Genomic DNA, 55,348 nt, shown 5'->3' with positions numbered 1-55,348 from the left:
AAGTTCACCACGCGGTTGTTCTCGGTGCGACCAGAGAGCTGGCCCGGGTCTTTCGGCGAGAAGCCGGTGACCAGAATGCGCTGGGTCGAGCCCACCATGCGCCGGCTGATCTGCCCGGCCTGCTGCAGAATGCGGTCCTGCAAAATCTTCAGGCGCTGCTTCTTGACGCTTTCCGGCGTGTCATCCTCGAGGCCCGACGCCGGGGTGCCCGGGCGCGCCGAGTAGACGAAGCTGAAGGAGTGGTCGAAGCCGATACGGTGGATCAAATCCATCGTGTCCTCGAAATCCTGCTCGGTTTCGCCGGGAAAACCGATGATGAAGTCCGACGAGAAACTGATGTCCGGACGGTTGGCGCGGATACGCTCCATCTTGGCGATGTACTCTTCGCGGGTGTGGCCGCGCTTCATCGCCGAGAGGATCGCGTCGGAGCCAGACTGTACCGGCAGGTGCAGGTGGCTCACGAGCTCCGGAATCTCGGCGTAGGCCTCGACCAGGCTCTCGGTGAACTCCACCGGGTGCGAGGTGGTAAAGCGCACGCGATCGATCCCTTCCACCGCCGCCACGCAGGCGATCAGCTCGGCCAAGTCGATCTCCTCGCCGAGCTGGTTGTCGCCGCGGTAGGCGTTGACGTTTTGGCCCAGCAGATTGATCTCGCGCACGCCCTGGTCGGCCAAGTGGATGACCTCGTCCATCACCGCTTCAAACGGGCGCGAAACCTCTTCACCACGGGTGTAGGGCACCACGCAGAAGGTGCAGTACTTCGAGCAGCCTTCCATGATCGAAACAAACGCCGTGGCGCCGTCGGATGTGGGCTTGGGCAGGTGGTCGAACTTCTCGATCTCCGGGAAGGTAACGTCCACTGCGGCGATCATGTTGGCGCCAGAGGCCGCCGCGCTGTTGCGCGCGTCCATCATCGCCGGAATGCGGTGCAGCGTTTGCGGGCCGAACACCATATCCACGTGGGGCGCGCGCTTTCTCAGCGCCTCGCCTTCCTGGCTTGCCACGCAGCCGCCGACCCCGATCACCAGATCCGGGTTGGCGTCCTTGAGCTTTTTCCAACGCCCCAGCTGATGAAACACCTTCTCCTGGGCCTTCTCGCGAATGGAGCAGGTGTTGAGCAGGATTACGTCGGCTTCTTTCTCGTTGTCGGTGAGTTCCATTTGATGGGACTCGCCGAGTAGGTCCGCCATACGAGAGGAGTCGTATTCGTTCATCTGGCAGCCGTGCGTTTTGATGAAGAGCTTCTTCGCCATCGGTACCTGTCGTCTATGAATCGTCTGGGACGAAAATGAATGAAATATCGGTCGGGCACAGGCGCGTGCCGGTGCGTTCAGAGTGGCGGTCATTATACGGATACAACAAACCAGCGGCTAGCGCTGTACAATCGATACTTGACCCAAGCGATTCCATGAGTATACTACGCACCGTGTTTGAGCAGTTCCTCGATAGCTCAGTTGGTAGAGCAAATGACTGTTAATCATTGGGTCACAGGTTCGAGTCCTGTTCGAGGAGCCAACATCTGGCTCGCCTCAAACGCCTTAGCAAAAGCGGTAGCATAGACAGTTCCTCGATAGCTCAGTTGGTAGAGCAAATGACTGTTAATCATTGGGTCACAGGTTCGAGTCCTGTTCGAGGAGCCAACCGCCGCTAAGCACCGATTTAAAGATGTTCCCCGATAGCTCAGTTGGTAGAGCAAATGACTGTTAATCATTGGGTCACAGGTTCGAGTCCTGTTCGGGGAGCCAATCTCGTTGTTTTTAACCGCACGTCGGTTCTGCAGTTCATTTCCACTCGATTCAGCTAACTCTTTTCCCTTTTTTGACCGTCATAACAGGCCTTCTTTGCGCCTGATATTTGTGTGCGCTCCAAACGCCATACTCTCTTTCACACTTCACACTTCACACTTCACACTTCACACTTCACACTTCACACTTCACACTTCACACTTCACACTTCACACTTCACACTTCACACTTCACACTTCACACTTCACACTTCACACTTCACGCTTTCGTGCGCGTATAAAAAAGCCGCGCCTCGAAAGGGCGCGGCTGGCTCGAATAGTCCCAGCGCTTAGCGCTGGGCCATGCGCTGGGCGTTTTTCATGTGGGTGTAGTCGAGCATGATCTCGGCGGCTTCGAGCACGTGGGCGCGGTCCACCGGCATCTCTTCATCCTCTTCCTCGGATTCGTCGATTGGCTCACCGCTGACGTTGTCCATGCGGGCGTCGAGCCACTCGTCGAGCTCCGGCATGCCCAGCGCCCGACGGCGCTGGTTCTCGAGCGAGAGCTGCTCGGCTTCCTGGGCTTCCAGCTCGCGCTGGCGCTGCTCGCGGTTCAGGCTCACGGTGGTGTGCTGTTCGCGCAGTTGGCGGGCCAGCGTCGATTGGCGCTCCAGGTAGCGGAAGTTCGGATTCTCGGCAGCACGCTGCTGATGGCGCGTGGTCAGCGCGGGAATGAAGTCTTCCGGGTTGCCGTAGCGGCGGTACTGCACGTTTTGCACCGTGTCCCAGGCCAGGGCGTTATCGAGACTGCTTTCGCCGATGCGCTCCGGGTCGATCAGGCTGGGGAAGGTGATGTCCGGCTCGACGCCGCGATTTTGCGTGCTCTCGCCGGAAATGCGGTAGAACTTGGCGCGGGTGAGCTTGATCTGGCCGTGGCTCAGCTCGTTGAGCGTCTGCACGGTGCCCTTGCCGAAGGTATCGGCACCGACCACCAGGCCGCGGCCGTAGTCCTGGATCGCGCCGGCGAAGATTTCCGAGGCGGAGGCCGAGAGGCGGTTGGTCAGCACGGTGAGCGGGCCGTCATAGAGCGTGCCGGCGTCAGTGTCGCCGTAGAGCTGAATGCGCCCCTGAGCGTCGCGCACCTGCACGGTCGGGCCGCGGTCGATGAAGAGCCCGATCAGCGAGTTGGCTTCCTGCAGCGCGCCGCCGCCGTTGTTGCGCAGATCCAGCACGATTCCTTCGACGTTTTCCGCTTTCAGCGCTTCTATTTCACTGGCGACGTCGCGCGTGGTGCTGCGATACTCCTCCTCGCCGGCCTGCCAGGCGTCGAAGTCGACGTAGAAGGTGGGCACGTCGATCACGCCGATCTTGTGCGGCTCGCCGTCGCGCTCGACCTCGATCACTTCGCTTTGCGCCGCCTGATCTTCAAGGCTGACCGTGTCGCGGGTGATTTCGACGATGTGCGAGCGGGTCATGTCGACCGCCTGGGCCGGCACTACGTCCAGGCGCACCGTTGAGCCTTTCGGCCCGCGGATCAGATCGACCACGTTGTCCAGGCGCATGCCGACCACATTGACCATTTCACCTTCGTCCTGACCCACGGCGACGATACGGTCGGCGGGCTCCAGCACGCCGGCGCGCTCGGCGGGGCCGCCGGGCACCAGGCTTGCGACCTTGACGTACTCGCCGTCGGCCTGCAGCAGCGCGCCGATGCCTTCGAGCGAGAGGCTCATCTGAATGTCGAAGGATTCGCTCTGACGCGGCGAGAGATAGCCGGTGTGCGGGTCGATGGTGCTGGAAATCGCCGCCATCAGGATGCCGAACACATCCTCGGATTCGGTCTGCTCGAGGCGAGTGAGTTGGCCTTCATAGCGCTGGCGCAGAGTCTCTTCGATCTGTTCCTCGTCCTGGTCGGCCAGTGATAGAGTCAGCGCGTCGTTTTCCAGGCGCTTACGCCAAAGCTCGTCGAGCTCGCTTTCCCGGCTCACCCAGGGCGCTTCCTCACGGTCGACTTCCAGGCGCTCATCACTTTGAAACTCGAATGAGAGGCCTTCGTCGAGACGCGAGATAAGCCATTCGAGGCGGTCGGTGTGGCGCTCGTTGAGGCGATTATAAAGCTCGAAGGCCTCGTCGAGATCGCCTTCGAACAGCACCTGATCCATGTCCTCTTCCAAGTGGCGGTAGGGCTCGATATCGCGTCTGAGAAGGTAGCTTCGCTGGTTGTCCAGAATATCCAGATAGCGCTGGAAGGCCTCCTGAGACCACTGCGCGTCGAAGTCGATATTGGCGTAGTGGCCGTAGCGCAGCGCGTCCCCAATCTCCACTGCCGCTTGGCGCTGCTCGTCGGTCGGCGCGAGTTGCGCAAGCGCCGGGCTGGCCGCGGCCAGCATCACGGCAACGGCGGCCGAGCGCGTAAGCGTTACAAACAAGCTCATCAGTCAGGCTCTCCCGGAATTTATAGTCACTCGTGTCCTCTGGACATTCAGCAAGCCCATGAGTTGCGCAGGCCAAGAGCATTGTAGCAGGTCATTTACTCTGTGATACTCACTGATTTTCTGATAGAGGGCATTGATTTGACCGCGCTCGACACTTCTTTTGACTCGCCGCGTTTGGCGCGGCTGTGCGATTTTCTGGCGGGCTCGCCCACGCCCTGGCACGCGACCCGCTCGATGGCTCGCCGGCTGGAGGAAAACGGCTTCATCCGCCTGGACGAGCGAGCCGACTGGGCGCTCGAGGCAGGCAAGCGTTACGTCGTGACCCGTAACGACTCCTCGATCATCGCCTTTACGCTTCCCCCCGGCGATAAAGTCGGCCTCGAGAACCTTCGCATGATCGGCGCGCACACCGACAGTCCCGGGCTGAGGTTGAAGCCAGAGGCGACCCAGCGCTCGGCGGGCTGGCTACAGCTTGGCGTGCAGGTCTACGGCGGCGTGCTGCTCGCGCCCTGGTTCGACCGTGACCTTGGCCTGGCCGGGCGGGTGCATCTTCGCCACGCCGATGGCCGGCTCGAAAGCGTGCTGCTCAACGTGGCGGACCCGGTGGCCATGATCCCGAGCCTGGCGATCCACTTGGATCGTGACGTCAACGCCGGCCGGGCGATCAACCCGCAGACCCAGATGGCGCCCATCCTGATGCAAAGCGGCGACGCCACGCTCGACTCGCTATTGGAGGGCTGGCTTGCCAAGGAGCACGGCCTGGAAGAGGTCGAGATCGTCGATTTCGAGCTCGGCTTTTACGATCTGCAGCCGCCGTCGCTGGTCGGGGTAGGGCGCGAGCTCGTGGCAAGCGCCCGGCTCGATAACCTGCTCTCCTGCTTCATCGGGCTGGAGGCGCTTTTGGAATGCGACGGTGAGCAGGGCGCGCTGCTGGTTGCCAACGACCACGAGGAAGTGGGCAGTGCCAGCGCCTGTGGCGCTCAGGGGCCGTTTTTGGGCGACGTACTCAAACGCATCAACGCCCAGGTCGGGAAGGGCGGAGAGGAAGCGCTGATTCAGCTGATTCAGTCCTCCGTGATGATCTCCTGCGACAACGCCCACGCGCTGCACCCCAATTTTCGCGACAAACACGACGAGCGCCATGGCCCGGCCATCAACGGCGGCCCGGTGATCAAGGTCAACGCCAGCCAGCGCTACGCGACCAACAGCGTGACCGGGGCGCTGTTTCGCGACGTGTGCCGCGAGGCGGACGTGCCGGTGCAGTCTTTTGTCACCCGCGCCGATATGGGCTGCGGCAGCACCATCGGCCCGATCACGGCCACTGAAATCGGCGTGCCGACCATCGACGTGGGCGTGCCGCAGTGGGCGATGCACTCGATTCGCGAAACCGCCGGCACCCGTGATGTCGAGCACCTGACCCGGGCGCTGGTGGCGTTTCTGAACCGTCCGACGCTTTATTGAGGCCCGCACGTTTCACAGGCGCACAAAAAACCCGCTAACCGAAGTTAGCGGGTTTTTTTGAAGCTGGTGGCTACACCCTGATTTGAACAGGGGACCCCATCATTATGAGTGATGTGCTCTAACCAGCTGAGCTATGTAGCCGTTCAACGGGGGCGAATATTACAAAGCCCGCCGCCGCCCGTCAAGTATTTCCTTGTCCGCCGCCGAGTACGCCGGGCGTTAAACGTTGAAACGGAAGTGGATCACGTCGCCATCCTTGACGATGTACTCCTTGCCTTCCAGACGCCACTTGCCCGCATCCTTCGCGCCCTGTTCGCCGCCAAGCGACACGAAGTCGTCATAGGCGATGACTTCGGCGCGGATGAAGCCTTTTTGGAAATCGGTGTGGATGACGCCGGCGCCCTCCGGGGCGGTAGCGCCCTGCTTGACGGTCCAGGCGCGCACTTCCTTCACCCCGGCGGTGAAGTAGGTCTGCAGGCCCAAAAGGGCGTAGCCCGCGCGAATCACGCGATCGAGGCCCGGCTCTTCCATGCCCATCTCTTCGAGAAAGACGCTGCGCTCTTCGTCGTCGAGCTCGGCGATTTCGGCTTCGAGCTGGTTGCACACAGGCACCACCACCGCGCCTTCCTCTTCGGCAATTTGACGGACGATATCGAGATACGGGTTGTTCTCGAAGCCATCCTCGTTGACGTTGGCGATGTACATCGTCGGCTTCAGGGTCAAAAAGCCGAAGCTTTTCACCTGATGCTTTTCGTCATCGCTTAGCCCGAAGCTTCGAAGCGGCATGCCCTCGGCCAGGTGCGGCTGGATCCTGTCCAGAATCGCCTTGGTGGCCGTGGCATCCTTGTCGCCACCCTTGATCGAGCGTACCAGCCGCTGGCTCGCTTTCTCGACGGTGTCGAGATCGGCGAGCGCCAGTTCCAGGTTGATGGTTTCGATATCCGCGCGCGGGTCGACCTGGTTGGCCACGTGGATCACGTTGTCGTTATCGAAGCAGCGCACCACGTGGGCAATCGCTTGGGTTTCGCGAATGTTGGCCAAAAACTTGTTGCCCAGGCCCTCGCCCTTGGAGGCGCCGGCCACCAGGCCCGCGATGTCCACGAACTCCATGGTTGTGGGTAGCACCTTTTGGGGCTTGACGATCTCGGCGAGCTTGTCGAGGCGCGGGTCCGGCATTGGCACGATGCCGACGTTGGGCTCGATGGTACAAAACGGAAAGTTCTCCGCGTCGATGCCGGATTTGGTGAGCGCGTTGAAGAGCGTGGATTTGCCTACGTTGGGTAGGCCAACGATACCGCAGTTAAAACCCATGGGAATGTCCTGACCGGGGCGCGCTTTACAAAGCCGCCTTGAAATGGAAACGTCTGGCTATTTTACGCTATGGAGCTGGTTCATGGCTTTCGCCCAGTCGCCGTTGAGCGCCAAAGGGAGCGTCGTCTCGCACGCCTCGATGGCGTGGTCGATCGCTTCCTGCTCGCTTTTGCCCGGGCGGTTCAACACGTAGTGAACCACCTGGCGCGCCTCGCCTGGGTGGCCGATACCGATGCGCAGTCGGTGAAAGGCGTTTTGGTTGCCGAGGGCGCTGATGATGTCGCGAAGGCCGTTGTGGCCGCCGTGGCCACCGCCGGTCTTGAAGCGCGCCTGGCCCGGGGGCAGGTCGAGCTCGTCGTGCACTACCAGCAGGTTGTCCGGGGCGAGCTTGAAAAACTGGCAAAGCGCGGCGACGGCGCCACCGCTTCGGTTCATGAAGGTGGTGGGGTTCAAAAGGTGCAACTCATGGCCATCGATATGCGCCTTGGCGTAGCGCCCGAGGAACTTCTTTTCCGGGCGAAGCTCGGTATGGGCGCGTCGCGCCAGCGCGTCCACCAGCCAGAACCCGGCGTTGTGGCGCGTCGCGTCGTACTCGGGGCCGGGATTACCAAGCCCAATGATCGCCGTTACCTGGCTCATGTTCCCACCTCCAACGTTCAAAAATATCTCGGCCGCTGGCCCGACAAAAAAAATCAAGCGCCGAAGCGCTTGATTTTAGCATTCATGGGCCATGCGGGCATGGCCCAATCTGCAAGGGGGTAAAGAGGGCTGCGCTTACTCGGCGCTGCCTTCTTCGCCTTCACCCGCTTCGCCTTCGTCCTCTTCAACACGATCCTTGATCGCGGTGATGTTGAGGATGGCGTTGTCGTGCTCTTCGCCGTGGGCGAGATCCACGGAAGAAACGCCGGCCGGCAGTTTCAGGTCGGACAGGTGCAGGGTCGTACCCAGCTCGACGCTTGAGATGTCGACTTCCAGGTAGTCCGGCAGGTCTTTCGGCAAGCAGCTGATCGCTACTTCGTTGTTCAGCACGTGCAGCTCGCCGCCCTGGTCCTTGATGCCAACACACTTCTCTTCGCCCACGACGTGCAGCGGCACGTTCATGGTGATTTCGTGGGTGGCGTCAACGCGCATGAAGTCGGCGTGCGTCAGCAGCGGCTTGTAGGGGTGACGCTGCAGATCACGAACGACGACCTGCTCCTGCTTGCCTTCGACGTCCAGCGTGATGACCGAGGAGAAGAAGGACTCGTCTTCGATCGCCTTGTAGAAGGCGGTCTTTTCGACGGCGATGGAGACGGGCGCTGTTTCACCACCGTAAATCACGGCAGGAACCTGCTGGTTCGCACGACGCAGGCGGCGGCTCGCACCTTTCCCCAGGTCGTTACGAACGTCGGCTTTCAAAGTAAAATCGGACATGTTGGTGCCTCTTGGTTTAAGTAAGAAAACCCCGCCGACCGCGACCAGTCGACGACGCTTTCAGGGCCCCGAGGGGGCTATAACGTCAGGCGGTGTCCACGCTCGCGTGAGCGGCTAGTGGAACATTGCGCTGACGGATTCTTCGTTGCTGACCCGGCGGATCGCTTCCGCAATCAGGCCGGCAACGCTCAACTGGCGAATTTTACCGCTGCGACGCGCATGGTCGGCCAGCGGAATAGTGTCGGCCACGACCACTTCATCCAGTACGGAGCTTGTGATGTTGTCGATGGCGGGGCCAGACAAGATCGGGTGTGTTGCGTAGGCCACCACGCGCGCGGCGCCGTGGTCCTTGAGCGCTTCGCCGGCCTTGCACAGCGTACCGGCGGTATCGATCATATCGTCGACCACCACGCACGTGCGGCCTTCGATCTCGCCGATGATGTGCATCACCTGGGCCTGGTTGGCCTGGGGGCGACGCTTGTCGATAATGGCGAGATCGGCGTTGAGCTGTTTGGCGATGGCGCGCGCGCGCACCACGCCGCCGACGTCCGGCGAGACCACGACCAGATCGTCGTAGTTCTGGCGCTCGATGTCGTCGAGCAGAATCGGCGAGCCGTAGACGTTGTCCACCGGCACGTCGAAAAAGCCCTGAATCTGATCGGCGTGCAAATCCATGGTCATCACGCGGTCGACGCCGGCCTTGACCATCATGTCGGCCACGACCTTGGCCGAGATGGGTACGCGGGCGGAGCGCACGCGACGATCCTGACGCGCGTAGCCAAAGTAGGGCAGCACCGCAGTGATGCGGGTGGCCGAGGCGCGACGCAGGGCGTCAACCATCAGGATCAGCTCCATCAGGTTGTCATTGGTCGGGGCACAGGTGGACTGAAGAATGAAGACATCCTTGCCACGCACGTTCTCATTGATCTCGACTGCGATCTCGCCGTCGCTGAACTGGCCCACCGTTGCATTGCCCATCCGGCTGTCCAGGCTCTCAGCCACTTTACGAGCGAGTTCGGGATTGGCGTTCCCGGTGAAAACCATCAATTTTGACACGTGCAGCCACCTTTGCAGCGTTGGGGATCAGGGGAGAAAACGTTGGATCATGGGCAGGTTGGCTGGGGTACCAGGATTCGAACCTGGGAATGCCGATACCAAAAACCGGTGCCTTACCACTTGGCGATACCCCAGCAATAACCCAATGTGATGACCGGGCGCTTTCAGCGTCCCAGCGCATCGTGTAGAGGAGAGGTGTTGAGCCCGCGCGCCACCCAGGCCTGATAGCGTTGGCCCGCTTGGCTGGCGACGGCGTTTGCAGCGCGTTGGGTTTCAAACGCAGCAAACAGACACGCGCCGGTGCCGGTTACGCGGCCAGGTGCGAACTGCTCGAGCCACTCGAGCGCACAAGCGATCGGCGGATAGCGTTTTTTGACCGTTGCTTCACAGTCGTTACGCCACGTGGCCGCTCCCCCCTGCAGTGCGCGCGCCATAGTAATGGGGCGGCTTGCGCGTGTCAATTCCGGGTCCTGGAAGATGGCCGGGGTCGACACGCTCACACCCGGGTGGATCACCACGAACCAGGGCGTATCGAGGGTGACCGGGGTGAGTACCTCGCCCACGCCCTCGGCCCAGGCGCTATGACCATGAACGAACACCGGTACATCGGCGCCCAGCGAAAGCCCGAGGTCCGCCAGTGCTTCAAGCGAAAGCCCGAGCTCCCACAGCCGGTTGAGCCCGACCAGTACCGTGGCGGCGTTGGAGCTGCCGCCGCCCAGGCCCCCGCCCATGGGTAGGCGCTTGTCGATGGCCAGGCTTACGCCCTGGTTCGCGTCACGGCGGTAGGGCAGCAGGGTGCGCGCGGCGCGCACCATCAGGTTGTCGTCAAAGCTCACGCCGTCGACATCGTTTTCGAGCGCGATCTCGCCGTCGGCTCGTGACGAGAGCGTGAGCGTGTCCTGCAGATCGATGAACTGAAAAAGCGTCTGCAGCGTGTGATAGCCGTCTTCACGACGGCCAGTAATGTGCAGCATGCGGTTGAGCTTCGCCGGTGCCGGAAGCTTCATGGCAGAAGTCGTGCCTGTCACCGCTTACTCCTGATCGTCGCGCGGGCGCCACTGGTTCACCACCAGGGTGATGCGCACGTCGTCATAGTTCATGACCAAACGCCGCGGCAGCCACATCTCTTCGACCTCTTCCCAGTCGCGGTAGTCGATCTCCCAGCCGTCCTGCTCCAGATGGCGCGGAAAGCCGAGCTCGTCGGTTTCGAGCTGGTAGTCGGAGTCATCGCCCGGAAGGCCTCGTACCCAGTCGGGCATGGCGCGCACCGGCAGCGACCAGCCAAGCTGCTCCTGCATCAGCGCTTCCGGCGTTTCGGCCTCGAAACGGCCTTCGCCGGTGGTCAGCGAGAATCGGCCCTCGCGGCCTTCCAGCACGCTGCGCCCGCCGCCAAAGGGGCCACTGATCAGCATGCGAAAGTAAAACGGCGTCTGGTTCCAGTCCAGGTTAGCGCTGGTGTTCTCGTCCGGGGTTTTGAGCCCGGCTTTACCGATCAATGTCCAGCTATCGAACGCTTCTACCTCGGCCTGCTGGCGCTCCCACTGGCCCTCTTGCCGGCCGCTTTCGTCCATCGGCGCCTGGGTGGCGCACCCGGCCAGCGCCAACAGCGCCGCGCCGGTAAGAAAGGCTTTTGCCGGGCGGGCCCAGGCGCTGAAAGACGGGGCGTTCGAGTAAGCGGTCAGCATGGTGAAACTCCGTGTCGGTGATGCATTCTGATTCATTCAGAATAAAAGGGGTTTAAAGAGCGTGTTTCAAGGCGTGCTCAGGGCCGGGCGCCGGCGCAGCAGCTCGTCGAGCGCCGGGGTGTCGCCGAGGCCGGTTTGAAAGCGGCGAACGATGGCGCGCGCCTCGTCGCTTCGGCCAAGTGCGTCGAGTACCTCGGCAAGATGCGCGGCGACCTCCTGATCCGGCAGTTGGGCAAACGCGGTTTCAAGCCAGGAGAGCGCCTCTTCGGCCTCGCCCTGTTTGAACAGCACCCAGCCCATGCTGTCCAGCACTGCCGGGTTGTCCGGCTCGAGTTCATAGGCGCGCTCGATGAGCGTTCGCGCCTCGTCAAGCCGCTCGTCGGAGTAGGTGTCGGCCAGCGTGTAACCCAGCGCGTTGAGCGCGTTGGCGTTGTCCGGCTCGCTTCGTATGATCTGACGCAGATCGCGCTCCATGGCCGCAAGATCACCGCGCTCGAAGGCGCGCATGGCGCGCAGGTAGCGAAGGCCGGTGTCGGCGGGGGTGCGGGCGAGCTCGCGGTCGAGCAGGGCGTCGGCTTCGCCGGCGAGATTTTCGCCGTCGAGCAGCTGCACTTCTAGCAGTACCAGATCGCTGAAGTAGGCGTCATAGCGCATCCGCTCGATGCGTAAAAAGGCGCGCGCATCCAACAGCCGATCCTCTTCGATCAACATCTGCGCGGCGGCGGCCCGGGCGGGCAGGAATTCGTTGCCCTCGCGCACCTGACGGTAGTAGATCAAGGCGTTATCGATATCGCCTTCGGACTGGGCGATGGCGCCCAAAAGAAAGTAGGCCAGATCCGGAACGTTATCTTCACCGATTATCGGCTGCAGCAGGCGGTAGGCGGGGTCCGGGTGGCCCTCTTCCAGATAGAGCTGGGCCAGCGCCACGCGCAGATCCGGCCCGCCGCCGTGGCGCTCGAGCAGCGCGTCGGTCTGCTGCTGGGCCTGGGTGAGGTTGTTGAGACGAATATTGGCCTGGGCGAGCATGAGCACGAAACGCACATCGTCCGGCGCCAGTTCGAGGCCGCGGCGCGCGGCGCGGCGCGCGCCCTGATGATCGCCGGTTTCCAGCGCCAGCCGGGCGCGGGCGAGCCATAACGCTTCAATATCCGGGGCCTGGCTTGCGACCTCGTCGAGGCGCGCCTGGGCCTGGGCGGTGTTGCCGAGTGCGGCTTCGATCAGTGCAGTGCCCAGCAGCACGTCAATTTGGCTCTCCTGCTCGTCACCCAGCGGCGCGATTCTGGCGCTTTCGTCGAGAAAGTCGCGCAGCGGACGGATCAACAGGCCGAGCGGGGCGTTTTCCGCCACCGCCAGCTCGGCGAAGGCGGCGATTTCGCCGTTGCCGCCGGCGGCGACGATCGCCAGGCGCTGCTCGAGGCTATCGAGCCAGTCGCCGCGCGAGAGTGACAGCGTGGCCAAAAACTGGTTGGGCCCCTGGGCGGTAGGCGCAAGCTCGCGCCAGCGCAGCGCCGAGGTTTCCATGAGCGCGGTGTCGTTGCCAAAACGGGCGGCGAAGGTGGCGCGCTCGGCAAGCGCTGCCACCGGGTAGCGGCGTGACGCGGCCAGGTACCCTTGGCTTGCGCGGCTGAAATCGCCGCGCTGGCCGGCCATCTCCGCGGTCAAAAGCGTGCGCAGCCCCTCGGCGTCGAGCCCGCGCGTGATCGGCGGCGCCGAGGCCATGGGATCATCGATGAAAGCGGGCAGCCCATTCATTGAGCTCGAAGGCGTCGCCTGACAGCCGCTTAACAGCAGCGTGAGCGCCAGAGGCCAGCGGGGTAACCCCGTTAATGTCGCGCGAAAGTGCATGCGTATCTCAATCAGGTGGCCGAATTGTCAGCATAGCGGCTTGCGCGGCTGCGGCAAAGTGGTGGCGCCAGAACCGGGTGGTTTGTGGTAGAATGCTACACCTTGAAAACGATTCGTGTCAGCGCAATTTCGACCACCGCGGCCAGGTTTTGTTGGTTCTGCCGCCGTCGAGCGTTCGACGCTCCAAGGACTCGCCCGCTCAAGAGTCGAGCCGCCGTTTATCCACGACCGATCCACTAGCGAAGACGCATAACGCATGACGCTTCTTGCCCTGGGAATCAATCACCGCACCGCAAGCGTTGCCGTGCGTGAGCAGGTAGCCTTTACCCCCGCGCAGCTCGAAAGCGCGTTGGGCGAGCTTCGCTGTCTGCCGCAAATTCACGAGGCGGCGGTGCTCTCGACCTGCAATCGCACCGAGCTCTACTGCGTCACCGACGCTGCCGGCGAGCGCGCGGTGCTCGACTGGCTGGGCCGCTTCCACGGCCTGAAAGTCGAAGATCTCACTCGCTGTGCCTACCACTATCTCGACGCCGCCGCCGCCCGCCATCTGATGCGCGTGGCCGTAGGGCTCGATTCGATGGTGCTTGGCGAACCCCAGATTCTCGGCCAGCTAAAGGATGCGTATCAGCAGGCGCGCCAGGCCCAGGGCCTTGGCGGCGAGCTCGAGCGCCTTTTTCAGCACACCTTCGCCGTGGCCAAGCAGGTGCGCACCGAAACCGGCATCGGCAAGAACCCGGTGTCGGTCGCCTACGCCGCCGTCAGCATGGCGAGCCGCATTTTCGACGACTTCGGCCGGGCCAGCGCGCTATTGATTGGCGCCGGCGAAACCATCGAGCTCGTGGCGCGCCATCTGAGCGAGGCCGGCGTGCGCAAGCTCACCGTGGCCAACCGCACCCGCGAGCGCGCCATGAACGTGGCCTCCAGCCTGGGCGGCGAGGCGATCACACTGCCGGAGATTCCAGCGGCGCTCGAACATGCCGACATCGTCATCTCCTCGACCGCCTCGCCGCTGCCGATTCTGGGCAAGGGAATGGTCGAACGTGCGCTGAAAAAGCGTCGCCACCGGCCGGTGTTCATGGTCGATATCGCCGTGCCCCGGGATATCGAGCCGGAGGTGGGCGAGCTTGCCGACGTCTTTTTGTATACCGTCGATGACCTCGAAGAGGTGATCGAAGAGAACCGCCGCCACCGCCAAGTGGCCGCCGACCAGGCCGAATCGCTGATCGAACACGGCGTGGGCAGTTGGGAGCAGGAGCGCCGGGTGCGCGGCGGCGGCGAGCTGATCCGCGACTACCGCCGCCACGGCGAAGCGCTTCGCGACGAAAGCCGCGACCAGGCGCTTGAACGCCTGGCCCGCGGCGAAGACCCGGCGAAAGTGGTCGAGCGCCTCGCCCATCAGCTCGCCAACCGCTTCATGCACCAGCCGACGTTGGCCCTTCGCAAAGCGGCCTCCGAAGAAGATCACGCAGTGCTGAGCGCGGCGCCGCGCGTTTTACTCTCCCCGAAACCCGCGTTTGAGAAGCCCGCGCCCTCGGCTAAACGCCAGAAGGATGATACGCCCGCATGAAAGAGACGTTGCGCCAACGTTTGGACAGTTTTGCCGACCGCTTCGAAGAGCTTGCGATGCTGCTCTCCGAGCCCGAAGTCATCAGCGACCAGCAGCGCTTTCGCGACTACTCTCGCGAGTACGCAGAGCTTGAAGAGCTGGTCGCGGCCTGGCAGCGCTATCGCGAGGTCGAAGAGAACATCGCCACCGCCGAGGCCCTGAGCGGCGACAGCGACCCGGAGATGCGCGAGCTGGCGGAGATGGAAATGTTGGATGGCCGCGAGCAGCGCGATGCGCTCGAGGTCGAACTCAAGCGCCTGCTGGTGCCCAAGGACCCGGACGATAACCGTGGCGTGTATCTGGAAGTGCGCGCCGGCACCGGCGGCGACGAGGCGGCGATTTTTGCCGGTGACCTGTTTCGCATGTATTCACGCTACGCCGAAAAACGCGGCTGGCGAGTGGAAATCGTCAGCGCCAGCCACGGCGAGCAGGGCGGCTATAAAGAGGTGATCTCCCGAGTGAAGGGCGATGGCGTCTATGCGCGGCTCAAGTTCGAGTCCGGAGCGCACCGCGTGCAGCGCGTGCCCGCCACTGAATCCCAAGGGCGCATCCATACCTCCGCCTGCACGGTGGCGGTGATGCCCGAGGTCGACGACGTCGGCGATATCGACATCAATCCCTCTGACTTGCGCGTGGATACCTACCGCTCCAGCGGTGCTGGCGGCCAGCACGTCAACACCACCGACTCCGCCATTCGCATCACCCACCTGCCCACCGGCGTCGTGGTGGAGTGCCAGGAGGAGCGCAGCCAGCACAAGAACCGCGCCAAGGCGATGTCGCTGCTCGCCGCCAAACTCAAGCGCAACGCCGTGGACTCCCAGCGCCAGGAGCAGGCCGACGCGCGCCGCTCGCTGGTCGGCTCAGGGGATCGCAGCGAGCGTATCCGCACCTACAACTTCCCTCAAGGGCGCATCACCGATCACCGCATCAACCTGACGCTTTATAAACTGCTGGACGTGGTGAGCGGCGAACAGCTCGACGACGTGGTCGAGCCGTTGATTCACGAGTATCAGGCCGAGCAGCTTTCCGCCCTTCAGGACGCCTGATGACTTTCGATGCGCTGTTGAGTGCGGCGGCCAAACGCCTTGCGGACGCAGGATCACCCTCGCCCCGGCGCGACGCCGAGCTTTTGATGATGCACGCCGCCGACTGTGAGCTGACCTGGCTTTACACCTGGAGCGATCGACACTGCGAGCCTTGGCCGCGGGCGCGCTTCGAGGCGCTCGTCGCTGCCCGCGCTCAAGGCGAGCCGGTGGCGTACCTGACCGGCGAGCGCGAGTTCTGGGGGCTGCCCCTTTTGACCTCGCGCCACACGCTGATCCCGCGGGCGGACACCGAAACCCTGGTCGAGGCGGCGCTTGCGCGCGCCGGCGCCCTTGACGGCCGGTTTCTGGATCTGGGCACGGGGACCGGCGCCATTGCGCTCGCTTTTGCCAGCGAGCGCCCGGGCTGGCAGGTGAGCGGGCTCGATCTGCGCATTGAGGCCGTGGCCCTTGCCAAGCAAAATGCCGCGCGGCTGGCGCTCGAAAACGCCACCTTCGTCCAGAGTGACTGGTTCGATGCTCTGGCGCGGCAAGACGCCGCGCCGCGCTTTGATATCATCGCCAGCAACCCGCCCTATATCGCTGAGGCCGACCCGCACCTGGCCCTGGGCGACGTGCGCTTCGAGCCGCGTTCAGCGCTAGTGGCGGCGGGCGAAGGCCTTGCCGATCTGCTTCATTTGGTGCGCAGCGCCCGTGACTATCTCAAGCAGGGAGGGTGGCTGCTGCTGGAGCACGGCTACCGCCAAGCCGACGCGGTACGCCAGGCGCTCTCAAAAGCGGGCTACCTGGAGGTGGAGAGCCTGGTCGATCTGGGCGGGAACGCGCGGGTCACGCTTGGGCGTATGCCGCGGGCGCTCGATGATGCGAGTAACTGATGAAAACGAACCGCTCATGAAGACGAAACGCCCATGAAAACAAAAAACAAGGCGCTGGATCGCATCGATCTGCGTATTCTGCGCGTGCTGCAGGACAACGCGCGTATCTCCTACGTGGATCTCGCCGCCGAGGTCGGGCTTTCGACCACGCCGTGCCTCGAGCGCGTCAAGCGCCTGGAGCGCGCCGGCGTCATTCGCGGCTACAAGGCGATGCTCGACCCCCAGGCGCTCAAGGCGAATCTTTTGGTGTTCGTCGAGATCAGCCTGGAAACCCAGTCGCCGGCGGTGTTCGACGAGTTTCGTCGCGCGGTGGAAACGCTGCCCCAGATCCAAGAGTGCCACCTGGTATCCGGCCAGTTCGACTACATTCTGAAGTGCCGGATTCCGGAAATGTCGGCTTACCGGCAGCTTTTGGGCGATGTCGTACTGACGCTGCCAGGCGTCAAGGAGTCCAAAAGCTACGTGGTGATGGAGGAGGTGAAAGAGAGCTTCAGCCTGCACGTGCCGGAGGTCAGCGAGTTCGAGGATAAGAGCCCATGATGGATGACCAAGCGCTTTTGCGCTACAGCCGCCAGATCATGCTCGACGAGGTCGATATCGGAGGCCAGCAGCGCCTGCTCGACGCCCGCGCGCTGATCGTCGGCACCGGCGGGCTCGGCTCACCGGTCGCGCTCTACCTGGCCGCCGCCGGCGTTGGTCGAATCACGGTCGCCGATGCCGATACCGTCGAGCTTTCCAACCTGCAGCGCCAGATCGCTCACCAGAACGCCGACATCGGCCGCAACAAGGCGGCCTCGGCCAGCGATAGCATGGCCGCGCTCAATCCGGAGTGCGAGATCACCGCGATCGAGCGCCATCTGAACGACGCCGAGCTTGCCACACACGCCGCCTCGCACGATGTCGTGCTCGACTGCACCGACCGCTTTTCCAGCCGCTACGCGATCAATGCCGCCTGCATGAGCGCCGGCGTGCCGCTGGTGTCGGGCGCGGCGATCCGCTTCTCCGGCCAGCTCGCCGTATTCGACCCGCGTGATGCCCAAAGCCCCTGCTACGCCTGCCTCTACCCGCCGGATGAAGCCGGTGACGAAGCGCTGAGCTGCGCCGAAAGCGGCGTGATCGCGCCGTTGGTCGGCGTGATCGGCGCGTTCCAGGCGCTGGAGGCGGTCAAGCTTTTAAGCGGCGCCGGCCAATTACATCGCGGGCTCTCCACCTTCGACGGGCTGCGCGGCGGCTGGCGCCACTTTCAGGTCCCCCGCGACCCGGCCTGCCCGGTGTGCGGGCCGCGGTAGTTCGGCAACGCAGCGTACACAACGATAAAAGGGTGAATCATGGCGAAATCGACCGGCTCGAAAAGCCTCGGTCAGGCCAGGCGCGCTCAGCGCGCCAGGAAAAAAAAGCAGGTGGCGCCGGCGTTTAAGGTGCCGGTGTTGAAAAAGACCTCAGGCCATAGCGACGCCGCGACAGTACCGCTAAGCGAAGCTCTTGAGCGCGCGCGCTTGGCGCTTGACGAGGCGTTGGAAGGCCCACTGGAGGCGCCGCTTCATCTGTTCGTCTGCGCCACCGATGCCACCCACCGTGCCGTCGTGGTCAATGCATACGGCGTGGCGGATAGCGAACATTGGCAAGCGTTGAGTGAGGCGCTCGCAACAAAATTGAGCGGGCAGGCGCCGGTACGATGGCTGCGCATTGATTGGACTCGCGAGCTTGCCGAGTACACCTGGGAGGGCCTAACCGCTGAGCTCAAAAAGCACAAGCGTAACTACTTTCGCCGCGGCATCGCGCTGGATGCCGGGTGCGAGCGCGCGTTTCTCGAGCAGGAACTTAACGCCAACGCCATGCTTTATCAGGGCGTCAAGGTGCCCCACGCCGAGCTCAATCAGAAAAACTTCCTGCGCTACGCCCGCGAGCGTTTTGGAACTCAAACGGCGATCAATTTCGACCCCCACCAGCGCGTATTCACCTTTACCACCGATGCGGTTCTCGTCACCGCCGACCAAGTAACGCAGCGTTTGCACGGCTACTCCGGAGGCAAGGAAGGGCGTAACACCGGGCGGCGCATCATCGAAACACTCACGCCCGAGATCACACGCACGCTGATCGAGCGCGCCAGCGGGTTTCTCGCCGATCAGGTCGAGCCGAACGGGCGCTTTATCTATGGCCTGCACCCGTGTTTTGACCGGCAGGTGAACGGCTACAACACCCTGCGCCACGCCAGCAGTATCTACAGCATGCTCGAAGCCTGGGAGGTGACCCAAAGCGCGTCGCTCAAGCGCGCGATCGACGCCGCGCTTTCGCACCTCACCACGCGGCTTTTGAAGCGCTTTACGAACCGCGGCGAGCAGGTGGCGTACCTTTTGGAGGATAACGGCGAGATCAAGCTCGGCGGCAGCGGCGTCACTCTTTTGGCGCTGTCGAAATACACCGAGCTCACCGGCGATGAGCAATACCTGCCTCTCATGGAGGCGGTGGCGCTCGGCATCCGTCAGTGCCAGCTCGAAAATGGCGGTTTCAACCATGTGCTGAACGCGTCTGATCTAAGCGTCAAGGAGGCGTTTCGCATCATCTACTACGACGGCGAAGCGGCGTTTGGGCTGATGCGCCTGTACGGCTTGACCCAGGATGCCCGCTGGCTCGAGGTGGTCGAGCGCGCTTTTGAGTACTTCACCATTCAGGAGCACTGGAAAGCGCACGATCACTGGCTGAGCTACTGCGTCAACGAACTAACGCTTTACCGGCCCGAGGAGCGCTACTACCGCTTCGGGCTTCAAAACGTGGCGGGGTATCTAGGGTTCGTGGAGGGTCGGATCACCACCTTCCCCACGCTTTTGGAGCTGATGATGGCAGCGCACAAGATGATCGCACGCCTGCAGGCCACGCCCGAACATCGCCACCTTTTAGAGCTCATCGACGTCGAGCGCTTCTATCGAGCGCTTGAGACGCGCGCCCACTACCTGCTCAACGGCCATTTCTGGCCCGAATTCGCGATGTTCTTCCAGCGCCCGGAACGCATCGAAGGCAGCTTTTTCATCCGCCACCACAGCTTTCGCGTACGCATTGACGACGTCGAGCACTACCTCTCCGGATTCGTGGCGTATTTGCTGCATTATTTGAAGCAGGGTGCCCTCGAAAACCAGCGTCGGATTTAAGCAAGCCTTACGATCAGCAAAATGATCGGCCTTGAGATTGAAACGCAAAAAAGCCCACCCAAGGCGGGCGTGATGATACGGTTTTTACATCGAACACGAGAAGGGGCGCCATGCCCCTTCGCGCTTCGCGATCCTGAATCGATCAGTTACGAATCAGATAGTCAAAGGCGCCTAGTGAAGCCTTCGCGCCTTCGCCCATGGCGATGACGATCTGCTTGTAAGGCACGGTGGTGGCATCACCCGCGGCGAACACGCCGGGTACGGAGGTCATGCCGTGGGCGTCGACGATGATCTCGCCGTGGGGCGACATTTCGATCGGTGAGCCCTTGAGCCACTCGGTGTTCGGCACCAGACCGATCTGCACGAAGATGCCTTCGAGCTCGACGTGTTTGGTTTCGTCGGTGTTGCGATCCTTGTAGGTCAGGCCGTTAACGCGGCTGCCGTCGCCGGTCACCTCGGTGGACTGGGCATTCAGGATGATGTCGACGTTGGGCAGGCTCTTGAGCTTTTTCTGCAGCACCGCGTCGGCGCGCATTTCGCCCATGAACTCGACCAGCGTGACGTGGCCAACGATACCGGCAAGATCGATTGCTGCCTCGACACCGGAGTTGCCGCCGCCGATGACCGCCACGTGCTTACCCTTGAACAGCGGACCGTCGCAGTGGGGGCAGTAGGCCACGCCCTTGTTACGGTACTCGCGTTCGCCGGGTACGTTCATTTCGCGCCAGCGCGCACCGGTGGCCAGCACCAGCGTCTTGCTCTTGAGCGTGGCACCGGACTCGAACGTTACTTCGTGAAGCCCGCCCTCGACCTCGGCGGCCTTGAAGGCGCTTGCACGCTGCAGGTTCATCACGTCGACTTCATAGTCGTTGACGTGCTGCTCGAGTGCCGCGACCAGCTTCGGCCCTTCGGTGTAGGAGACCGAAATGAAATTCTCGATGCCGAGGGTGTCGACGACCTGACCGCCGAAGCGCTCGGCGGCGATGCCGGTGTTGATACCCTTGCGCGCCGAGTAGATCGCCGCCGAGGCACCGGCCGGGCCGCCGCCGATGACCAGCGAGTCGAAAGCGGCTTTTTCGCTAAGCTTTTTGGCGTCGCGCTCGGCTGCACCCGTATCTACTTTGGCAAGAATCTGCTCGATGGTCATGCGACCCTGATCGAAAGGCTTGCCGTTGAGGTAGACGCTCGGCACCGACATGATCTCGCGCGCTTCGACCTCGTCCTGAAACAGCGCACCGTCGATGGCCACGTGGTGGACATTCGGATTGAAGATCGCCATCAGGTTCAGCGCCTGAACCACGTCCGGGCAGTTCTGGCATGAAAGCGAGTAGTAGGTCTCAAAGCGCATCTCGCCGTCGAGCGCCTTGATCTGATCCAGCGTTTCCTGAGCGGTCTTGGGCGGGTGGCCGCCAACCTGCAGCAGTGCCAGCACCAGCGAGGTGAACTCGTGGCCCATGGGAATGCCGGCGAATACCACACCGGTCTCTTCACCGGGGCGGTTGATGGCAAACGACGGCGTGCGTGCGTCCTGACCGTCGGTATGCAGAGTAATCTTGTCGGTCAGACTCTTGATGTCTTCCAACAGGCCGAGCAGCTCTTTTGACTTGTCACCGTCATCGAGGGACGCAACGATCTCGAACGGTTGAGTCACCTTTTCCAGATAAGCTTTCAACTGACTTTTTAAATTGGCGTCCAACATGACAGCGGGGTCCTCGCAATCGGCTTTGATTGAGCTCGACCGATGACAGGCCCAAAACGGCCTTCACGGGAGCAACACAAGCGGTTAAAAAAGATCGAACGATGTTTCGAATACAAGGAGCGTTTTAAGCCATCGAAGCGCTGTGTTCGAAGGCTTAAAACGATGCACCCGGGCAGGGCCCGGGTGCAGGGCCGATTCAACACGAAGCGGTAAAAGCGTTGAGGTGAATCGGCGGGTTGGCGTTAGATTTTGCCAACGAGATCCAGCGACGGCGCCAGCGTCTCTTCGCCTTCTTTCCACTTGGCCGGGCATACTTCGTTCGGGTTTTCGCGAACGTACTGAGCGGCCTTCACTTTACGCAGCAGCTCTTCGGCGTTACGGCCGATGTTGCCGGCGTTGATCTCGACGATCTGTACCTTGCCGTCCGGATCGACCACAAAAGTGCCGCGCTCGGCCAAGCCGTCTTCTTCGATCAGCACTTCGAAGTTGCGCGAAATTTTCAGCGTCGGATCGGCAATCATCGGGTACTGAAGCTTGCCGATGGTCTCGGAGCTGTCGTGCCACGCTTTGTGGGTGAAGTGGGTATCGGTGGATACGCTATAGATTTCAACGCCCAGCTTTTTGAACTCTTCGTAGTGGTCGGCCAGATCGCCAAGCTCGGTCGGGCAGACGAAGGTGAAGTCGGCCGGGTAGAAGAAGAAAATGGACCACTGACCTTTCAGGTCGGCCTCTGTAACGTCGATGAACTCACCATTGAGGTAAGCAGTCGCTTTAAACGGTTTGACTTCGGTGTTGATCAAGGACATTAAGATCGTCTCCAAGTGATTGGGTAGTGGCTTGTAAATACGGGTATCATACTAACGGCGAATGGATGATAGCTAAAATTGAGAATGAACATGTGATCCATAGCTTAATGCTATCAAAAGCGTCTTTATCGATAGTGTGCTCGTCGAATGTGCTTCGAGCGCCTCTTAAAGCCGCCCAACTACGCCGTTAACAGATGTAGGTTGGGTCGAGACGGCGGTAATGCAACAATTTTTTGGCCAGCCCTTGCGGTGGGAAGGCCAGCCGCGCAGAATTCGCGGCGCAAAAATTGCCAGGCGGCGAGCAGGTGCTAATTTGAGTGTTGGCACATCCATCGGCCATCAGGCGATACCCCGCCGCCGGCTCAGGGCGGGTCAGCCGCCCTGGTCTTTCATTATTTTTACAAGGAGCCACCTGATGGGGAACATCCACAAACTTTCCGCGGCCGTTGCGGCCCTTTCCTGCGTCGCCGCGGCGAGCGCTCATGCTGACGAAGTGCGCGTCTACAACTGGTCCGACTACATTGCGCCGGAAACCCTGGAGAAGTTCACCGAGCGCACCGGCATCGACGTCACCTACGACGTTTACGACAGCAATGAAACCCTTGACGCTGCGCTGCTGGCGGGCCGCTCCGGTTATGATGTGGTCGTTCCTTCTTCCCACTTCTTCTCGCGCCAGCGTCAGGCCGGCGTGTATCAGCCGCTGGATAAGAGCGCGCTGCCGAATCTGGAGAACCTCAACCCGGAGCTGATGGAGAACCTGGAAGCCATCGACTCGCAAAGCGAGTACATGGTCCCCTACATGTGGGGCACCAACGGCATCGGCTATAACGTCGAGCGCGTCACCGAGATTCTTGGCGACGATGCGCCGGTCGATAGCTGGGCGCTGCTGTTCGACCCGGAAGTCACCGGCGCGCTCAGCGAAGCCGGCTGCGGCATTTCCATGCTCGATACCGGTGAGGAAATGCTGCCCGCGGCGATGGCCTATCTCGGTCTCGACCCGGTCGGCGACAGCACCGATAATCTCGAAGCCGCCGGCGAGCTGATCGAAAGCGTTCGCGACGACATCACCTATTTCCACTCCTCGCGCTATATTTCCGATCTCGCCAACGGCGATATTTGTGTGGCGGCCGGCTACTCCGGCGACGTTTTCCAGGCCGCCGAGCGTGCCGAGGAAGCCGGACGTGATTTCGAGATCGGCTACACCATTCCCAAAGAGGGCGCCGCGCTCTGGTTCGACGTCATGGCCGTGCCGGCCGACGCGCCGAATCCGGAAAACGCCCACGCCTTCATCAACTTCATTCTCGACCCGGAAATCGCCGCCGAGATCACCGACTACGTAAGCTACGCCAACCCCAACGCCGCCGCCGATGCCTACGTCGACGAGGAGATCCTGAACGACCCGGCGATCTACCCGGAAACCGAGGTGATGCAGAACCTGTATGTCGCGCGCGACATGCCGCAAAATTTCCAGCGTCAGCGCACGCGTATCTGGAATCGCGTTAAATCCGGCCGTTAAGGCGCTGGTCAAACGGCGGGCAGGCAAGCTGCCCGCGCTTTATCATAGGGCCTGCTATCAGGCCCTTTTTTAGGAGTGGGCATGGACACGACGACCTCGTCGAAGGACACCACACCGGACCCAGGCGCTATGCGTACCGTCGGCAAGCCCCCGCGCTTTGCCGAGGACGTCGTGCTGCAGGTCAAACGTCTAAGTAAGCGCTTTGATGACGCGCTGGCGGTGGATACCGTCAATCTCGAGGTCAAGCGCGGCGAGATTTTTGCGCTGTTGGGCGGTTCCGGCTCCGGCAAGTCGACGCTTTTACGCATGCTGGCGGGGTTCGAGACGCCGTCGGAGGGCCGCATCCTGCTCGGCGGCGAGGACATTACGCAAACGCCGCCGCACAAGCGCTCGATCAACATGATGTTTCAATCCTACGCGCTTTTTCCCCACATGAACGTGGCGCAGAACATCGCTTTCGGCCTTAAGCAGGACAAGCTCTCGAAGGCGGATATCGACGAGCGGGTCACGCAAATGCTCAAGCTCGTGCACATGGAGCGCTTTGCCAAGCGCAAACCGCACCAGCTTTCCGGCGGCCAGCGTCAGCGGGTGGCGCTGGCGCGCTCGCTGGCCAAGCGGCCAAGGCTTCTGCTGCTCGATGAACCCATGGGAGCGTTGGACAAGAAGCTTCGCACCGAGATGCAGCTCGAGGTGGTCGAGATCATCGAGCAGGTCGGCGTGACCTGCATCATGGTCACCCACGACCAGGAGGAGGCGATGACCATGGCGGATCGCGTGGCGATCATGGCCGACGGCTGGATCGAGCAGGTGGGCTCGCCGGTAGATATCTACGAAAGCCCGGCCAGCCGCATGGTGGCGGAGTTCGTAGGCACGGTGAATCTGTTCGAAGGCGAGATCGTGGCGGACGCCGCCGATCACTGCACCATCGAAACACCGGCGCTGTCGCGGCCGATCTACATCGATCACGGTATTACCACCCAGGCCGTCGACCGACGCGTATGGGCGGCGCTGCGTCCGGAAAAAATCTGGCTGTCGCGTGAAAAGCCAGAGGGGGCGTACAACTGGGAGGCGGGCAAGGTCGATGATATCGCTTATCTTGGCGGCTACTCGCTCTATTACGTGCGCACTGCATCTGGCCAGATCATCAAGGCGAGCATGGCCAACGTCGAGCGTCGCGGTGATCGGCCTACTTGGGAAGACAGCGTGTACGTCTACTGGGAAGATCACAGCGCCATCGTGCTCAACCGCTAATGCGTGGCTTTAGGAGCGCCCTTGATGAAGTCGTTTGAGTTCGCGGCGCGTTTGAAGCGCCTGAAGCTTGGCCGCCGCGCGGTCATCGCGCTGCCGCTTTTATGGCTGACGCTGTTCTTTTTATTGCCCTTTGCACTGGTGCTGAAAATCAGCCTGGCGGAGTCGGTGGTGGCGATTCCGCCGTTTGGCCCGCTGATCGAGTACAGCGATCAGGTTCTGCACGTGTTTCTCAACCTGGGCAACTACCTGTTTTTGATGTCCGATTCGCTCTACGCCGCGGCGTACTGGGGGTCGATCAAGACGGCGTTCATTTCGACCGTTGCGTGCCTTTTGCTAGGCTACCCGATGGCCTACGCCATGGCGCGGGCGCCGCTTCGCTGGCAGCTGGTGCTGGTGCTATTGGTGATGCTGCCCTCCTGGACATCGTTTCTCATCCGCGTTTACGCCTGGATGGGCATTTTGAGCAACAGCGGGCTGATCAATAACCTGCTGCTCGGGCTTGGCGTGATCGAGTCGCCGCTTCGAATGATGAACACCCGCTTTGCCGTGGTGTTGGGTATCGTCTACGCCTACCTGCCCTTTATGGTGTTGCCGCTTTACGCCCATCTCACGCGTCTCGATAACGCGCTGCTGGAAGCGGCGGCGGATCTGGGCTCGCGCAGGTTCAATACCTTCATCAAGGTGACGCTGCCGCTCTCCATGGGCGGAATCATCGCCGGGTCGATGCTGGTGTTCATCCCGGCCGTGGGGGAGTTCGTGATCCCCGAGCTTCTCGGCGGACCGGATACGCTGATGATCGGCAAGGTGTTGTGGGAGGAGTTCTTCCTTAACCGCGACTGGCCGATCGCCTCGGCGCTGGCGATGGTGATGCTGCTACTGCTGCTCGTGCCCATCGTCTGGTTTCATCGCTATCAGTCCCGGGAGCTCGAAAAATGAGGTTCAAGCCGCGCGTTCCTTCGTTTACGACGCTCATGTTGATCGTCGGGCTATTGTTTCTCTATTTGCCGATGGCCGTGCTGGTGGTCTATTCGTTCAACTCCTCCCGGCTGGTCACGGTGTGGGCCGGGTTCTCCACCCAGTGGTACGGTGCGCTGTTCGAGGATCGCCAGATTCTCGAAGCGGTATGGACGAGCCTTAAAATCGCCTTTTTCGCCGCTAGCATGGCGGTGTGTCTGGGTACCGTCGCGGCCTTCGTGATGACCCGGTTTGGGCGTTTTCGCGGCAAGACCGCGCTTTCGAGCATGGTGACCGCGCCGCTGGTCATGCCGGAGGTGATCACCGGGCTTTCGCTTTTACTGCTGTTTGTGCAGATGGCCCAGCTCACCGGCTGGCCGGCGGATCGCGGCATGGCGACGATCTGGATCGCCCACACCACGTTTTGTAGCGCCTACGTCGCGGTAGTGGTGGCCGCGCGCCTTCGCGAAATGGACCGCTCGATCGAGGAGGCGGCGATGGATTTGGGCTCACCGCCGCTGAAGACCTTTTTTAGTATCACGCTGCCGGTCATCTCGCCGGCGCTGGTCGCCGGGTGGCTTCTGGCCTTTACGCTGTCGCTGGATGACCTGGTGATCGCAAGCTTCGTTTCCGGGCCAGGGGCGAATACGCTGCCGATGGTGGTGTTTTCATCGGTGCGCCTTGGCGTGTCGCCGAAGATCAACGCGCTGGCCACGCTGATCATTTTGATCGTGGCGATCGCTACGCTGCTGGCCTGGTTCATCATGCGCCGAAGCGAAAAGCGCCGCCTAATGCTGAATCGCCAGACCCTGGGCGGCGAGTAGGGGGGCGATCAGAGCACGTCGTCGTCGCGCCCGGTGGTGATCGCCTCGATCTCGCCGGTCATCGGTGACATGACGACCTGCACCTGGATCGGTGCGCAGCAGCGGTGGCAATCCTCCCAAGTGGTGTGGCTACCCTGAGACGTGTCGATGATGAAGGTCAGCGCCGTGGCGCAGTAGGGGCAGTCGAAATCGTGTTCGATGAGCGCTTCGTCGTCCATGAGGGTCTCTCCCAAAAGGTGAGGCGTGCAAAACAAGGGTGGATTCAGTGTAGCAGAGCCCGGGTGGGCGTCGGTGTCCAGAATCAGGTAGGATAGGCCGGCGGTTTTTCGATCAACAGGTGAGACAACGATGATGAAACGTTACATGGCAGTGGCGGCCGCGCTGGCCCTCCCGATGACGGCTCTGGCAGAGGCGCCGAACGTAACGCCGGGCGAGTGGGAGTTCGTGAGCGTGACGAGCGTTAGCGGCGATATGGATATTCCGGATCAAACCGAAACCGAGCGTCAGTGCATTACCCAGGAAGAGCTCGACAGCGCCGAATTCGGTCTGATCGAAGAAGAGCAGGGTTGCGAGCTTTTAAGCCAGGAGATGAACGCCGACGGCCTCTCCTACAGCATGGCCTGCAGCGCCGACGGCGGCCAGGCGACCATCGATGGTGAAATGAGCTTCATGGGCGAGCAGATCGACGGCACCGTCACGATTCTGACTGAATCCCCGATGGGCGCACTCACCATGGACACCACCATCGAAGGCGAGCGCGTCGGTGACTGTGGCTAAGCGTTGAAGCGTGATCGAAAAAAGGCGCCGCTTGGCGCCTTTTTTGTGGCCGCTATCTGGTAGGCCACTACCCGTGAGCCACTAGCTGGTAAGGACTAGTTTCGCCGATCGGCGGCGGCGATTTCCGCCTCCAGTCGGCGCTTGACCGCATTGGGCGAGCCGGTGTGGCGGGCGAGCAGATCATAAGCGACCGGCACGACCAGCAGCGTAAACAGCGTGGCCGCCCCGACGCCGGCCATAATCACCGTGCCGATGACCAGACGCGACTCCGCCCCCGGCCCCGTCGAGAGAATTAGCGGCACCGCGCCGGCCATGGTGGTGATCGCAGTCATCAGAATGGGGCGAAGGCGGGTGACCGAGGCCTCCACGAGCGCCTCGCGAAACGCGGCGCCTTCGTCGCGCAGCTGGTTGGCAAATTCGACGATCAGAATACCGTTTTTCGCCGCCAGCCCGATCAAAAGCACAAGCCCCACTTGGCTGTAGATGTTCAGCGACTGCCCCGTGAGCAGCAGGGCGAGCAGCGCGCCGCTCATGGCCAGCGGTACGGTTAGCATGATCACCAGCGGATGAATCAGGCTCTCGAACTGCGCCGCCAGCACCAGAAACACCACCACCGCGCCGAGCACCAGTAGAAAGGTCGTGGCGCCGCTGGCCGCCTGGTAGTCTCGCGAGGGCCCGGCCAGGTCGGTTTGGGCCGCCTCGGGCAGCAGCTCATCGGCGGCCTGTTGCAGATAGGTAATCGCCTCGCCCAAGGTGTAACCATCGGCCAGATTCGCTTCGATAGTGATCGAGCGTACTCGGTCGAAGCGGTTGAGCGTGCTGGCCCCGGCGAAGTCGGAGAGCGTCACCAGGCTCGAGAGCGGAATCAGCTGATTGCTTCGGCGCGAACGCACCTGGATGTTGTCCAGCGCGCGGGGGCTGTTTTGCCGCGCCCTGTCGCCTTCGACGATCACGTCGTACTCTTCGCCGTCGTCTACGTAGCGGGTCACGTTGCGCCCGCCAAGCAGCACCTCGAGCGTGCGGCCGATCTCACTGACCGTCACGCCGAGGCTTGCGGCGCGGGCGTAGTCGATTTCCACGCGAAGCTGGGGCTGGGTTTCGTCATAGTCGCTTTCAAGCGCCGTCAGATGAGGGTTGTCGCGGCGCACGTGCTCCAGCAGCGTGTCGCGCCAGCCGGCGATCTGCTCGAAAGAGCCGCCGCCGAGCACGAACTGCAGCGGCTTCTGGGTTCGCTGGCCAAACCCCTGGCGCATTACCGGAAACGCCTGCACGCCGGGAAGCGTGGAAAGGGTAGCGCGCACCTCACTCATGATCTCCCAAGCGTCTCGCCGCGTGCCCCAGTCCGCCATATCAATGATCAAAAAGCCGCTGTTGAAGTTTTCGATGTTGCCAAAGCCGCGCGGTGCGCGAACCACGATGCGCTCGAACTCGCCGCTTTGCAGAAACGGGTCAAGTCGCGCCTCGATCTCGTCCATATAGTCCATCATGTACTCGAAGGTGGCGCCTTCCGGGCCGTTGACCAGCACGATAAAGTTGCCGCGATCCTCCTGGGGGGTGTATTCGCTCGGAAGAATGGAGGCAAGCCAGGCGGTGGCGGCGATCAACAGTAGAAACAGCGCCACCACCAGCCAGCGCAGTTTGAGCGTTAGCAGCAGTACGCGCCGGTAAAGGCGCTGGGTGGCGCTTAGAAGCCGCTGCACGCCGCGGCCGATACGGCTGTCGTGCATGCCGGGCTTGAGGATTTTCGAGGCCATCATCGGGGTAAGCGTGAGCGCTAAAAGCGTCGAGAACACCACCGCGGCGGCCATGGTCAGGGCGAACTCGGAGAACAGCCGGCCGATATCGCCCTGGAGCATGCTCAAGGGCACGAACACCGCGACCAGCACCAGGGTCGTGGCGATCACCGCAAAGCCGATCTGGCGGGTGCCGCGGTAGGCGGCGACCAGCGGCGTCTCGCCGTACTCGAACATGCGCCGGTTGATGTTTTCGAGCACCACGATGGCGTCGTCGACGATCAGGCCGATGGCGAGCACCAGCGCCAGGAGCGTGAGCAGATTGATCGAAAAGCCCATGACCGACAGCGCCGTGAAAGCACCGATCACCGCGATGGGCACGGTAACGGCGGGCACGAGCGTGGTGCGAAGGTTGCCCAAAAACAGAAAGATGACCACGACCACCAGCGCCATGGCGATGAATAGCGTCGAGACCACCTGGTCGATGGCGCCGGCGACGAACAGCGAGGCGTCGTAGTTGAGCTCGAGCGTCATGCCGTCCGGCAGGGTGTGCTGCAGCCGTTCAAGCTCGTCCTGCACCGCTTCGGATAGCGCCAGCACGTTGGCGGTGGACTGCATGATCACGCCCAGACCTACCATCGGTACGCCGTTGGCGCGAAACACCGAGCGATCCTCCACCGAGCCCACCTCGACGCGGGCAACGTCGCTCAGGCGCACCAGATAGCCGCTCTCGCCCTGGTCCAGCGCCAGGCGCTGAAAGTCCTCGGCGGTGGCAAAGGCTCGCGGCAGGCGCACGATGAACTGGCGGTCGGCGGATTCGAGCGAGCCGGCGGGTAGCTCGACGTTCTCAGCGCGCAGGGCGTCCTCTATGTCGCCCACCGTTAGCCCTCGGGCCGCCAGGGCGTTGCGGTCGAGCCAGACGCGCATGGCATAGTCGCGCCCGCCGCCCACGCGGATACGGGCGACGCCTGGCTGCACCGAGAGGCTATCGACCAGCTGGCGGTTGGCGTAGTCGGTGAGCTCGGTGATCGAGTACTCGGCGCCGGAAAGGCTCAGCCACACCACGATCTCTTCGCTGCTGTCCGCCTTGGTGACTTCCGGGGCGTCGGCGTCGTCGGGAAGGTTTCTTAGCGCCCCGGAGATGCGGTCGCGAATATCGTTGGCCGCGGCGTCGATGTTCATGGTGATCGCGAACTCGATCTCGATGCGCGAGCGGCCATCCTCGCTTTGCGAAGTAATCAGCTCGATGCCTTCGACGCCGGCGATACGGTCCTCGAGCACCTGGGTGATGCGCGTTTCGACGACGCTTGCCGAGGCGCCGGGGTAGCGGGTATCGATACTCACGATCGGCGGATCGACGGTGGGGTACTCCTGCAGCGGCAGCCGATCCAGCGCCAGCACGCCGAAGGCGATGATCAGCGCGGCGATGACCAGCGCCAGTACCGGGCGCTGAACCGAGATGTCCGAAAGCTTCATCCGCGATCCGCCTCTAGAAGCTCGCGCACGCCGGTGTCGTCGTCGACGACGCCGAGCAGGCGCACTTCAAGCTCATCGCGGGCGAGCTGTAGCCCGTGGACCACGACCAGATCGGTTGCGTCGAGGCCTTCCAGCACTTCCACCTCGCCAACACGGCGCTCGCCGATCGTGATCTGACGCCGCTCCAGGCGGTGGGTGTCGCCATCTTCGTGGATCAACATGACGTAGTGGCGGTCGCCGCTGGGTTCCAGCGCCGCTTCGGGTACGATGATCGCCTCGCGGGGGCGCTGGCGCACGGTGACTTCCATCAGCATCCCCGGGCGAAGGCGCAGCCCGGGGTTGTCGAGCAGGGCGCGCACGTCGACGCTGCGGGTGACCGGGTCGATGCGCGTGCCGATGCTGGCGATGTCGCCGCCAAACACCTCCTCCGGGTAGGCGGCGGTGGTAGCGCTAAGCTCGAGCCCCGGTGAAAGTCGGCCCAAAAAGACCTCCGGCACACTGAAGTCGAGCTTCATGACGTCGAGCTTGTCGAGGGTGGCCAGCGCCATGCCTGGCGTGACCAGCGCACCTACGCTCAAGTCTCTCAGCCCGACCCGGCCGCTGAAAGGGGCGTGCAGCCGGTAGTCCTTGAGCTGCGCCTCGATCGCCTGCACCTGGGCCTGGGCCTGATCCTGCCGCGCTTGGCTATCCTCGACGTCGGCACGGGCGGCGAGGTTTCGGTTTTGCAGCTGCGTGGCGCGATTCAAGGCGTTTTCGCGCTCGGCGCCGAGCGCCTGGGCGGCGCGCAACAGCGCCTGCTCCTGGGCGTCGTCGAGGCGAATCAGAAGCCTTCCCCGCTCGACCTGTTCACCGTCGTCGAAGTTGATCTCGGCGATGCGCTCGGTCACCGTGGCGGCAAGCGTCACGCTTTCATCAGCGCTGAGCGTTCCCAGCGCTTCGAGCGGGTCCGACCAGCGGCCCGCCTCGGCGTAGCGGCCAATGACGGTCGGCAGCGACTGGGCGAAGGCCAGCGGTGCGAGGGCTAGCATGAGAATGACGCTTGAGAGCAGTTTCATAAGGCGGCTGTGGGCAGGCATACGGGTCTCGGTCAGGGGCCGTGTCAACTCGGGTGCGGTGCAGCGCAGGGTCGATCAGCGCGGCGTTTAATGCAACGCTTTCGCCGCGCTGACCGAAACAGGAGCTGGCACAATAAAGCGCTTCATACCTGATAGAATGGCCGACTTTCTGCAGGTTCGAGGATATCGGGTATGGTATTTGATGTCGTGATCATCGGCGCGGGTGCGGCGGGTCTCATGTGTGCCGCCCAGGCCGGCTACGCCGGCAAGCGCGTGCTGGTGCTGGACCATGCCAACAAGGCGGGTAAGAAGATCCTGATGTCCGGTGGCGGTCGCTGTAACTTTACCAATATGGACACCGCGCCTCACCACTTTTACTCGCAGAACCCGCACTTTTGCATCTCGGCGCTCAAACGCTACCGCCCTGAGCACTTCGTCGAGCTGGTCGAGCGCCACGGGTTGGAGTACGTCGAGAAGGCCCCGGGCCAGCTCTTTTGCGCCGACTCCGCGAAAGAGATGGTTCGCCTACTGTTGACCGAGTGCGAGTGGGCCGGCGCCGAGGTATCGCTCAACACCCGCATCGAGCGCGTCGAGCGCTGTGGCGAGGCCATGCGCCTTCAAACCTCCCGCGGGCAAATCGACGCGGGCGTGCTGGTAGTGGCGACCGGCGGGCTTTCGATTCCCACACTGGGGGCCAGCGGCTTTGGCTATGAGCTTGCCCGCCAGTTCGGGCTTGAGGTGCTGCCCACCCGGCCAGGGCTCGTGCCGCTCACCCTCAGCGATACCTGGAAGGCGCGTGCCAGCGCCCTTTCCGGTGTGAGCGTGCCGGTGGCCGTGCAACACGGCGGCTACCGTTTCGAAGAGCCGCTGCTTTTCACCCATCGGGGGCTTTCCGGACCATCGATGCTGCAAATCTCGAGCGTGTGGGAACCAGGCGAAGCGCTCACCATTGATTTGCTGCCTCACAGCGAGGCCCGGGAGTTACTCCTGACGGCGCGCCAGGAAACGCCCAAACGGCTGCTGTCGACCTGGCTTGGCGAGCACTTCCCCAAACGTTTGGCCCAGGCGCTGATCGAGTGGTACCCCGAAGGGCAGACGCAAATACCGCTGGCGCAGGTTTCCAATGAGGTCGTTGATACCTGGGTCGAGCGACTCAATGGCTGGACGTTGAAACCCTCTGGTACTGAAGGGTGGCGTACCGCGGAGGTGACCATGGGCGGGGTCGATACAGACGCAATCTCCTCGAAAACCTTCGAGGTGAAGGGGCTGCACCAGCTTCGCTTCATTGGCGAAGTGCTGGACGTTACCGGGCGCCTTGGCGGCTACAACTTTCAGTGGGCCTGGGCGAGCGGGGTGGCCTGCGCCCAGGCGCTTTAATCGCTTTCGGTATAGGCTGGATACGAAAACGCGCGCCGAGGCGCGCGTTTTGGAAAGCTCTAACCGAAACCTTTAGGTCGCGATCTTGGCCAGCAGTTTGAACTTGCGAAACAGCATGTAGCCTGCCAGCGCCTTGCGTCCGGCGGCCATGGCGCCCCCCGGATGGCGAACCAAACGCCACGCGGCAATGCCGCCAATGGCAAAGAGCGGCAGCTTGAAGCTTTTGAGGCTATTTTCGAGCGGTTGAGCGGCGTTTAAGAGATAGTCGCTATCAACCAGGATATCGACGCGCTGCTGCTCGAGTTCCAGCAACAGCGCCGCCTTACGCTCGGCACGGCTGGGTTTAGCGGTGTTGGTCGGGGTTGTCATACTGGTTGGCCTCCAAAAGCGCCCGGTCGGCTGCCAGTTGCTTGAGCGTCTCTTTCAAAAGCGTATGGCTTTTGGCCTGACGGTAGGCGATCAGGGCGAAAAGCAGGCTCAAGAAAATCAGAACGCCGGCGCTGAAAACGATCGCCGTGATGCGGTAAGTATCCCAGAACAGGATAATGACCAGCGCCGTTAACGTGGCCACGCCCAGCAAAAGCAAAAGCAGGCTCGCGCCTGCCAGCAGAAAAAGTACCAGTAAACGTGCGCGTTCCTCTTCAAGCTCTAAAACCGCCAAACGTAGGCGGGTTTCACTGTTAGCAACCAGTGAGCCCAGCAGGCGTTTGACGGCAGAGAATACGCGTTGGGTAGGACCCAAGGCCATTAGCGACGACCGAGCAGCAGTCCGGCTACCAGACCCGCGGCGGCACCAATACCCATGCTGGTCCAGGGGTTTTCGCGAACGTAGCGGTCGCAGCAATCAACCTGGTTGGACAGCGACTCGCGGGTATCTTCGTAAAGATGCTCGCCAGCACTTTCCAGACGTGAGCGGGTCTCTTTCAAACGACGCTCGGCGCGCTCGCGAAGGCCGCGCATTTCACCGCTGGCATCCTTGGAGGTGGCGCTAACCAGCTCTTCGACGGTTTCGCTCAGGTAGCGAAGGTCGTTTTTGAGCTGGTCGGCACGTGCTGAACTGTCGGAATTACGCTTGGCCATGATGTCTTCCTTTGACGTATGAATGAAACGATAACCGCTATCAGCATAGCAGCCCTTACCGAATAGACAACCTCGCCTAACGGTCGAGCCCGGTGGCGCTAAACATGGGGTTCAGGCTAAAACCGATGCTCAGCCGGTGGACCCGGTTGTCGTAGTCGATCATGCTCTCGCCGTACCCGTAATAGTACTGCAGGTGCGCGCGTAGGTTGGTGAACGCCGGCCAGCTGTAGTCGATTTGCGTGCCGTAGTTGCCTGCCGATGGATTACCGCGAAGCTGCCCGGCGATCTCGTGATTATGGTTCAAACGCTTGGCCAAACGTATGTCGCCGTAACCCATGAAGCGCTCGATATCCGGGTTGTCGTCGCTGCTTTCCGACTCCGGTACGCGCCAGTGGGGAGCAAGCGTCAGCGCCCAGTCACCGCGCTGGAAAGTGCTCTCCAGGTAGAAGCGGTTCCAGCTACGCGAAAGCGGGTCCGAGCGGCCGTTGGACTGGTGGTTGAACGAGATCCGGTTGCGAGTGTTGACCCACCCAAGTGCCGTCCAGGCGTTATCGAAGTCGATGAAAATTTCCGGCTCGTAGTTAGTTTCCCGGAAAGGGGAGGAGGCCTCGGTGTTATACGCCTGCCACCAGCTTCTTTGGGTGTAGCCAAAGTAGATATCGCCTACATCGCCAAACAGGTCTTGCACCAAGTTGAACTTGGCGCTGAATTGAAACTTGACCTCGACGTTGTCCGGGCCGCCCTCGTCGGTGATTTCACGAAAGTCCTGTGTGTTCGTGTTGGCGTTGTAGCTGACCGGGAAAAGATAGTTGGTCCGGTGCGTGGTGATCGCAAAGGGGTTGCGCGTCGACTCCTGCTCGAGCATGCGCCGCTCACTCAAGTCTTCCAGCGCGGCTTCTTCCGGCTGCTGCTCGGGCTCGATGCCGGCGGCGCGTTCCTCGGGGGCCTCCACCTGTTGAAGCTGCTGGCGCAGTTGATAGAGCTCGACGTTGAGCGCGCGAATGCGCGCCTCGATCTCGTCAGGCGACTGCTGCGCCCAAGCACTCGGCGCGAGCGGTGAGGCGCCAACGAGCACGAAAAGTGCTGCAAACAACCGGTGTTTATTGACCATGAAAGAGGCTCGCGAGGTGAAGGAGTGAGTTAACAGGGCTTTCTATACAGCCTTGGCGTTTAAGTCAACTAGCGATGATTGCGAAAGTACGCATTACCCAGGACAATGGCGCCCTTTCCCGCCATGGCGGGCGATCTGTCAGCGGAGCGACGCGACGAGATGAAACGTGCGGTAGGGAGATGGGTAGGGTGGTTGGCGCTGATGGCGCTGTTACTTGCCTTGGGTACCAGCGCCTGGGCGGTCGAGGTCGAAGGCGTTCCGCCGAAGGAAGAACTCAGCGAACGTATTGACCAGCTCGAGGCGACGGAGGGGGAGTTAAGCACTCAGCAGGCAAGCGATCTTCAGTCGCTGCAAGCCGCGCTGGACGCTTATGAGCGCCTCGAGGCGATGGAGGAGCGTTTGGCCACCCTCGAGCGGCGCACCGACGATGCGCCCTCGACGCTTGCGCGTCTGGAGCGCGAGCTCGACGAGGCCGAGCAGGCGCGTCAGGCGCTCAGCGCCGAAGACCTGAGCGACATGGCGCTACCGCGGCTGGAAAGCCGCCAGGCCGACGCCGTGGCCGCACTGCAGCAGCTTCAGGCGCAGCTTGCCGACGCTAACTCCCAGCTGCTGGCCGCCCAGACCCTGCCCGAGCGCGCTCAGCAGGCCATTTCCGATGCGCTGCAGCGAAGCGAACGCCTGCGCCGCGACCTCGACCAGCGCGAGGCGCTGCTCGACGACCGCCAGCTCTCGGCGCAAAGCGATGCCGAGCTGATTCAGCTTCGCCTGGGCCGGGCGCTGGCCGAGCGCGAAATCAGCCTCAACCAGCGCGAACTCAGCGCCAACAGCCGCCTGCGTGAGCTGGCCCAGCGCCGCCGTGATCTGTTGTCGATGCAGATCGATGAGAAGGAGCAGCAGCTCAATCTGCTCCAGGGCGTTATCGACCGCCAGCGCCGGCTCGCCTCGGAACAGGCGATCGCCGATGCCGCCCGCGAGGACCCGCTGGTGGCCGAAGGGCACCCGGTGGTGCTGCGCGCACAGCAGATCAACCAGACCTTGAGTCTCGAGCTTTTAAGAGCCACCGACCGCGCCAACGGCATCGTGCGTGAAAACATCGAGGCGCAGCGCCAGCTCGATCACGTGCGCCAGCTCCAGCGAAGCCTCAACGAGCAGCTCGACGCCATTCGCGGCAGCCAGCTGCTTTCGCGCATTCTGGTCGAGCAGCGCCAGTCGCTGCCCAGCATCGCCCCCCGGCGCGATCTACAGGACGAAATCGCCGACCTGCGCCTTAAGCAGTTCGACCTAGTGCGCCAGCGCGACCAGCTCAGACAGGGGGAGCGGCTGGCCAATCAGCGTTTGGAGGAGGCCGGGGTCGACGTCACCGCCGGGCTCATCGATTCTCTTTCAAGGCTCTACCAGTCCCGGCGCGAGCTCGTCGAGCAGCTCGAACAGGCCTACGGTGAGCTTTTGAGCGCGGCCATCGAGCTCCAGCTCAACCAGCAGCAGCTGTTGGAAATCTCGCGCACGCTGCGCTCGACCATTGATGAGCAGCTTTTCTGGGTTGCGAGCAGCCGCCCGCTGGATCTCGCCTGGCTACGCCAACTGCCGCAAAACCTGCGTATCGAGTGGCGTGAAGGCGAGTGGCGAAACCTTTTGCCCACCCGCTGGCAGGGGCTTTCGTGGCAGGTGTTCAGCGGCGCGCCGCTGATGCTGATCAGCCTGCTTTTGATCTCGCTGAGAGCGCGCATCAAGGCGCGGCTGGCGCTTCTTCACTCGCAGATCGGCCGGCTCAAAAGCGACACCCAGGGCCATACGCCCAAGGCGGTGTTGCTCAACGCGCTGCTCGCCATTCCCGGCCCGCTGGTGCTCGCCGGCGTCGGTTTGGGACTCAAAACCACCGAGGGTACGGCGCTTCAAAGCCTGTCGATGGCGTTTTTGCAGCTGGCGCTGAGCTGGGGGGCGATCGCTTGGGGGAGAAGGCTTTTGGTGCCAGATGGAGTGGCTGAGCGCCACTTCACCTGGTCGGCGGGCTACAGCGCTCGGCTTCGCCGGCTCTTGGGCGGGCTTGGGCTGATGCTGTCGCTGGTGCTGGTGATCGCGACGATCTCCGAGCCGATGCAGACGCCGCTGATCCAGCGCCCCATCGCGCTTTCGCTGCTGTTCGTCGCGCTGGCGGCGATGAGCTGGTGGCTGGCTCAGCTGATTCTTGCCCACGTGCCGTTTTTCGGCGTGCGCCTTTTCCGGCTGCTGCTGGGGCTTTCCATCGCCGCGGTGCCACTGGTGCTGTTCAGCCTGGTGGCTTGGGGGTTCGAGTACACCGCGCTTCGCCTGGTCGGGCGCTTTGCCATGACGATCTACATTCTCGGGCTCTGGATCATCGTCGAAGCCACCGTGGTGCGAAGTTTGGCCGTGGCGGCCCGCCGGCTTGCCTACCGCCGGGCGCTGGCGCGCCGCCGCGCCCAGGTGCAGGAGGGCGCTGAGGGGGGGCTCGAGGTGGTCGAGGAGCCGCCGCTGGACATGCACCAGATCAACAGCCAGTCGCTGCGCTTGTCCAAGCTGATTTTGTTGATCGGCTTCATGACGCTTTTGTACCTGGTGTGGTCGGATCTTTTGTCGGTGCTGGGCTATCTGGATCAGGTGTCGCTGTGGGACGCCGAAGAGGGTGATATCGTCGGCAATACGCTGTCGATCGCCGATCTGTTCACCGCGCTCTTCGTAGTGGCGGTGACCTTCATCATGGCGAGTAACCTGCCTGGGCTTTTGGAGGTAATGGTGCTCTCCAGGCTTTCGCTCAAGCAGGGCAGCGCCTACGCGATCACCTCGCTTCTCTCCTACACCATCGTCGGCACCGGCGTGGTCATGGCGCTGGCCACTCTGGGCGTCTCCTGGGACAAGCTGCAGTGGCTGGTGGCCGCGCTCAGTGTCGGGCTCGGCTTCGGGCTACAGGAGATCTTCGCCAACTTCATTTCGGGGTTGATCATTTTGTTCGAGCGCCCGATCCGCATCGGCGACACCATCACGCTTGGGAACCTGCACGGCACCGTCAGCCGAATTCGAATTCGCGCCACGACGGTCACGGATTTCGATCGCAAGGAGATCATCATTCCCAATAAGACCTTCGTGACCGACCAGCTCATCAACTGGTCGCTTTCCGATAACGTCACGCGGGTCGTGTTGACCTATGGCGTCTCCCACGGCTCGGACCTGGCCCTAGTTCACACGCTTTTACGCCAGGCCGCCGATGAAAACGCGCGCATTCTGACCGACCCGGAGCCTCAGGTATTCTGCGTAAGCTACGGGCCGCACAGCCTGAATTTCGAGCTGCGCATCTTCGTCAACGACCTGCTCGACCGGCTTTTTGCCGCCGACGAAGTGAACTGCCGGGTCGACGCGCTGTTTCGCGAGGCGGGCATTCGGGTCGCTTTCGAGCAGATGGACGTGTGGCTGCATCGCGACGAAAACGAGGCGGTCAAGGTGCAGTCGGCCAATGCGCTGCCGCCTTCGACGGGCTAGCGCGCGTTTTATCCGCCAGGGGCTTGCTCGTTCAGGTCCTGCTCGATTAAGCCTTGCTCGCCAACAGCAAAAACTCCCGATTGCCGTCGCCGCCGGTGATCGGGCTCTCCTGCCAGTGGCTGATCGCAAGGCCGCTTTCTTCGCAGCACCGGCGAATACGCCGTTCGACCTCGGCAAAACGCCTTGCGTTCTGCACCACGCCGCGCTTGTCGAGCGCCCCGGGGTCGAGCTCGAACTGGGGCTTCACCAGCGACAACAGCCGGCCTTTTGGCGGCAGCAGCGCCGCAATCTCCGGGATGATCAGCGTTTGCGAGATGAACGAGACGTCCATGACCGCGACGCTGATCGGCCGCTCTGACAGCGCCTCCAGAAGCGCTTGCGAGGTGCTCATCGCTCGGGCGTTCAATCCTTCCAGACAGCGCACCCGCGCATTCGCGCGAAGCGCCGGGTCGAGCTGGCCGTGGCCGACCTCCACGCCGATCACGTGGCGCGCACCAAAGCGCAGGGCGCAGTCGGTGAAGCCGCCGGTGGACTGGCCGATATCGAGTACCCCAAGGTCGTTCAGGCGCAGCTCAAGCGTTTTGAGCACGCCTTCGAGCTTGAGCCCGGCCCGGGAGACGTAGCGCTCTTCCGGGTCGTCGTCGATGACAAAGCGCGTCTCGGGCGGCCAGGGTTGGGAGGCGCGGGTCAGCGGGGTGCCGTCTTCAAGGCGAACCCGGCCGTTTTTGATCAGGCGCTGGGCGCGGGTGCGGGAGCTGGCGAGGCCCAGGGTCGCCAGCAGCTGGTCGAGTCGCATCATATCGGGGGTAGTAAACGGTTCACTAGCGGTTGGATGAGTGGCTTTTAGCGTTCAAGTTCAGGCAGGCGCGCCTCGCCCCAGCTTCGGTGCAGGTAGCCCGTGACCCGCTCGAGTGCGTCCTTTGAGACCGTGGCCGGCTCGCCGCGCTCCAGCGGATCGTGGTGATAGATATAAAGGCGCGAGACGAACTGCTCGAACGGCAGCGAGGCCTCGCCAAAGCGCTCGCCAAACCCGGCGGTGCTCACGCGCACGCCGTCGCCCCAGTCCTGGCCGCTGTCATTGTTGGGGTTGAAGAAGTAGACGCGCATGGTGTCCGTGGGGTCGAGCGAGGCGCGCAGAATGGTGATGGCGTGCCAGCCCACGAAGCGCCCGGCGCTGTCGGTGACGGCAATGCCCGCGGGCTGAGGGTGAATCAGCGGCTGGTTGCCGTTGTAGAACGGATGGTAGCTGGCGTAGAAGTGGCGAATGAAGCGTTCGACCTCGACAAGCCGGCCGCTTTGTACATCGACGTTGATTCGAAACCCGCGCCCGGACCACCACCCGTGAAACTCCGGATTCACCCAGCGGTGCGGGTCGCCTTCACGCCCGATACAGCGCCGCCCCATCTCGGCGTAGATGCGATCCAGGTGCGGCACCACGATCAGTGAGACCGGGTCCAGGTCCATGGGAATAGAGGTGGCCACGCCCGCGCCGCTCTCTCTGGACGAGATCGGCTGGCCTTCGAAGTGCATGATGATCTCATCGTCTCGCGTCGCCCAAGCCACCATCTGCAGCAGGTAGTCCGGGTCGTTGTAGGCCCACATCGAAAGCGCCCGTGCCGACTGGCAGGTCGGATTGTTGCCCTGGCCCACGCCCAGCGGTAGCCCCAAAAGGCAAAGCACGCCCTCCATGAGCCGCGCGTGCGGGCTTGCCTCGTCGCCGTAGGTCGCGCTCAGCCGCGCGTTTGCCGGCGCCGAAAGCGCCAGATTGAGCTGGCGCCACATTGCCGGGGCTACCGGCGGCTGATAGAGAATGCCGCGCTCGAGCATCAGCGCAAGGCCGTACACCGCCTGAGCGGTCGCCGGATAGACGCTTTCGCGAATCAGGGCGTGGACCAGCTCGCGGTAGCACAGCAGACAGTCCCGCCCGGTGGAAGAGAGCCCCAGCGCTTCGCTGATCAGGTAATCGCTTTCATCGAGACAAAAGCGCATTAGCACGGCGTGGTAGGGCGATACCAGCCCGGTGTCGTGCATGGCGCGAGCAAAGCCGGTGGCTTCGGCCTGCAGCGCGGCGCTGTCCATGCTGGCCAGCCGCGTCTGAAACACCTCGACGCCTGGATCCTCGCGGCACGCCTGGGTGGGGCCGAACAGGGAACTGACCAGCCGGTCGGCGCCCTGGCCGCTTGCGCCGAGATCGATCGATGGGTCGGCCTGGCACAGCGCGATGCGGGTAATCATCTGCTTGATGCCGTCGACCTGCACCGGGCGCTGCTGAAGAATGCGCCAGATTTCGTCGATCAGCCGGTCGATAACGTGCTCGTAGCCGATTCGCTCGGCCAGGTGCTGAAAAAGCGCGCGCGGAATCGCCGCCAGTCTTCCCTGGGTTTCACGCTCGGTTTCCGACGGCGCGCCGAACAGCAGCGTCAGGTTGAGCGCCATGACCTGGGTGAGGTGCTGGTGCGCCTGCTCCTGGGTGATCAGCGGATGATCGAGCTCGCCCCTGGCCACAGCCAGAAGACGCAGCTCGCTGAGCGCCTCGATGACCAGGGCGTGGGCGTTGGCACTTGTGAGCGAAAAGGCGGCCAGGGCGGGCTGGAGATACTGCGGGGTTTCCCAGTCGGAGCCTTCGAACACGGCGGCGGATTCAAGCGCCGCGGCGCGCGCCTCGCAGGCTTGGCAGCCGCCTGGTTGCAGCAGTACACGCCGGGCGGTATCCAGAACGCGGGGGAGCTTGTCGGGGCGGGCGAAGTCGGGAGAGTCCTCGAGCCTTTTAAGCGCGTCGTCCAGCTTTTCCAAAAGTCCCCTCAGCTGAGGGGACGGGGTTTGATCATCGGTGGTCGTCACAGCGACTCCTTTTCCCTGCAGTCGCGGGGATTATACATAGAAGTCGAGGTCTTCCTGATGTTTCAGCAGATCGCGAAGCGTGTGGGCGTCGTCGCCGCGAAAGTAAATAAGACCCCAGTGGGTGCCGAAAGCGGTGCGCTTGGTGACCGTTTCCTCGACCGGCGAGGTAAGCTCGTGTGACTCGAAGTAGGGGTGGTCCTCGGTCTCTTCCGGAATCTCCAGGCGGCTAACTACGCGCCGGCGGGGGTAAACGCCGAAGCAGCCGGCGAAGCCGTCGGCATCGAACACTTCCTTGGGAAAGAATTCGGCGACTTCTTCCGGTGTGGTTTTGGGATCGAATACCAGCATCGAGGCCTGGTAGGCGTTGAAGCCGTAGACCCGCTCGAGCAGTTCGAACACCTTGAAGCCCGGCGGGCGATAGGCGACTTCGCCAAAGTACATCTCGCCGTCGCTGGTGACGAAGTACTCCGGGTGGATCAAGCCGAACTCGATGTCGAAGGTCTTGATGAGCTTCTCGATCTGTTGGGTGATCTGTTCGCGGTATTTCTCAAGCTCAGGTGAGGCGGGTACGAACACCGAGTAGCCCAAGGTCACGTACTCGGAGATGTTCAAAAACGCGATCTTGCCGTTATGAATCCACGCCTCGACGGCGAACTCCCAGCCGTCCAAGTGCGACTCCATCAATACCGGGAACTCCTCTTCCGGAATCGAATCGATTTCATCCGGGGTGCGAATCACACGGTGACCAAGACAGCCCGCCTTGTCGAAAGCCTTGAGGTGAATCGGGTCGTTGGGGTCACCGTCGAGCTTCAACAGGGTTTGGTTGACGCGCTTCAAAAAGCGGATGACGTCTTCCTTGTCGTGGGCCTCTTCGAAAATGCCCACGCGAATGCCACCCAGCTGTGCCCGGCGCTTCATCAAGGCTTTATCGCGTAGCAGAAGCGACTGGCCATAAAGGCGCGGGTTGTCGAGCAGCAGCGAATTGATCGCGCCGGCCCACTCCACGGTCTCTTCGAACAGCGGGATGGCGACGTCGACGCCTTTCTCTTTCAGGGTTTCGGCAATTTCGAGCGAGCGGTCGTTCAGCCGCTCGAAGTTCCACGCCACGTGGGGGATGTTGTGCTGCTGGCAATACTCTTCGGCCCAGTCCGGGGCGACCACGATGTAGCGGCGGTCGAACTTCTCCGCCGCTTCGATGGCGTTCAGGCTCCAACCCAGTAGGGCGATATACCCCTTGCTCGAATCCTTTTCCATGCTGGTAACTCCTGTGGGGAAAAAACCGCCTGCATTAACGCCACCATACACCCTCGGTCACCCAATAAATACCCGAGCCGCCACCCTGAAAATGGGCAGTAACGCATAAAACGTGCACGCGGCAGTAAAGGGCAGGCCCAGAGTTATGATAGTCTAGGATCGAATTTTTGACCTTCAAACGCCAAGAGGACGACGCCAGAATGGCGCCCAAGCCAATCTATCGGGTAGTGGTTCACCAGCAGGGTGAAGTGTGGGATTTATACGTCAGAGAGATCTTTCAAAGCGAACTCTGGGGCTTTATTGAAGTCGAGGAGTTTGTCTTTGACGATGTTTCGCGGGTGGTGGTCGACCCCGGTGCGGAAAAACTGCAGCGCACCTTCGAGGGCGTTAAGCGAAGCTATCTGCCGCTTAACGCCATCGTGCGGATCGACGAGGTCGAGCGTGAAGGCCCGCTGAAAGTCGTCAAAAGCGATAGCCGCGTCGCGGAATTTACTCGTCCCTTCCCGCTGCCACCTCGCGGAGAAAGGTAAGCGTACGGGCGCGCCTTTGAGCAACGATGCCCGACGTACGTGTTTTTTGATCAGGATGTTAGTCATGCAAGTAAAAAAGTCTCTTTTCATGGGTTGTTTGGCGAGTGCCGGTTTATTGATGGGTGCGGCAAGCTCACAGGCCCTCGCTCAAAGCGATAGTCAGGCCTGGGTCAGCGAAGAGCTCAGCACTTTCGTGCGCAGCGGCCCCACCGACGGTTACCGCATCGTGGGCACGCTCAACGCCGGCGAAGAGGTCGAAGTGCTCGAAGAGAGCGGCGACTACACCCGCGTACGCGGCAGCGGTGGCGACGCCGTATGGGTACTCAGCGACGAGTTGCAGCAAACCCAGAGCGCCCGCGAACAGTTGCCCGAACTCGAAGATCAGGTCGATGAACTTACCCAGGAACTCGACGGTATCAACGATACGTGGGAGGAGCGCGTCTCCTCGATGCGCGAAACGCTCGAGATACGCGAGCAGCGCATTACCGAGCTTGAGGCGCGCAACCAGGAGCTTGAAAGCGTCACCGATCAGTCTCGTCAGCAGGTGCGCGCGCTCGAGGCCCGCCTGGATACCCAGGAAGAGGATCTTTTGATGCGCTACTTCATGTACGGCGGCGGTGTGGCCGGGGCCGGGCTTTTGGTTGGGCTGATCGTGCCGCACCTGCCGCGCCGGCGTAAAAAACGCGACCGCTGGTTCTAAGCGCCCAGCCAAGAGGTAGCGATGGAGAACGCGTGGCGCAAACGCTGGCAAGAAGGGCGCATTGGCTTTCATCAATCGACGACCCACCTGGCGCTTGTTCGACACTGGCCGGATTTGAACGTCGCCCAAAACGCCAGGGTACTGGTACCTCTGTGCGGTAAAAGCCTGGACATGCGCTGGCTTGCCGAGCGCGGCCATGCGGTACTCGGCATCGAACTCGCCCCGGAAGCGGTGACGCAGTTTTTAGCGCAGCGCCCGCTCGGGGTGTCGCGCTACCGCCAAGCGGGGTTCGAGATCGCCCGCCAGGCCAGTGTCGAGCTCTGGTGCGGCGATTTTTTCCATCTCACCCGCCGCCAAGCCTCGCAGCTTGACGCGTTTTACGACCGCGCCGCGCTGATCGCGCTGCCCCCAGCCACCAGGGCGCGCTACGCGTTTCATTTGGCGCAGCTTCTGCCGCCCGGAGCGGCGGGGCTCTTGATCAGCGTGACCCACGAAAACGGTGAAGGGGGCCCGCCCTACAGCGTGGCCGAAGAGGAAGTTCGACGGCTTTTGTCGCCCAACTTTGCGCTCACGCTGCTGGAGCAGAGTGACGGCGATGTGCGCGGCGTCAGCGAGCAGGTATGGGCGCTCAAGCGGCGCGGGCCAGCGTGACCCGCGCCTTCAGGTAGCAGCGCGGTTAGCGGGCCAGAAGCCTTGCAAGCTCCGGGTCGCTGAACGCGCGGTTCATGCCGTCGCTGAGCAAATCGTTGATCATGCGCGTGTTGGTCGCTTCACCGGGCTTGATGGCGTAGCCCTGGGTGCGCCGTGAGGTATAGGTGCCGGTGTAGGTGGTGCCGCGGTTTTGCGCGATGGCGCGAAAAACTGCCTCGATGCGCGCCTCGTCGACCAAGGGCTGTCCGCTGTCGCCCTGGCCGTAGTGCAGGCTTGCTAGCTCCAGGGTCAGGCTCGGGGCGTTTTGCACCGGGCTGCTGGTCGGGTTGAAGCCCATTTCGCGCACCGCGCGCTCGGCTTCCGCCTGAAGCCTTGGCACCAGTTCGTGGCTGTTGACCGTGATCTGGGCGGTGGACATGCTGCCGCCGGCGCGGGTGCCGATCACTTCGCTTTCACGGGCATCGACCGCCGCAACGCTAACCTGCTGCCCCGAGCCCGCCTTGGGCACCTCGGCGGTGCGCTCCGGACTTAGCTGAAGGTATTGAGGGCTGGCGCAGCCGGTAAGCCAGGCGCCTGCGACAAGCGCCGTGGTGAGCGTTAGAAAATGACGCCGAAGCATGGTGTTTCTCCGCAATGGTTAAAAAGGCCAGTATAGCCTGCGCTCGCGCGTCGGGTACATGCAAACCCAAGGCCACGTTTCTGGAGATTTTTCATGGAGCAAGAGGCGCTTTTCGACCCGCCGCCGCCGGCCAATCTGCTGCCCCGTGACGGCGAGGCGTTCTACCTTGGCCCGGTGCTCGATGAGTGCGAGGCGAGCGCGTATTTTACGCGCTGTCTTTTGGAGCTCGACTGGGCCAACGAGCGGGTGGTGATGTTCGGCCGTGACATCACCACCCGGCGCAAGGTCGCCTGGTACGCCGACGCGCCGGCCACCTACACCTATTCGGGCCAGACCAAACGGGCACAGGTTTGGCCGGCGCTGTTGCAGGGGCTGAAAGAGCGGGTAGAGAGGGCAAGTAGTGCGCGCTTTAATTCCTGCTTGTGCAACCTGTACCACAGCGGCGAGGAGGGCATGGGCTGGCACAGCGACGACGAGCGCGAGCTTGCCGAGCAAAGCGTTATCGCCTCGCTGACGCTCGGTGGCGAGCGGCGTTTTTCGTTCAAGCACAAGGCGAGCGGCGAGCGTATCTCTATATTGCTTGAGCACGGCAGCCTTCTGATCATGCAGGGCGCGACCCAGACCCACTGGTGGCACAGCCTGCCCAAAACCAAACGGTGTACCGATGCGCGGGTGAACCTGACCTTTCGCCAGCTGCGCGCTGGATAAACGCGAACGCGCCGCTCGTCAGCGGCGCGTTCGTTTAGTGGGGCTGGCTCGCCTTCACCACCTCGTCCTTGAAGCGGTGCCAGCGCCTTGGATGGGCGTAAAGGCGCTGTCCGCGATGAATCTTCAGACGCTCGAAATCCGAGTGGCGCACCGTGGCAAGCCAGGGCGCGCCGAGCCAGTCGGCTTCGAGCTCCACGCGCACCTCGGCGCCGACCAGCGAAAACGCGGTGATCGTCATCGGTAGGTGAACGCCGGGTTCGAACGTTTCCGCCAGGCGCACCTCGTGGGGGCGCAGCAGCAGCTCCTCGTCGCCGTCCGGTAGATCGACCTTGAGCTGGGCGTCGCCGCAGGTGAGTACGCCGTTTTTGACGCGGCCCTCCAGATGGTTGACGTCGCCGAGAAACTCGAAAACGAAGCGGTTTTTCGGCGCCCGATAGAGTGCCTCGGGCGTATCGACCTGCTCGATGCGGCCGTTACTCATTACCACCACGCGGTCGGAAAGCTCCAGCGCCTCCTCCTGGTCGTGGGTGACGAATACGCTGGTGAAGCCGAGCTCTTCATGCAGGCGGCGCAGCCACCGGCGAAGGTCCTGACGCACCTTGGCATCCAGCGCCCCGAAGGGCTCATCCAACAGCAGTACATCGGGCTGGACTGCCAGTGCCCGTGCCAGCGACACCCGCTGCTGCTGGCCGCCGGAGAGCTGGGCGGGTAGGCGGTTGGCGAAGTGCTCGAGCTTGACCATTTCCAGAAGCCGAAAGACCCGCGCGCGAATCTCGCCTTTGGACGGACGATCCTTGCGCGGCATCACGGTAAGGCCAAAGGCGACGTTGTCGAACACGCTCATGTGGCGAAACAGCGCGTAGTGCTGAAAGACGAAGCCAATGCGCCGGTCGCGCACGTGAACGTGGGTCACGTCGCGCTCGCCGAACAGGATTTTACCCGGAGTGGGCGAGCGGTCGGCGCTTTCGAGCCCCGCGATGATGCGCAAAAGCGTGGTCTTGCCGGAGCCTGACGGCCCCAGAAGACCCACCAGCTCGCCGTCGTGAATGTTCAAGTCGATCGGCTCGAGCGCCTGAGTGGCGCCGAAGTGCTTGGCGATATGGTGTAGCTCGATACTCATAAAATGGCCTCCCGGCGGGTGGCGCGCCGCTGAAGGGCGGCCTTGGTCGCCAGCGTCAAAAGCGCAATCAGCGCCAGCAGCGCCGCGCTCGAAAACGCCCCGACCGCGTTGTAATCCTGGTAAAGCTGTTCCAGATGCAGCGGCAGTGTGTTGGTCTGGCCGCGAATCGCCCCGGACACCACCGACACCGCGCCGAACTCACCTACTGCCCGGGCGTTGGTCAAAATGACGCCGTACAACAGCGCCCACTTGATGTTGGGCAGCGTGACGCGGCGAAAGACGGTCCAGCCCGAGGCGCCGAGGGTCACCGCCGCTTCCTCTTCGCGAGTGCCCTGAGCCTGCATCAGCGGAATCAGCTCGCGGGCCACGAAGGGGCAGGTGACGAAGATGGTGACCATCAAAATCCCCGGCCAGGCGAACATCAGCTGGATATCGTAGCCGTCCAGAAAGTTTCCGATCCAGCCGTTGCGCCCGTAGAGCAGCAGATAGACGAGCCCCGCCACCACCGGCGATACCGCAAAGGGAATGTCGATCAGCGTTTGCAGAATCCGCCGGCCGGGAAAGCGAAACCGGGTAACCAGCCAGGCAAGCGCGACGCCGAATACCAGGCACACCGGAATGGTCATCAGCGCGATCAGAAGCGTCAGCCCAATGGCGTGCAGGGTATAGACGTTGCTGACGTTTTCCCAGAACACCATCACGCCGCTGGAAAGCGCCTGGGCGAAAATGGCGACCAGCGGCAGCAGCAAAAAAAGCGCCGACAGCAGTACCGCGGCAAGGATCAACAGACCTCGTACGGCCGGGGCGTCTCCCACGCGACGCATCAGCTATTTCCTCCGTGCAGGCGGCGAACGAAGCGCCCCTGCCATACGTTGATCGCGAGCAAAAGCGCAAGCGAGGTGAACAGCACTACTGATGCGATCGCCGAGGCGCCGGCGTAGTCGTACTCCTGCAGGCGCACGAAGATCATCAGCGCGGTGATTTCGGTTTCATAAGGCATGTTCCCGGCGATGAAAATGATCGCCCCGAACTCGCCGAGCGAGCGCACGAAGGCGAGCCCGGTGCCGGTGACCAGCGCCGGCCACAGGTGCGGCATGATCACCCGGCGAAACGCGACGCCGTCGGTAGCGCCAAGCGACATCGCCGCCTCGTCGATCTCCGCGGGCAGATCCTCCAACACCGGCTGCACCGTGCGCACCACGAAGGGGATGCTGGTAAACGCCATCGCAAGCGCGATGCCCACCCAGGTGTAGGCCACCTGAAACCCAAGGGGCTCGAGCAGCCGACCCATCCAGCCGTTACTGGCGTAGAGCGTGGCCAGCGTAATGCCGGCAACCGCCGTGGGCAGCGCAAAGGGCAGATCCATCAGCGCGTCCAACAGCTGCTTGCCGGGAAACTCGTAGCGCACCAGCACCCAGGCCAACAGCAGCCCGAACGCCGCGTTGATCAGTGCCGCCACCGCCGCCGCGCCCAGGGTGACCGCGTAGCTTGCCACCACCCGGCCTTCCGTGACGATCGACCAGTACTCAGCGAGGCTCAACCCCGCCAACTGGCCAAACAGCCCGGTAATGGGCAAAAGCAGCACCAGCGAAATGAACAGCACGCTGATACCCATGGACAAACCAAAACCCGGCAGCACACGCGCGCTGCCGGATTGGCGAAAGCTCAAGGATTTCATGCCGAGCCGTTAGCGACGCTGAAGCTGGTCGAGCATGCCGCCGCTTTCAAAGTGGGTTTCCATGATCTCGTCCCAGCTGCCGAAGACGTCGTCTACGTTGAAGAGCTCGGTTTCCGGGAACTCGTCGGCGAACTCTTCTACCACGGCGTCGTTGTGAACGCGGTAGTTGAAGCCAGCCAGCGTGCGCTGGGCCTCTTCGGTATAGAGGTAGTCGAGATAGCCCTGGGCGAGGTCCTCGTTGCCGTTACGCTCGGCGTTTTCCGAGACCACCGCGACCGGGAACTCTGCCAGCACGCTCATCGGCGGCACGATGACTTCGTAGTCGTCGCTGCCGTACTCGCGGCGAATGTTGTTCACTTCAGACTCGAAGCTGATCAGCACGTCGCCAATGCCGCGCTCGATGAAGCTGGTGGTCGCGCCGCGACCGCCGGTGTCGAACACCGCGACGTTGGCAAGAAGCTGGCGCATGAACTCCTGAATCTGCTCTTCGTCGCCGTCGAACTCACGGTCGGCGAAGCCCCAAGCGGCGAGGTAGGTGTAGCGTGCGTTGCCCGAGGTTTTCGGGTTGGGGAACACCAGCTCGACGTCCTCCTGAACCAGGTCATCCCAGCTCTCGATGCCCTTGGGGTTGTCCTTACGCACCAGAAAGGCCGTGGTGGAGTAGTAGGGCGAGGCGTTGTTGTCGAACGCGTCCTGCCACTCTTCGTCGACCAGCCCGGCGTCGGCCAGCACGTCGACATCGGTCACCTGGTTGAAGGTCACGACGTCGGCGCGAAGGCCCTGCATGATGGCGCGCGCCTGGGCGGAGGAGCCACCGTGGGACTGGCTAACGCTGACTTCTTCATCGTGCTCCTCTTGCCACCACTCGACGAAATCCGGGTTGATCGCGGCGAACAGCTCGCGGGCGATATCGTAGGAGGAGTTCAGAAGCTCGCGCTCCTGGGCCATGGCGGTACCGGTCGCGCCAGCGGCGGCGGTACCGAGCGCAAGGGCCAGCGCGGTGCGGGTGAAGGGAGCAGAGAGAGCAAGCGGTAAGCGCATCGAATCTTTCCTTTTGTTTGCGGACAAGTAGGAGTGAGCGACAAGTCTGAGTGAGCGAGCTGCCGAGCGATCATGCAAGCACGGCGTCCATGAAGACCGGTTGAGTCGATCTGCCCATAGACGTTTTCACGATAAGACAAGGTTAGTCCTGTGTTTCGGGAATTACAATCCGGCTTTATATTCGATTGGGGAATAATGATCGTTCTCTCGCCGCTAAGCGGGCGGGCGTCCAGACGTCGGACTCTGATATCATGCGCGCTTTGTCAGCGCCTATGAGGCGCGCCCGCTTTGCCCTTGGAGCGTTTATGACCGCCGCGAAAGACTTTCTCATCGCCCCTTCGATTCTCTCTGCCAACTTCGCCCGTCTGGGGGAAGAGGTCGACAACGTGCTCGCCTCCGGCGCCGATATCGTTCACTTCGACGTCATGGACAACCACTACGTGCCGAATCTGACCATCGGGCCGATGGTGTGCAAGGCGCTGAGAGACCACGGCGTGACCGCACCCATCGACGTACACCTGATGGTCAAGCCGGTGGATCGCATGATCGGTGATTTCATCGAGGCTGGCGCCAGCTACATCACGTTTCACCCGGAAGCCTCCGAGCACATCGACCGCTCGCTTCAGCTGATTCGCGACGCCGGCTGTAAGGCGGGGCTGGTGTTCAACCCGGCCACGCCTTTGTCATACCTGGATTACGTGATGGACAAGATCGACATGGTGCTGCTGATGAGCGTCAACCCGGGCTTCGGCGGGCAGTCCTTCATTCCGGCGACGCTGGACAAGCTCAAGGAGGCTCGCGCGCGCATCGACGCCGCGCCGCACCCGATTCGCCTGGAGGTCGACGGCGGCGTCAAGGTGGACAACATTCAGGCCATCAAGGAGGCCGGCGCGGATACGTTCGTGGCCGGCTCCGCGATCTTCAATGCGCACAGCAAAAGCGACCCCAACGGCTACGACAGCGTCATCGGCTCGCTGCGCCAGGCGCTGGCAGGCCGCTAATCTGGCCGGCCGCTCATTTTACGGGCAATTGAGTAGCGCTTAGTGCAGCTTCATGCGTGGCTTCAAGTAGCGGTTTAGCTTATCCACCACCCAAGTCAGCCCGGTTTTCGGCACGCCGTGAATTGAGACCTGATGCATGCGGTAGAGCGAGGCGTAGGCGTTGCGCGCCATCCAGCCTTCCAGGAATAGCCCGCGGGAGGCGCCGCCGCGCATCAGGTTGCCGACCGCGTCGTAGCGGGCAAGCGACACCAGCGAGCCGTTATCCTTGTACTTGAAGGGCTTGAGCTCCTTGCCTTCGAGCACCCGGCCAATGTTTTCCGCCAGCACACCCGCCTGCTGGCGCACGGCCTGGGCGCGGGGCGGCACCGTCGAGTCGTCGCCCTGAGGGCAACTGGCGCAGTCGCCCATGGCAAAAATGCTCGGATCGTCGACGCTTTGCATGGTTTGCTCGACGCACACCTGGTTTCTCTTGTTCACCGTCAGCCCCAGCTCGGCGAGAAAGTCCGGTGCCTTGATGCCCGCGGCCCAGACGTTCAGGTCGGTTTCGATCGTCTCGCCGTCGCCGGTGACCAGCTCGTACTCCCGCGCCTCCTGAATGGCGGTTTCCAGATGGATGTTCACGCCCAAGCTTTCGAGCTCCTTGTGAACGGTTTGGCTGACGCGCTCGGACAGGGCGGGCAGAATGCGTGGCGCCGCCTCGATCAGGTGAACGCTGATCTGGTTGTCGTCGACATTGGTAACCCCGTAGGCGTTGAGCAGGCGGGTAACGTCCAAAAGCTCCGCGGCGAGCTCCACGCCAGTGGCGCCGCCGCCGACGATCCCCACGCTCAGCGTGGTGTGGGTGCGAAGCGTCGGGTCGGTGTAGCGCAGGAAGGTGTTGATCATGTCGCGCTGAAAGAGCTTCGCTTGATGGGGCGAGTCGATGAAGTGGCAGTGCTCGGCCACGCCTTGAGTACCGAAGTCGTTCGAGACGCTGCCAAGCGAGAGCACCAGGTAGTCATAGGTGAGGGTGCGCTCCGGCAGTACCTCGACGCCGTCTTCATCGAGAATGGGGGCCAGACTCAGCGTTTTGTTTTCCCGGTCGAGCCCGCACAGCGAGCCGCGCTGGTAGCGGTAGCCGTGGGCGCTGGAGTGGCCGCGAAAGTCGACCTCGTCCATGGCGGAGTTCAACACGCCGGTGGCCAGCTCATGCAGCAGCGGCTTCCAGACGTGGGTGGCGCTGCGGTCCAGAAGAACGATTTCGGCGCGCTGCTTCTTGCCGAGCGTGCGCCCCAAACGCGTGGCGAGCGCAAGGCCTCCCGCGCCGCCGCCGACGATGACGATCCTTGGATGAGTCACTGGCTTCTCCTTGGCAAATTTGGCTTTAGCATAGTGCTTTCTACTGATTCTGACGAATGGCGGCGCGCGGCTTTACCCTGTTTTTGCCTGACGTGGGCCGTGCTTTTTGGCACTCTAGGCTTGCCGCTTTTCGACAGCGCCTTATAAACACCAAAGGATTTTCATGCACGCGATTTTAGACAACAAGCGGCTCATCGCTTTCGACCTGGACGGCACCCTGATCGACTCCGTACCTGATTTGGCCGTGGGCGTACAAAAAGCGCTCGACGAGGCCGGTGTTAGCGGCCCGGACGAGGCCAACGTGCGTAGCTGGGTAGGCAACGGCGCCCGGTCGCTGGTCGAGCGCGCCCTGACCTGGGCGCTCGGTGAAACGCCCAACAATGCGCTTTCGACCCAGGCGTATGAGGCGTTCATGCGCCATTACGGCGCCGCGCCGTTTGTCCATACCCGAGTGTACGACGGCGCTTCAGAGGCGCTGGCCGCCCTCGACGCCGCCGGCTTCGAGCTTGCGCTGATCACCAACAAGCCCGAACGCTTCATTGCGCCGATTCTCGAGCATTTTGGGCTTTATGAGCGCTTCGCGCTCTGTATCGGTGGTGACACCCTGACCGAGAAAAAGCCGAGCGCGGTGCCGCTTCTGCACGTTGCGAAAACCCTCAACGCCGCGCCGCAGGCGTGCGTGATGGTGGGGGACTCCAAACACGATATCGAGGCGGGCAGGGCGGCCGGGTTCGCCACCGTCGCGCTGCCTTACGGCTACAACCATGGGGAGCCGATCGAGGCGAGCCGGCCGGATCTTTGCGTGGCGAGTCTCACCGCGCTGATCGATTGAAAACGCCCCGTCTCAGGGCCGGGCGCCGCCGAGCGCGCTGTGCAAAAGCTCGGCGTTATAGTTGAGCATGCCCGGGTAGTTATAGGCGGGGCTGTCGGTGTCCCCCAGGCTATCGACGTGGAGCGGGCCCGCCAGCGCAATATTGCTCTCCCGCGAAAGCGCGTCCATGTGAATCCAGGGCGTGGTGCTCTCATAAAAAAGCGCCGGCGGGCGGGTGTCGGACAGCCGTTCGCTCATCACCGCCATATCGAAGGCGCTGCCCAGGCGCTCGCTATTGCTGCCCCAGATGGCGGCGTAATCGAAATCGAAAGCGCGGGCAAAATAGGCCATGCCGGCTTCGCTGGTGTACAGCACGCGGTTGGTCTGGGGAATGCCTTCCAGGCGCTCCTTGAGACGCGCGCTCAAAAGCGCCAGCGATTCGCGGGTGCGCGCGGCGCGCTCCTCGAACACGGCGCGCTTTTCCGGATACTGTTCGCCCAGGGTGCGCGCAATGACATCGACGTAAGCGCTGGCGCCGGCTGGGTCCATCCACAGGTGCGGGTCGATGCTGCCACTGAGACGGCCCACCGTCACCGGCAGCGTTTCGAACTGCGCCCGCTCGGCGACAGGCTTCAGGCGCAGGCGCTGGTCCGCCATCGCCTCGACGTGCCTAAGCCAGGGCTCGAGCCCGTAGCCGTTGTAGAAGACGATATCCGCCTCTTCGATCGCCAGCACGTTGGGCGGGGTAAGCTCCCAGCGGTGCACGTCCTGCCCGCGTGGCACGATGGTCTCGACGCTGATGTCGTCGCCAGCGATCCGGCGCACCAGATCACCGATCACCGAAAACGAGGCCATCACTTTATACGAGGGCGCGGCCTGAACGGGGAGGGCCAAGGCCATCAAACCGGCGACCAGTAGGCTCCCAAGGGTGGCGCGGTGCTTCATTCCAGATGTCCCTCGCTAAAAAAACGCCAGATCATAATGATTGCACGAACGTCTTGCCAGTATTCGCGCGGCGCCGATATCGCTTGGCCACTGCAACGCGCCGCCCGGTTAGGGTATCATCGTTTTTAGCCGATTGATCAGTATGATGGGGTAAGCGTGGCGATAGCGGACAAGACACCGCGTGTGGCGATGATCGATAATCGCGATTACCCTCCATACCACTGTATATAACTCCACGTGTCCGCATGACACCTGTCCCGCATCCCGCCAGTTCTGCATATCTCTCCATATCGCTCCACCGAAATTAGGCCTAGACCCGGGTAACGAGCTGGGTAACACTATGGGTAAACCCGTTTTGTCTCGAGCGTTACCCAGATGCCGATCTCTGACACCAAGGCCCGCAAGGCCTCGCCTGCCGAAAAACCGTATCGAATTCCTGACGCCGACGGCCTCTATCTGGACGTGCGGCCGAGCGGGAAAAAATACTGGCGGGTGCGCTATTTTCTGCACGGCAAGGAGAACCTGTATACACCCGGGCAGTATCCGCAGGTGACGCTAAAAGAGGCCCGCAAGCAGCGCGACGACGTGAAGCACAACGCCGCCCAGGGCATTGATCCCAAGGCGCTGCAGCGGGCAGAGCGGGAAAAGGCCAAGCGGAGCGCCGTGGACACGTTCGACGTGATCGCGCGGGAGTGGTGGGAAAAGCAAAGCCCGCGCTGGTCCGAATACTACGCTCGACAGGTCATGAAGGGGATCGAACGAGAAATGGCCCCGGCGTTTGGGTCGAGGAACATTCGCGAAGTGACGCCGGCGGACGTATTGATGCTGGTACAGAAGATCGAAGCCCGCGGCGCGCCGACGGTGGCGATGCTCGTGCGACAGTGGATCGGTCAGATTTACCGCTATGCGGCCAGCACGCTAAGGGCTGACCATGACCCGGCGGCGCCCATTGAGGGGGCGATACAGCGGCCGCAAGTGCAGCACAGTAAATCGCTCAAAAGCGAAGAGCTGGCCGAGCTGGCCAGTTCGATCGACAGTAAAGCGGGCTGGCGCATCAACTGCCTGGCCATGCAGGTGCTGATGCGCACGATGCTACGGACCGGCGAGCTCCGGCAGGGGCGGTGGGAAGAGGTCGACTTCATGCGCGCGGAGTGGCGCATACCCGCTGCACGGATGAAGATGCGCCGGCCGCACGTCGTGCCGCTCTCGACTCAAACGGTGGCATACCTCCAGGAACTCCACGGCTACACCGGGCACCTGCCGTTGATGTTCCCATCGTATCGACACCCGGGCATGCCGATCAGTGGCACGACGATCAACAAGGCGCTCGAGCGGATGGGGTGGCAGGGCAGGTTCAGTGG

General features: G+C 62.5%; 49 protein-coding genes and 5 tRNA genes (2 of these 54 only partly in view). 24 read left to right on the top strand and 30 right to left on the bottom strand.

Annotation, left to right across the window (positions count from 1 at the left end; genetic code table 11):
- Positions 1 to 1,253, bottom strand: the 5' portion of a protein-coding gene (miaB, locus tag MQW23_RS15685; RefSeq protein WP_252109143.1) for a tRNA (N6-isopentenyl adenosine(37)-C2)-methylthiotransferase MiaB. 109 nt of this gene lie to the left of the window's left edge; the window shows 1,253 of its 1,362 coding nt (coding positions 1-1,253); it begins with the start codon at positions 1,251 to 1,253; the stop codon falls past the left edge of the window.
- 186 nt (positions 1,254 to 1,439) lie between these two features.
- Between miaB and MQW23_RS15680 the strand changes: the two genes are divergently transcribed.
- The 3 genes from MQW23_RS15680 (at position 1,440) to MQW23_RS15670 (ending at position 1,745) form a co-directional block, all read left to right on the top strand.
- A tRNA-Asn gene (locus MQW23_RS15680) sits at positions 1,440 to 1,515 on the top strand.
- 49 nt (positions 1,516 to 1,564) lie between these two features.
- Positions 1,565 to 1,640 (top strand) — tRNA-Asn (locus tag MQW23_RS15675).
- A 29-nt stretch (positions 1,641 to 1,669) separates the two neighbouring features.
- Positions 1,670 to 1,745 (top strand) — tRNA-Asn (locus MQW23_RS15670).
- 328 nt (positions 1,746 to 2,073) lie between these two features.
- Here MQW23_RS15670 and MQW23_RS15665 read toward each other — a convergent pair.
- The gene (locus MQW23_RS15665) at positions 2,074 to 4,158 is read right to left on the bottom strand and encodes a carboxy terminal-processing peptidase (RefSeq protein WP_252109142.1); all 2,085 of its coding nucleotides are present in this window, start codon (positions 4,156 to 4,158) and stop codon (positions 2,074 to 2,076) included.
- A 138-nt stretch (positions 4,159 to 4,296) separates the two neighbouring features.
- Between MQW23_RS15665 and MQW23_RS15660 the strand changes: the two genes are divergently transcribed.
- The gene (locus tag MQW23_RS15660; protein ID WP_286087015.1) at positions 4,297 to 5,619 is read left to right on the top strand and encodes a M18 family aminopeptidase; all 1,323 of its coding nucleotides are present in this window, start codon (positions 4,297 to 4,299) and stop codon (positions 5,617 to 5,619) included.
- A 64-nt stretch (positions 5,620 to 5,683) separates the two neighbouring features.
- On the opposite strand, the gene MQW23_RS15655 is transcribed toward MQW23_RS15660, so the two are convergent.
- From MQW23_RS15655 to MQW23_RS15615, 9 genes are all read right to left on the bottom strand, one after another.
- A tRNA-Met gene (locus tag MQW23_RS15655) sits at positions 5,684 to 5,760 on the bottom strand.
- A 78-nt stretch (positions 5,761 to 5,838) separates the two neighbouring features.
- Positions 5,839 to 6,930, bottom strand: coding sequence for a redox-regulated ATPase YchF (ychF, locus tag MQW23_RS15650; RefSeq protein ID WP_252109140.1), 1,092 nt, complete (start codon positions 6,928 to 6,930; stop codon positions 5,839 to 5,841).
- A gap of 57 nt (positions 6,931 to 6,987) precedes the next feature.
- Positions 6,988 to 7,569: an aminoacyl-tRNA hydrolase gene (gene pth / locus MQW23_RS15645; RefSeq protein WP_252109139.1), complete on the bottom strand. Its 582-nt coding sequence runs from the start codon at positions 7,567 to 7,569 to the stop codon at positions 6,988 to 6,990.
- Positions 7,570 to 7,704: 135 nt separating this feature from the next.
- On the bottom strand, positions 7,705 to 8,343 hold the full coding sequence (locus tag MQW23_RS15640) for a 50S ribosomal protein L25/general stress protein Ctc (RefSeq protein WP_252109138.1): 639 nt from the start codon (positions 8,341 to 8,343) through the stop codon (positions 7,705 to 7,707).
- A 114-nt stretch (positions 8,344 to 8,457) separates the two neighbouring features.
- Positions 8,458 to 9,399 (bottom strand): ribose-phosphate pyrophosphokinase, encoded by a 942-nt coding sequence (locus MQW23_RS15635; protein ID WP_252109137.1) that lies wholly within the window; start codon positions 9,397 to 9,399, stop codon positions 8,458 to 8,460.
- Positions 9,400 to 9,458: 59 nt separating this feature from the next.
- Positions 9,459 to 9,533: transfer RNA gene (locus tag MQW23_RS15630), tRNA-Gln, on the bottom strand.
- Between the two features lie 30 nt (positions 9,534 to 9,563).
- Positions 9,564 to 10,406: a 4-(cytidine 5'-diphospho)-2-C-methyl-D-erythritol kinase gene (gene ispE, locus MQW23_RS15625; protein WP_252109187.1), complete on the bottom strand. Its 843-nt coding sequence runs from the start codon at positions 10,404 to 10,406 to the stop codon at positions 9,564 to 9,566.
- 24 nt (positions 10,407 to 10,430) lie between these two features.
- The gene (lolB, locus tag MQW23_RS15620; protein ID WP_252109136.1) at positions 10,431 to 11,084 is read right to left on the bottom strand and encodes a lipoprotein insertase outer membrane protein LolB; all 654 of its coding nucleotides are present in this window, start codon (positions 11,082 to 11,084) and stop codon (positions 10,431 to 10,433) included.
- A 66-nt stretch (positions 11,085 to 11,150) separates the two neighbouring features.
- Entirely contained in the window at positions 11,151 to 12,929 is a 1,779-nt protein-coding gene (locus MQW23_RS15615) for a tetratricopeptide repeat protein (RefSeq protein ID WP_252109135.1), read from the bottom strand.
- Positions 12,930 to 13,185: 256 nt separating this feature from the next.
- On the opposite strand from MQW23_RS15615, the gene hemA reads away from it, so the two are divergent.
- Genes hemA through MQW23_RS15585 form a run of 6 tightly spaced genes read left to right on the top strand, consistent with a single transcriptional unit; the run spans position 13,186 to position 19,599 of the window.
- Entirely contained in the window at positions 13,186 to 14,496 is a 1,311-nt protein-coding gene (hemA, locus tag MQW23_RS15610) for a glutamyl-tRNA reductase (protein ID WP_252109134.1), read from the top strand.
- Positions 14,493 to 15,581 (top strand): peptide chain release factor 1, encoded by a 1,089-nt coding sequence (gene prfA, locus MQW23_RS15605; RefSeq protein WP_252109133.1) that lies wholly within the window; start codon positions 14,493 to 14,495, stop codon positions 15,579 to 15,581. Before hemA ends, prfA begins: the two co-directional genes overlap by 4 nt.
- Positions 15,581 to 16,453: a peptide chain release factor N(5)-glutamine methyltransferase gene (gene prmC / locus MQW23_RS15600; RefSeq protein WP_252109132.1), complete on the top strand. Its 873-nt coding sequence runs from the start codon at positions 15,581 to 15,583 to the stop codon at positions 16,451 to 16,453. Before prfA ends, prmC begins: the two co-directional genes overlap by 1 nt.
- 33 nt (positions 16,454 to 16,486) lie before the next feature.
- Complete coding sequence (locus MQW23_RS15595) at positions 16,487 to 16,993, top strand: Lrp/AsnC ligand binding domain-containing protein (protein WP_252109131.1); 507 nt, start codon at positions 16,487 to 16,489, stop codon at positions 16,991 to 16,993.
- Positions 16,990 to 17,742, top strand: coding sequence for a HesA/MoeB/ThiF family protein (locus tag MQW23_RS15590; RefSeq protein ID WP_252109130.1), 753 nt, complete (start codon positions 16,990 to 16,992; stop codon positions 17,740 to 17,742). The genes MQW23_RS15595 and MQW23_RS15590 overlap by 4 nt, the downstream gene beginning before the upstream one ends.
- A gap of 39 nt (positions 17,743 to 17,781) precedes the next feature.
- Positions 17,782 to 19,599 (top strand): glycoside hydrolase family protein, encoded by a 1,818-nt coding sequence (locus tag MQW23_RS15585; protein ID WP_252109129.1) that lies wholly within the window; start codon positions 17,782 to 17,784, stop codon positions 19,597 to 19,599.
- A 142-nt stretch (positions 19,600 to 19,741) separates the two neighbouring features.
- On the opposite strand, the gene ahpF is transcribed toward MQW23_RS15585, so the two are convergent.
- Together ahpF and ahpC are read right to left on the bottom strand one after the other, a co-directional pair.
- Complete coding sequence (gene ahpF / locus MQW23_RS15580) at positions 19,742 to 21,298, bottom strand: alkyl hydroperoxide reductase subunit F (RefSeq protein ID WP_252109128.1); 1,557 nt, start codon at positions 21,296 to 21,298, stop codon at positions 19,742 to 19,744.
- A 242-nt stretch (positions 21,299 to 21,540) separates the two neighbouring features.
- A complete protein-coding gene (ahpC, locus tag MQW23_RS15575; protein ID WP_252109127.1) occupies positions 21,541 to 22,104 on the bottom strand; it encodes an alkyl hydroperoxide reductase subunit C in 564 nt (187 codons plus the stop codon).
- 415 nt (positions 22,105 to 22,519) lie between these two features.
- On the opposite strand from ahpC, the gene MQW23_RS15570 reads away from it, so the two are divergent.
- The 4 genes from MQW23_RS15570 to MQW23_RS15555 all read left to right on the top strand — a co-directional run bounded on the left by MQW23_RS15570 (position 22,520) and on the right by MQW23_RS15555 (position 26,649).
- The gene (locus tag MQW23_RS15570) at positions 22,520 to 23,620 is read left to right on the top strand and encodes a polyamine ABC transporter substrate-binding protein (RefSeq protein ID WP_252109126.1); all 1,101 of its coding nucleotides are present in this window, start codon (positions 22,520 to 22,522) and stop codon (positions 23,618 to 23,620) included.
- 81 nt (positions 23,621 to 23,701) lie between these two features.
- Positions 23,702 to 24,871 (top strand): ABC transporter ATP-binding protein, encoded by a 1,170-nt coding sequence (locus MQW23_RS15565; protein WP_252109125.1) that lies wholly within the window; start codon positions 23,702 to 23,704, stop codon positions 24,869 to 24,871.
- A 24-nt stretch (positions 24,872 to 24,895) separates the two neighbouring features.
- A complete protein-coding gene (locus MQW23_RS15560) occupies positions 24,896 to 25,807 on the top strand; it encodes an ABC transporter permease subunit (protein ID WP_252109124.1) in 912 nt (303 codons plus the stop codon).
- Entirely contained in the window at positions 25,804 to 26,649 is an 846-nt protein-coding gene (locus MQW23_RS15555) for an ABC transporter permease subunit (RefSeq protein WP_319022816.1), read from the top strand. The genes MQW23_RS15560 and MQW23_RS15555 overlap by 4 nt, the downstream gene beginning before the upstream one ends.
- An 8-nt stretch (positions 26,650 to 26,657) precedes the next feature.
- On the opposite strand, the gene MQW23_RS15550 is transcribed toward MQW23_RS15555, so the two are convergent.
- Positions 26,658 to 26,867, bottom strand: a complete 210-nt coding sequence (locus MQW23_RS15550; protein WP_252109123.1) for a zinc ribbon domain-containing protein — start codon at positions 26,865 to 26,867, stop codon at positions 26,658 to 26,660.
- A 130-nt stretch (positions 26,868 to 26,997) separates the two neighbouring features.
- Here MQW23_RS15550 and MQW23_RS15545 point away from each other — a divergent pair, with 130 nt between their 5' ends.
- Positions 26,998 to 27,426 (top strand): DUF3617 domain-containing protein, encoded by a 429-nt coding sequence (locus MQW23_RS15545; protein ID WP_252109122.1) that lies wholly within the window; start codon positions 26,998 to 27,000, stop codon positions 27,424 to 27,426.
- A gap of 95 nt (positions 27,427 to 27,521) precedes the next feature.
- Here MQW23_RS15545 and MQW23_RS15540 read toward each other — a convergent pair whose 3' ends face one another.
- Positions 27,522 to 30,635 carry an efflux RND transporter permease subunit gene (locus tag MQW23_RS15540; RefSeq protein WP_252109121.1) on the bottom strand — a complete coding sequence of 1,038 codons (3,114 nt, stop codon included), beginning with the start codon at positions 30,633 to 30,635 and terminating at the stop codon, positions 27,522 to 27,524.
- Entirely contained in the window at positions 30,632 to 31,663 is a 1,032-nt protein-coding gene (locus MQW23_RS15535; protein ID WP_252109120.1) for an efflux RND transporter periplasmic adaptor subunit, read from the bottom strand. The genes MQW23_RS15540 and MQW23_RS15535 overlap by 4 nt, the downstream gene beginning before the upstream one ends.
- Before the next feature lie 219 nt (positions 31,664 to 31,882).
- Between MQW23_RS15535 and MQW23_RS15530 the strand changes: the two genes are divergently transcribed.
- On the top strand, positions 31,883 to 33,067 hold the full coding sequence (locus MQW23_RS15530; protein WP_252109119.1) for a BaiN/RdsA family NAD(P)/FAD-dependent oxidoreductase: 1,185 nt from the start codon (positions 31,883 to 31,885) through the stop codon (positions 33,065 to 33,067).
- A 72-nt stretch (positions 33,068 to 33,139) separates the two neighbouring features.
- Here the strand turns inward: MQW23_RS15530 and MQW23_RS15525 are convergent, their stop codons facing one another.
- From MQW23_RS15525 to MQW23_RS15510, 4 genes are all read right to left on the bottom strand, one after another.
- Complete coding sequence (locus MQW23_RS15525; protein ID WP_252109118.1) at positions 33,140 to 33,436, bottom strand: YqjK family protein; 297 nt, start codon at positions 33,434 to 33,436, stop codon at positions 33,140 to 33,142.
- Positions 33,411 to 33,815 (bottom strand): phage holin family protein, encoded by a 405-nt coding sequence (locus MQW23_RS15520; RefSeq protein WP_252109117.1) that lies wholly within the window; start codon positions 33,813 to 33,815, stop codon positions 33,411 to 33,413. Before MQW23_RS15520 ends, MQW23_RS15525 begins: the two co-directional genes overlap by 26 nt.
- A complete protein-coding gene (locus tag MQW23_RS15515) occupies positions 33,815 to 34,147 on the bottom strand; it encodes an ElaB/YgaM/YqjD family protein (RefSeq protein ID WP_252109116.1) in 333 nt (110 codons plus the stop codon). The genes MQW23_RS15520 and MQW23_RS15515 overlap by 1 nt, the downstream gene beginning before the upstream one ends.
- 76 nt (positions 34,148 to 34,223) lie before the next feature.
- Positions 34,224 to 35,258 carry a phospholipase A gene (locus tag MQW23_RS15510; RefSeq protein ID WP_252109115.1) on the bottom strand — a complete coding sequence of 345 codons (1,035 nt, stop codon included), beginning with the start codon at positions 35,256 to 35,258 and terminating at the stop codon, positions 34,224 to 34,226.
- A gap of 201 nt (positions 35,259 to 35,459) precedes the next feature.
- On the opposite strand from MQW23_RS15510, the gene mscK reads away from it, so the two are divergent.
- Positions 35,460 to 38,750: a mechanosensitive channel MscK gene (mscK, locus tag MQW23_RS15505; RefSeq protein WP_252109185.1), complete on the top strand. Its 3,291-nt coding sequence runs from the start codon at positions 35,460 to 35,462 to the stop codon at positions 38,748 to 38,750.
- Between the two features lie 46 nt (positions 38,751 to 38,796).
- On the opposite strand, the gene MQW23_RS15500 is transcribed toward mscK, so the two are convergent.
- Genes MQW23_RS15500 through MQW23_RS15490 form a run of 3 tightly spaced genes read right to left on the bottom strand, consistent with a single transcriptional unit; the run spans position 38,797 to position 42,845 of the window.
- Positions 38,797 to 39,549 (bottom strand): TlyA family RNA methyltransferase, encoded by a 753-nt coding sequence (locus MQW23_RS15500; RefSeq protein ID WP_252109114.1) that lies wholly within the window; start codon positions 39,547 to 39,549, stop codon positions 38,797 to 38,799.
- A 44-nt stretch (positions 39,550 to 39,593) separates the two neighbouring features.
- A complete protein-coding gene (locus MQW23_RS15495) occupies positions 39,594 to 41,591 on the bottom strand; it encodes a hypothetical protein (protein WP_252109113.1) in 1,998 nt (665 codons plus the stop codon).
- A gap of 30 nt (positions 41,592 to 41,621) precedes the next feature.
- Complete coding sequence (locus tag MQW23_RS15490) at positions 41,622 to 42,845, bottom strand: ATP-grasp domain-containing protein (protein ID WP_252109112.1); 1,224 nt, start codon at positions 42,843 to 42,845, stop codon at positions 41,622 to 41,624.
- A gap of 200 nt (positions 42,846 to 43,045) precedes the next feature.
- Between MQW23_RS15490 and MQW23_RS15485 the strand changes: the two genes are divergently transcribed.
- From MQW23_RS15485 to MQW23_RS15475, 3 genes are all read left to right on the top strand, one after another.
- Positions 43,046 to 43,375, top strand: a complete 330-nt coding sequence (locus MQW23_RS15485; protein WP_252109111.1) for a DUF1820 family protein — start codon at positions 43,046 to 43,048, stop codon at positions 43,373 to 43,375.
- Between the two features lie 64 nt (positions 43,376 to 43,439).
- A complete protein-coding gene (locus MQW23_RS15480; protein WP_252109110.1) occupies positions 43,440 to 44,075 on the top strand; it encodes a TIGR04211 family SH3 domain-containing protein in 636 nt (211 codons plus the stop codon).
- Positions 44,076 to 44,096: 21 nt separating this feature from the next.
- Positions 44,097 to 44,726: a thiopurine S-methyltransferase gene (locus tag MQW23_RS15475; protein ID WP_252109109.1), complete on the top strand. Its 630-nt coding sequence runs from the start codon at positions 44,097 to 44,099 to the stop codon at positions 44,724 to 44,726.
- Between the two features lie 25 nt (positions 44,727 to 44,751).
- Here the strand turns inward: MQW23_RS15475 and MQW23_RS15470 are convergent, their stop codons facing one another.
- Positions 44,752 to 45,345 carry a YajG family lipoprotein gene (locus tag MQW23_RS15470; RefSeq protein ID WP_252109108.1) on the bottom strand — a complete coding sequence of 198 codons (594 nt, stop codon included), beginning with the start codon at positions 45,343 to 45,345 and terminating at the stop codon, positions 44,752 to 44,754.
- A gap of 93 nt (positions 45,346 to 45,438) precedes the next feature.
- Here MQW23_RS15470 and MQW23_RS15465 point away from each other — a divergent pair, with 93 nt between their 5' ends.
- Complete coding sequence (locus MQW23_RS15465; protein WP_252109107.1) at positions 45,439 to 46,053, top strand: alpha-ketoglutarate-dependent dioxygenase AlkB family protein; 615 nt, start codon at positions 45,439 to 45,441, stop codon at positions 46,051 to 46,053.
- 34 nt (positions 46,054 to 46,087) lie between these two features.
- On the opposite strand, the gene MQW23_RS15460 is transcribed toward MQW23_RS15465, so the two are convergent.
- The 4 genes from MQW23_RS15460 to cysP are packed head-to-tail and all read right to left on the bottom strand — an operon-like array spanning position 46,088 to position 49,892.
- Complete coding sequence (locus MQW23_RS15460; RefSeq protein WP_252109106.1) at positions 46,088 to 47,173, bottom strand: sulfate/molybdate ABC transporter ATP-binding protein; 1,086 nt, start codon at positions 47,171 to 47,173, stop codon at positions 46,088 to 46,090.
- The gene (gene cysW, locus MQW23_RS15455) at positions 47,170 to 47,997 is read right to left on the bottom strand and encodes a sulfate ABC transporter permease subunit CysW (RefSeq protein ID WP_252109105.1); all 828 of its coding nucleotides are present in this window, start codon (positions 47,995 to 47,997) and stop codon (positions 47,170 to 47,172) included. The genes MQW23_RS15460 and cysW overlap by 4 nt, the downstream gene beginning before the upstream one ends.
- Complete coding sequence (gene cysT, locus MQW23_RS15450; protein ID WP_252109104.1) at positions 47,997 to 48,851, bottom strand: sulfate ABC transporter permease subunit CysT; 855 nt, start codon at positions 48,849 to 48,851, stop codon at positions 47,997 to 47,999. The genes cysW and cysT overlap by 1 nt, the downstream gene beginning before the upstream one ends.
- Positions 48,852 to 48,860: 9 nt before the next feature.
- Positions 48,861 to 49,892 (bottom strand): thiosulfate ABC transporter substrate-binding protein CysP, encoded by a 1,032-nt coding sequence (gene cysP / locus MQW23_RS15445; protein ID WP_252109103.1) that lies wholly within the window; start codon positions 49,890 to 49,892, stop codon positions 48,861 to 48,863.
- Between the two features lie 305 nt (positions 49,893 to 50,197).
- Here cysP and rpe point away from each other — a divergent pair, with 305 nt between their 5' ends.
- Positions 50,198 to 50,893, top strand: coding sequence for a ribulose-phosphate 3-epimerase (rpe, locus tag MQW23_RS15440; RefSeq protein ID WP_252109102.1), 696 nt, complete (start codon positions 50,198 to 50,200; stop codon positions 50,891 to 50,893).
- Between the two features lie 39 nt (positions 50,894 to 50,932).
- On the opposite strand, the gene MQW23_RS15435 is transcribed toward rpe, so the two are convergent.
- Positions 50,933 to 52,231: an NAD(P)/FAD-dependent oxidoreductase gene (locus MQW23_RS15435; protein ID WP_252109101.1), complete on the bottom strand. Its 1,299-nt coding sequence runs from the start codon at positions 52,229 to 52,231 to the stop codon at positions 50,933 to 50,935.
- Between the two features lie 163 nt (positions 52,232 to 52,394).
- On the opposite strand from MQW23_RS15435, the gene MQW23_RS15430 reads away from it, so the two are divergent.
- Entirely contained in the window at positions 52,395 to 53,063 is a 669-nt protein-coding gene (locus MQW23_RS15430; protein ID WP_252109100.1) for a phosphoglycolate phosphatase, read from the top strand.
- 12 nt (positions 53,064 to 53,075) lie between these two features.
- Here MQW23_RS15430 and MQW23_RS15425 read toward each other — a convergent pair whose 3' ends face one another.
- Positions 53,076 to 53,987: a metal ABC transporter solute-binding protein, Zn/Mn family gene (locus MQW23_RS15425; protein WP_252109099.1), complete on the bottom strand. Its 912-nt coding sequence runs from the start codon at positions 53,985 to 53,987 to the stop codon at positions 53,076 to 53,078.
- A gap of 375 nt (positions 53,988 to 54,362) precedes the next feature.
- Here MQW23_RS15425 and MQW23_RS15420 point away from each other — a divergent pair, with 375 nt between their 5' ends.
- Positions 54,363 to 55,348 carry the 5' portion of a tyrosine-type recombinase/integrase gene (locus tag MQW23_RS15420; RefSeq protein WP_252109098.1) on the top strand. Its footprint extends 229 nt past the window's final position, so 986 of the gene's 1,215 nt are visible here — the first part of the coding sequence; its start codon is at positions 54,363 to 54,365; its stop codon lies beyond the right edge, outside the window.

The sequence above is a fragment of the Halomonas sp. S3-1-1 genome (genome assembly GCF_023757625.1).
Taxonomy (GTDB): Bacteria; Pseudomonadota; Gammaproteobacteria; order Pseudomonadales; family Halomonadaceae; genus Vreelandella.
Note: the sequence above shows the minus strand (reverse complement) of the source record. Positions and strands in the feature narration are given on the sequence as shown.

What these genes read in the sequence shown, in the direction of transcription:
- MQW23_RS15585 (WP_252109129.1), top strand. Translation starts at nt 17,782, where the DNA reads ATGGCGAAATCGACCGGCTCGAAAAGCCTCGGTCAGGCCAGGCGCGCT.
- cysP (WP_252109103.1), bottom strand. Translation starts at nt 49,892, where the DNA reads ATGCGCTTACCGCTTGCTCTCTCTGCTCCCTTCACCCGCACCGCGCTG.
- MQW23_RS15525 (WP_252109118.1), bottom strand. Translation starts at nt 33,436, where the DNA reads ATGACAACCCCGACCAACACCGCTAAACCCAGCCGTGCCGAGCGTAAG.
- mscK (WP_252109185.1), top strand. Translation starts at nt 35,460, where the DNA reads ATGGCGCTGTTACTTGCCTTGGGTACCAGCGCCTGGGCGGTCGAGGTC.
- MQW23_RS15460 (WP_252109106.1), bottom strand. Translation starts at nt 47,173, where the DNA reads ATGAGTATCGAGCTACACCATATCGCCAAGCACTTCGGCGCCACTCAG.
- pth (WP_252109139.1), bottom strand. Translation starts at nt 7,569, where the DNA reads ATGAGCCAGGTAACGGCGATCATTGGGCTTGGTAATCCCGGCCCCGAG.
- hemA (WP_252109134.1), top strand. Translation starts at nt 13,186, where the DNA reads ATGACGCTTCTTGCCCTGGGAATCAATCACCGCACCGCAAGCGTTGCC.
- MQW23_RS15595 (WP_252109131.1), top strand. Translation starts at nt 16,487, where the DNA reads ATGAAAACAAAAAACAAGGCGCTGGATCGCATCGATCTGCGTATTCTG.
- MQW23_RS15560 (WP_252109124.1), top strand. Translation starts at nt 24,896, where the DNA reads ATGAAGTCGTTTGAGTTCGCGGCGCGTTTGAAGCGCCTGAAGCTTGGC.
- MQW23_RS15490 (WP_252109112.1), bottom strand. Translation starts at nt 42,845, where the DNA reads ATGGAAAAGGATTCGAGCAAGGGGTATATCGCCCTACTGGGTTGGAGC.
- MQW23_RS15510 (WP_252109115.1), bottom strand. Translation starts at nt 35,258, where the DNA reads ATGGTCAATAAACACCGGTTGTTTGCAGCACTTTTCGTGCTCGTTGGC.
- MQW23_RS15665 (WP_252109142.1), bottom strand. Translation starts at nt 4,158, where the DNA reads ATGAGCTTGTTTGTAACGCTTACGCGCTCGGCCGCCGTTGCCGTGATG.
- ychF (WP_252109140.1), bottom strand. Translation starts at nt 6,930, where the DNA reads ATGGGTTTTAACTGCGGTATCGTTGGCCTACCCAACGTAGGCAAATCC.
- MQW23_RS15480 (WP_252109110.1), top strand. Translation starts at nt 43,440, where the DNA reads ATGCAAGTAAAAAAGTCTCTTTTCATGGGTTGTTTGGCGAGTGCCGGT.
- ispE (WP_252109187.1), bottom strand. Translation starts at nt 10,406, where the DNA reads ATGAAGCTTCCGGCACCGGCGAAGCTCAACCGCATGCTGCACATTACT.
- cysW (WP_252109105.1), bottom strand. Translation starts at nt 47,997, where the DNA reads ATGCGTCGCGTGGGAGACGCCCCGGCCGTACGAGGTCTGTTGATCCTT.
- MQW23_RS15535 (WP_252109120.1), bottom strand. Translation starts at nt 31,663, where the DNA reads ATGCTAGCCCTCGCACCGCTGGCCTTCGCCCAGTCGCTGCCGACCGTC.
- ahpC (WP_252109127.1), bottom strand. Translation starts at nt 22,104, where the DNA reads ATGTCCTTGATCAACACCGAAGTCAAACCGTTTAAAGCGACTGCTTAC.
- ahpF (WP_252109128.1), bottom strand. Translation starts at nt 21,298, where the DNA reads ATGTTGGACGCCAATTTAAAAAGTCAGTTGAAAGCTTATCTGGAAAAG.
- MQW23_RS15570 (WP_252109126.1), top strand. Translation starts at nt 22,520, where the DNA reads ATGGGGAACATCCACAAACTTTCCGCGGCCGTTGCGGCCCTTTCCTGC.
- MQW23_RS15520 (WP_252109117.1), bottom strand. Translation starts at nt 33,815, where the DNA reads ATGGCCTTGGGTCCTACCCAACGCGTATTCTCTGCCGTCAAACGCCTG.
- MQW23_RS15470 (WP_252109108.1), bottom strand. Translation starts at nt 45,345, where the DNA reads ATGCTTCGGCGTCATTTTCTAACGCTCACCACGGCGCTTGTCGCAGGC.
- MQW23_RS15615 (WP_252109135.1), bottom strand. Translation starts at nt 12,929, where the DNA reads ATGCACTTTCGCGCGACATTAACGGGGTTACCCCGCTGGCCTCTGGCG.
- MQW23_RS15500 (WP_252109114.1), bottom strand. Translation starts at nt 39,549, where the DNA reads ATGATGCGACTCGACCAGCTGCTGGCGACCCTGGGCCTCGCCAGCTCC.
- prfA (WP_252109133.1), top strand. Translation starts at nt 14,493, where the DNA reads ATGAAAGAGACGTTGCGCCAACGTTTGGACAGTTTTGCCGACCGCTTC.
- MQW23_RS15590 (WP_252109130.1), top strand. Translation starts at nt 16,990, where the DNA reads ATGATGGATGACCAAGCGCTTTTGCGCTACAGCCGCCAGATCATGCTC.
- MQW23_RS15515 (WP_252109116.1), bottom strand. Translation starts at nt 34,147, where the DNA reads ATGGCCAAGCGTAATTCCGACAGTTCAGCACGTGCCGACCAGCTCAAA.
- rpe (WP_252109102.1), top strand. Translation starts at nt 50,198, where the DNA reads ATGACCGCCGCGAAAGACTTTCTCATCGCCCCTTCGATTCTCTCTGCC.
- cysT (WP_252109104.1), bottom strand. Translation starts at nt 48,851, where the DNA reads ATGAAATCCTTGAGCTTTCGCCAATCCGGCAGCGCGCGTGTGCTGCCG.
- MQW23_RS15465 (WP_252109107.1), top strand. Translation starts at nt 45,439, where the DNA reads ATGGAGCAAGAGGCGCTTTTCGACCCGCCGCCGCCGGCCAATCTGCTG.
- MQW23_RS15565 (WP_252109125.1), top strand. Translation starts at nt 23,702, where the DNA reads ATGGACACGACGACCTCGTCGAAGGACACCACACCGGACCCAGGCGCT.
- MQW23_RS15550 (WP_252109123.1), bottom strand. Translation starts at nt 26,867, where the DNA reads ATGGACGACGAAGCGCTCATCGAACACGATTTCGACTGCCCCTACTGC.
- MQW23_RS15475 (WP_252109109.1), top strand. Translation starts at nt 44,097, where the DNA reads ATGGAGAACGCGTGGCGCAAACGCTGGCAAGAAGGGCGCATTGGCTTT.
- lolB (WP_252109136.1), bottom strand. Translation starts at nt 11,084, where the DNA reads ATGCTGACCGCTTACTCGAACGCCCCGTCTTTCAGCGCCTGGGCCCGC.
- MQW23_RS15425 (WP_252109099.1), bottom strand. Translation starts at nt 53,987, where the DNA reads ATGAAGCACCGCGCCACCCTTGGGAGCCTACTGGTCGCCGGTTTGATG.
- MQW23_RS15540 (WP_252109121.1), bottom strand. Translation starts at nt 30,635, where the DNA reads ATGAAGCTTTCGGACATCTCGGTTCAGCGCCCGGTACTGGCGCTGGTC.
- MQW23_RS15545 (WP_252109122.1), top strand. Translation starts at nt 26,998, where the DNA reads ATGATGAAACGTTACATGGCAGTGGCGGCCGCGCTGGCCCTCCCGATG.
- MQW23_RS15640 (WP_252109138.1), bottom strand. Translation starts at nt 8,343, where the DNA reads ATGTCCGATTTTACTTTGAAAGCCGACGTTCGTAACGACCTGGGGAAA.
- MQW23_RS15430 (WP_252109100.1), top strand. Translation starts at nt 52,395, where the DNA reads ATGCACGCGATTTTAGACAACAAGCGGCTCATCGCTTTCGACCTGGAC.
- MQW23_RS15485 (WP_252109111.1), top strand. Translation starts at nt 43,046, where the DNA reads ATGGCGCCCAAGCCAATCTATCGGGTAGTGGTTCACCAGCAGGGTGAA.
- MQW23_RS15555 (WP_319022816.1), top strand. Translation starts at nt 25,804, where the DNA reads ATGAGGTTCAAGCCGCGCGTTCCTTCGTTTACGACGCTCATGTTGATC.
- prmC (WP_252109132.1), top strand. Translation starts at nt 15,581, where the DNA reads ATGACTTTCGATGCGCTGTTGAGTGCGGCGGCCAAACGCCTTGCGGAC.
- MQW23_RS15530 (WP_252109119.1), top strand. Translation starts at nt 31,883, where the DNA reads ATGGTATTTGATGTCGTGATCATCGGCGCGGGTGCGGCGGGTCTCATG.